The 42,066-nt window shown below is 71.8% G+C and carries 36 protein-coding genes, 1 tRNA gene, 2 pseudogenes and 1 riboswitch; of the genes and pseudogenes, 27 read left to right on the top strand and 12 right to left on the bottom strand.

Going from position 1 to position 42,066, the window contains the following annotated elements:
* Nucleotides 1–117: 117 nt before the first annotated feature.
* From CR470_RS10150 to CR470_RS10090, 13 genes and pseudogenes are all read left to right on the top strand, one after another.
* Nucleotides 118–762: pseudogene (locus tag CR470_RS10150) on the top strand (serine/threonine protein kinase); the annotation flags it as partial.
* Between the two features lie 141 nt (nucleotides 763–903).
* Complete coding sequence (locus CR470_RS10145; protein ID WP_097867241.1) at nucleotides 904–1,560, top strand: SurA N-terminal domain-containing protein; 657 nt, start codon at nucleotides 904–906, stop codon at nucleotides 1,558–1,560.
* Between the two features lie 90 nt (nucleotides 1,561–1,650).
* Nucleotides 1,651–2,697 (top strand): nucleoside triphosphate pyrophosphohydrolase, encoded by a 1,047-nt coding sequence (locus tag CR470_RS10140; RefSeq protein WP_097867240.1) that lies wholly within the window; start codon nucleotides 1,651–1,653, stop codon nucleotides 2,695–2,697.
* A complete protein-coding gene (locus tag CR470_RS10135; RefSeq protein WP_097867239.1) occupies nucleotides 2,694–4,001 on the top strand; it encodes a cytochrome P450 family protein in 1,308 nt (435 codons plus the stop codon). Before CR470_RS10140 ends, CR470_RS10135 begins: the two co-directional genes overlap by 4 nt.
* Before the next feature lie 175 nt (nucleotides 4,002–4,176).
* Nucleotides 4,177–5,238, top strand: coding sequence for a LysM peptidoglycan-binding domain-containing protein (locus CR470_RS10130; RefSeq protein WP_097867238.1), 1,062 nt, complete (start codon nucleotides 4,177–4,179; stop codon nucleotides 5,236–5,238).
* 289 nt (nucleotides 5,239–5,527) lie between these two features.
* Nucleotides 5,528–5,710, top strand: a riboswitch (cyclic di-AMP (ydaO/yuaA leader).
* Between the two features lie 5 nt (nucleotides 5,711–5,715).
* The gene (locus tag CR470_RS10125; protein WP_097867237.1) at nucleotides 5,716–6,432 is read left to right on the top strand and encodes a LysM peptidoglycan-binding domain-containing protein; all 717 of its coding nucleotides are present in this window, start codon (nucleotides 5,716–5,718) and stop codon (nucleotides 6,430–6,432) included.
* Between the two features lie 324 nt (nucleotides 6,433–6,756).
* The gene (eno, locus tag CR470_RS10120; RefSeq protein ID WP_007456034.1) at nucleotides 6,757–8,037 is read left to right on the top strand and encodes a phosphopyruvate hydratase; all 1,281 of its coding nucleotides are present in this window, start codon (nucleotides 6,757–6,759) and stop codon (nucleotides 8,035–8,037) included.
* Between the two features lie 93 nt (nucleotides 8,038–8,130).
* A complete protein-coding gene (locus CR470_RS10115) occupies nucleotides 8,131–8,610 on the top strand; it encodes an FtsB family cell division protein (RefSeq protein WP_097867236.1) in 480 nt (159 codons plus the stop codon).
* Nucleotides 8,611–8,667: 57 nt separating this feature from the next.
* Nucleotides 8,668–9,210, top strand: a complete 543-nt coding sequence (locus CR470_RS10110) for a DUF501 domain-containing protein (RefSeq protein WP_097867235.1) — start codon at nucleotides 8,668–8,670, stop codon at nucleotides 9,208–9,210.
* A complete protein-coding gene (locus CR470_RS10105; RefSeq protein ID WP_097867234.1) occupies nucleotides 9,207–10,148 on the top strand; it encodes a Ppx/GppA phosphatase family protein in 942 nt (313 codons plus the stop codon). Before CR470_RS10110 ends, CR470_RS10105 begins: the two co-directional genes overlap by 4 nt.
* A gap of 37 nt (nucleotides 10,149–10,185) precedes the next feature.
* Nucleotides 10,186–11,193 (top strand): bile acid:sodium symporter, encoded by a 1,008-nt coding sequence (locus CR470_RS10100; protein WP_097867233.1) that lies wholly within the window; start codon nucleotides 10,186–10,188, stop codon nucleotides 11,191–11,193.
* A gap of 387 nt (nucleotides 11,194–11,580) precedes the next feature.
* A complete protein-coding gene (locus CR470_RS10095) occupies nucleotides 11,581–12,966 on the top strand; it encodes an NAD(P)/FAD-dependent oxidoreductase (protein WP_097867232.1) in 1,386 nt (461 codons plus the stop codon).
* A 327-nt stretch (nucleotides 12,967–13,293) separates the two neighbouring features.
* Complete coding sequence (locus tag CR470_RS10090; RefSeq protein ID WP_097867231.1) at nucleotides 13,294–14,607, top strand: SAM-dependent methyltransferase; 1,314 nt, start codon at nucleotides 13,294–13,296, stop codon at nucleotides 14,605–14,607.
* Between the two features lie 90 nt (nucleotides 14,608–14,697).
* Here CR470_RS10090 and CR470_RS10085 read toward each other — a convergent pair whose 3' ends face one another.
* Nucleotides 14,698–17,229 (bottom strand): ABC transporter permease, encoded by a 2,532-nt coding sequence (locus CR470_RS10085; RefSeq protein WP_097867230.1) that lies wholly within the window; start codon nucleotides 17,227–17,229, stop codon nucleotides 14,698–14,700.
* Between the two features lie 121 nt (nucleotides 17,230–17,350).
* A complete protein-coding gene (locus CR470_RS10080; protein ID WP_097867229.1) occupies nucleotides 17,351–18,121 on the bottom strand; it encodes an ABC transporter ATP-binding protein in 771 nt (256 codons plus the stop codon).
* Between the two features lie 591 nt (nucleotides 18,122–18,712).
* Here CR470_RS10080 and CR470_RS10075 point away from each other — a divergent pair.
* From CR470_RS10075 to CR470_RS10065, 3 genes are all read left to right on the top strand, one after another.
* Nucleotides 18,713–18,798: transfer RNA gene (locus CR470_RS10075), tRNA-Leu, on the top strand.
* 230 nt (nucleotides 18,799–19,028) lie between these two features.
* Entirely contained in the window at nucleotides 19,029–19,913 is an 885-nt protein-coding gene (locus CR470_RS10070; protein WP_097867228.1) for a Bax inhibitor-1/YccA family protein, read from the top strand.
* 139 nt (nucleotides 19,914–20,052) lie between these two features.
* Nucleotides 20,053–20,370 (top strand): hypothetical protein, encoded by a 318-nt coding sequence (locus CR470_RS10065; protein WP_097867227.1) that lies wholly within the window; start codon nucleotides 20,053–20,055, stop codon nucleotides 20,368–20,370.
* A gap of 45 nt (nucleotides 20,371–20,415) precedes the next feature.
* On the opposite strand, the gene CR470_RS10060 is transcribed toward CR470_RS10065, so the two are convergent.
* The 3 genes from CR470_RS10060 to CR470_RS10050 form a co-directional block, all read right to left on the bottom strand.
* Nucleotides 20,416–21,282 (bottom strand): hypothetical protein, encoded by an 867-nt coding sequence (locus CR470_RS10060; RefSeq protein WP_373561399.1) that lies wholly within the window; start codon nucleotides 21,280–21,282, stop codon nucleotides 20,416–20,418.
* A gap of 365 nt (nucleotides 21,283–21,647) precedes the next feature.
* Nucleotides 21,648–22,868, bottom strand: a complete 1,221-nt coding sequence (locus tag CR470_RS10055; protein WP_097867225.1) for an acetyl-CoA C-acetyltransferase — start codon at nucleotides 22,866–22,868, stop codon at nucleotides 21,648–21,650.
* A 211-nt stretch (nucleotides 22,869–23,079) separates the two neighbouring features.
* Nucleotides 23,080–24,081, bottom strand: coding sequence for an SGNH/GDSL hydrolase family protein (locus CR470_RS10050; protein WP_097867224.1), 1,002 nt, complete (start codon nucleotides 24,079–24,081; stop codon nucleotides 23,080–23,082).
* Between the two features lie 159 nt (nucleotides 24,082–24,240).
* On the opposite strand from CR470_RS10050, the gene CR470_RS10045 reads away from it, so the two are divergent.
* On the top strand, nucleotides 24,241–25,647 hold the full coding sequence (locus CR470_RS10045; protein WP_097867223.1) for a cystathionine beta-synthase: 1,407 nt from the start codon (nucleotides 24,241–24,243) through the stop codon (nucleotides 25,645–25,647).
* Nucleotides 25,648–26,004: 357 nt separating this feature from the next.
* On the opposite strand, the gene CR470_RS10040 is transcribed toward CR470_RS10045, so the two are convergent.
* On the bottom strand, nucleotides 26,005–26,421 hold the full coding sequence (locus CR470_RS10040; RefSeq protein ID WP_097867243.1) for a hypothetical protein: 417 nt from the start codon (nucleotides 26,419–26,421) through the stop codon (nucleotides 26,005–26,007).
* 205 nt (nucleotides 26,422–26,626) lie between these two features.
* Here CR470_RS10040 and CR470_RS10035 point away from each other — a divergent pair, with 205 nt between their 5' ends.
* Nucleotides 26,627–27,472 (top strand): MurR/RpiR family transcriptional regulator, encoded by an 846-nt coding sequence (locus CR470_RS10035; protein WP_097867222.1) that lies wholly within the window; start codon nucleotides 26,627–26,629, stop codon nucleotides 27,470–27,472.
* Between the two features lie 147 nt (nucleotides 27,473–27,619).
* Nucleotides 27,620–28,159, top strand: coding sequence for a hypothetical protein (locus tag CR470_RS10030; RefSeq protein WP_097867221.1), 540 nt, complete (start codon nucleotides 27,620–27,622; stop codon nucleotides 28,157–28,159).
* A 16-nt stretch (nucleotides 28,160–28,175) separates the two neighbouring features.
* Here CR470_RS10030 and CR470_RS10025 read toward each other — a convergent pair whose 3' ends face one another.
* The 5 genes from CR470_RS10025 to CR470_RS10005 form a co-directional block, all read right to left on the bottom strand.
* Nucleotides 28,176–28,550 (bottom strand): hypothetical protein, encoded by a 375-nt coding sequence (locus tag CR470_RS10025; RefSeq protein ID WP_097867220.1) that lies wholly within the window; start codon nucleotides 28,548–28,550, stop codon nucleotides 28,176–28,178.
* A gap of 143 nt (nucleotides 28,551–28,693) precedes the next feature.
* On the bottom strand, nucleotides 28,694–29,170 hold the full coding sequence (locus CR470_RS10020) for a roadblock/LC7 domain-containing protein (RefSeq protein ID WP_097867219.1): 477 nt from the start codon (nucleotides 29,168–29,170) through the stop codon (nucleotides 28,694–28,696).
* Nucleotides 29,171–29,208: 38 nt separating this feature from the next.
* Nucleotides 29,209–30,018, bottom strand: a complete 810-nt coding sequence (locus CR470_RS10015; RefSeq protein ID WP_097867218.1) for a hypothetical protein — start codon at nucleotides 30,016–30,018, stop codon at nucleotides 29,209–29,211.
* Nucleotides 30,015–30,428, bottom strand: a complete 414-nt coding sequence (locus tag CR470_RS10010) for a hypothetical protein (RefSeq protein ID WP_097867217.1) — start codon at nucleotides 30,426–30,428, stop codon at nucleotides 30,015–30,017. Before CR470_RS10010 ends, CR470_RS10015 begins: the two co-directional genes overlap by 4 nt.
* A 144-nt stretch (nucleotides 30,429–30,572) precedes the next feature.
* Nucleotides 30,573–31,964 (bottom strand): APC family permease, encoded by a 1,392-nt coding sequence (locus tag CR470_RS10005; protein WP_097867216.1) that lies wholly within the window; start codon nucleotides 31,962–31,964, stop codon nucleotides 30,573–30,575.
* 134 nt (nucleotides 31,965–32,098) lie between these two features.
* Between CR470_RS10005 and hutU the strand changes: the two genes are divergently transcribed.
* The 4 genes from hutU to hutI all read left to right on the top strand — a co-directional run bounded on the left by hutU (nucleotide 32,099) and on the right by hutI (nucleotide 37,660).
* A complete protein-coding gene (gene hutU, locus CR470_RS10000) occupies nucleotides 32,099–33,757 on the top strand; it encodes a urocanate hydratase (RefSeq protein WP_097867215.1) in 1,659 nt (552 codons plus the stop codon).
* On the top strand, nucleotides 33,757–35,049 hold the full coding sequence (locus tag CR470_RS09995; protein WP_179892200.1) for an allantoate amidohydrolase: 1,293 nt from the start codon (nucleotides 33,757–33,759) through the stop codon (nucleotides 35,047–35,049). The genes hutU and CR470_RS09995 overlap by 1 nt, the downstream gene beginning before the upstream one ends.
* A complete protein-coding gene (locus tag CR470_RS09990) occupies nucleotides 35,040–36,407 on the top strand; it encodes a formimidoylglutamate deiminase (RefSeq protein WP_097867214.1) in 1,368 nt (455 codons plus the stop codon). The genes CR470_RS09995 and CR470_RS09990 overlap by 10 nt, the downstream gene beginning before the upstream one ends.
* A gap of 80 nt (nucleotides 36,408–36,487) precedes the next feature.
* The gene (gene hutI, locus CR470_RS09985; RefSeq protein WP_097867213.1) at nucleotides 36,488–37,660 is read left to right on the top strand and encodes an imidazolonepropionase; all 1,173 of its coding nucleotides are present in this window, start codon (nucleotides 36,488–36,490) and stop codon (nucleotides 37,658–37,660) included.
* Between the two features lie 152 nt (nucleotides 37,661–37,812).
* On the opposite strand, the gene CR470_RS09980 is transcribed toward hutI, so the two are convergent.
* Complete coding sequence (locus CR470_RS09980; protein ID WP_097867212.1) at nucleotides 37,813–38,793, bottom strand: RNA polymerase sigma factor SigF; 981 nt, start codon at nucleotides 38,791–38,793, stop codon at nucleotides 37,813–37,815.
* A 284-nt stretch (nucleotides 38,794–39,077) separates the two neighbouring features.
* Between CR470_RS09980 and CR470_RS09975 the strand changes: the two genes are divergently transcribed.
* From CR470_RS09975 to CR470_RS09960, 4 genes and pseudogenes are all read left to right on the top strand, one after another.
* Complete coding sequence (locus CR470_RS09975; RefSeq protein WP_097867211.1) at nucleotides 39,078–39,446, top strand: STAS domain-containing protein; 369 nt, start codon at nucleotides 39,078–39,080, stop codon at nucleotides 39,444–39,446.
* Between the two features lie 202 nt (nucleotides 39,447–39,648).
* The gene (locus tag CR470_RS09970; protein WP_097867210.1) at nucleotides 39,649–40,140 is read left to right on the top strand and encodes an ATP-binding protein; all 492 of its coding nucleotides are present in this window, start codon (nucleotides 39,649–39,651) and stop codon (nucleotides 40,138–40,140) included.
* A 240-nt stretch (nucleotides 40,141–40,380) separates the two neighbouring features.
* Nucleotides 40,381–41,103 (top strand): peptidase, encoded by a 723-nt coding sequence (locus CR470_RS09965; RefSeq protein WP_097867209.1) that lies wholly within the window; start codon nucleotides 40,381–40,383, stop codon nucleotides 41,101–41,103.
* Nucleotides 41,104–41,200: 97 nt separating this feature from the next.
* Nucleotides 41,201–42,066, top strand: a pseudogene (locus CR470_RS09960) (COG1470 family protein); the annotation flags it as partial.

Raw genomic sequence — 42,066 nt, 5'->3', positions numbered from 1 at the left:
ATGAAAGGCTGCCCGAACCCGCATCGGTACACGCATGCATCGACAAGGCAGCCTTTCATCTGTCTCTTATACACGCCTCCCTCGCGCCATCAGAGATGTGTATAAGAGACAGCCTTCGCCCCGCCCCCGGCCGTCGCCCCGCCCCCCGCGCGCCCCGCCCACCGGCCGCCGAGCACCCCGCCGCCCGCCAGGCCGGACGTCGCGCGGGCCGTGGACGAGGTCAAGAAGCTGCTCGGCGAGGGCCGGATCACCCAGGCCGTGGACGTCCTCGGCGCCACGCTCCCGGCCGCCGCGGCCGAGCACGGCGAGCACTCACCGGTCGTCCGCATCCTGCGCAAGCAGTACGCCGCGACGCTGATGGACGACGGGCAGTACCGGCGCGCCCTGCCCGAGCTGCGCCGCCTCGCCGAGGACCGCGCCGCCGAAGCGGGCCAGGCCGACGCCCAGGCCCTCCAGTTCCGCTACGACGCCGCCCAGTGCCTCGAACAGCTCGGCGAGGCCGGGGCCGCGCTGGTCGAGTACCGCGCGGTCCTCCCGTACTACGAGAACGCCTACGGGCCGATCGCCCCCGACCCCGCCCGCGCACTCGACATCCGGCACCGCATCGGGCAACTGCTCCTGGCGGTCGGCGACCACACCGCGGGCCGGGCACAGCTCCAGGCCCTGCTGTACGACGCCGAGCGCACCTACGGGCCGCACCACCCGCTGCCGATGGACCTGCGTCGCCTGCTCAGCCACCAGCGGGACGTCCGCGGGGGCTGACAGTGCCCCCCATACCGGGCCACATCCCCAACTCCTCCCGAATCGTTGGTCGAATCGGTGGCACCGGCCACCTCCACTGCCTAACATCGATCACCGCAAGGCTTTGTGCACTGATGCACAAACTCTCCCCGGGAGGCTCCTTTGCACCGCCGTCGTCGCACCGCGCTCGCCGTCCTCGCCGCGACACTCGTCGCCGCGCCGCTCCTTTCGGCCTGCGGCAACCAGTCCCACCCCGGCGCCGCGGCCGTCGTGGGCGGAGAGCGGATCGAGGTGTCGACGGTCCAGGACCGCGCCGCGGACGTCCGCAGCGCCCAGAACAGCTCCCCGGAGGCCGCCCAGCTGGTGAACAAGTCGGGCCAGCTCAACCGCGCCAAGCTGCACGGGCTGATCTTCGGCCGGGTCCTCGACCGCGCCGCCGCGGACGCGGGGGTCACGGTCACCCGCAAGGAGATCCAGGAGATGCGGCAGGCCAACCGCGCCCAGCAGGGCGGCGAGGAGCGGTTCGAGGCGATGATGCTCCAGCAGCGCTGGGTCGCCCCGGAACAGATCGACGCCGACATGCGCCAGGAGGTCCAGCTCCCGAAGCTGGCCGAGGCGCTCGGCGCTGACCTGGGCACACCGGCCGGCCAGCAGGTCGTCGGCGAGGCCCTCACCAAGGCGTCGAAGGCCCTCGACATCGACGTCAATCCGCGCTTCGGCACCTGGGACGACCAGAAGATGCAGCTCGGCAACTACAGCGCGCCCTGGATCACCCAGGTCACCGAGTTCCCGCCGAAGGACGCCCCGGCGGGGGCCTGAACCGGCGGGGGCCTGAACCGGCAGGGGCCTGAACCGGCGGACGTCCGAACCGGCGGGCCGGAGCCCCGGGGCCGGAGGTAGGTTCGCAGGGTGAACGCCGAAGCCCCCGACGCCTCCGTCGAGACCCCCGCCGACCCCGGCCGCATCGTCCTGCTCACCGCCAGCCACCGGGTCGCGCCCGGCCTGCTGTCCTGGCCGGCCTGGCAGACGCTGCACGCGGCCGACCGGGTCCTCGTCGCCGACCCGGACCACCCGCAGCTCCCCTACCTCCGCGAGGCGGGCGTACGCGTCGAGCACGCCACGCCCTCGGCCGACGAACTGGTCGCCGGCTGCGCGGGCGGCCGGACCGTCGTCGTCCTGGTCGGCGGCGAGGGCGACAGCCGCCTGACGGACGGCCTGGCCCGGCTCGGCGGCTCGGGCCGGGTGGCCATGCCGGACCTGGAACTGCTCCCCGGCTCCTACGACCTGCCCGGGGCCCGCCTGCTGGACCTGGTCCAGGTCATGGACCGCATCCGCCGCGAGTGCCCCTGGACCTCGCGGAAGACGCACCGGGGCCTCGTCAAGTACGCCATTGAGGAGGCGTACGAACTGGTCGAGGCGATCGAGGACGGCGACCGGGACGAACTGCGCGAGGAACTCGGCGACGTCCTGCTCCAGGTCGTCTTCCACGCGCGGATCGCCGAGGAGGACACCGAGGAGCCCTTCGCCATCGACGACGTCGCCGGCGGCCTCGTCGAGAAGCTGATCCACCGCCACCCGCACGTCTTCGGCGACGAGAGCGCCGAGACCCCCGAGGACGTCCACGCGCACTGGCTGCGCACCAAGGCGATCGAGAAGCAGCGCACCTCGGTCACCGAAGGCGTCCCCGTCGGCCAGCCCGGCCTGGCCCTCGCCGCGAAGCTCGCGAGCCGCGTCCGTACGGCGGGCCTCGACGTCCCCCTCCCCACCGGCGACACCATCGGCTACGAACTCCTGGCCCTCGCCGTCTCCGCCGAGGCGAACGGCGCCGACCCGGAGGCCGCCCTGCGCGCGGCGGCCCGCGCCTACCGCGACGCGATCGTGGCGGCGGAGGGCGACGCGGTCCCTCCCGCACCGCGCACGGTCACCGACACCCCGCCCGATAACGTCGGGGCGTGAACGACACCCCCGCCTGCCCCCACCGCGACCCCGCACCCGCCCCGGCCACCCCCGAACTCTTCACCTGGGAGTTCGCCACCGACCCCTACCCCGCCTACGCCTGGCTCCGCGAGCACCGTCCCGTGTACCGCACCGCGCTGCCCAGCGGGGTCGAGGCCTGGCTCGTGACGCGGTACGGGGACGCCAAGCAGGCGCTCGCCGACGCACGGCTCTCCAAGAATCCGGCCAACCACGCCGAGTCGCCGCACGCCAAGGGGAAGACGGGCATCCCGGGGGAGCGCAAGGCGGAGCTGATGACGCATCTGCTCAATATCGACCCGCCGGACCACACCCGGCTGCGCCGGCTCGTGTCCAAGGCGTTCACCCCGCGCCGGGTCGCGGAGTTCGCGCCCCGCGTGCAGGAGCTGACGGACCGGCTCATCGACGATTTCGTGGAGAAGGGGAACGCCGACCTCATCCACGACTTCGCCTTCCCGCTCCCCATCTACGCCATCTGCGACCTGCTCGGCGTCCCCGAGGAGGACCAGGGCGACTTCCGGGACTGGGCGGGCATGATGATCCGGCACGGCGGCGGGCCGCGCGGCGGGGTCGCCCGGTCGGTGAAGAAGATGCGCGGCTACCTCGCCGAACTCATCCACCGGAAGAGGGAGAACCCCGGCGACGACCTGATCTCTGGGCTGATCCGGGCCAGCGACCACGGCGAGCACCTCACGGAGAACGAGGCGGCCGCCATGGCGTTCATCCTGTTGTTCGCCGGGTTCGAGACGACGGTCAACCTCATCGGCAACGGGACCTACGCGCTCCTGCGCCACCCCGAGCAGCGCACCCGGCTGGAGGCCTCCCTGGCGGCGGGGGAGGACGCGCTGCTGGCCACCGGGATCGAGGAGCTGCTCCGGTTCGACGGACCGGTCGAGATGGCGACCTGGCGGTACGCCACCGAGGCGCTGACCCTGGGCGGTGAGGAGATCGCCGCCGGGGACCCCGTACTGGTGGTGCTGGCGGCGGCCGACCGCGACCCGGAGCGGTTCGCGGATCCGGACACCCTGGACCTCGCACGGCGTGACAATCAGCACCTCGGATACGGGCACGGCGTCCACTACTGCCTGGGAGCGCCACTGGCCCGGCTGGAGGGGCAGACCGCGCTGGCCACGCTGTTGAGGCGCCTTCCTGACCTGCGACTTGCGGGAGAACCTGGCGATTTGCGCTGGCGTGGCGGGCTCATCATGCGTGGACTGCGCACTCTTCCGGTCGAGTTCGAACCGGGGAGCCGGTCCGAAAAAAGTGACACAGTGTCAACTCTGTGACTTTCACGTGATCTGCGCTGCATCGACTTGTGACACACGTTCGAGTCCCGCTAGGTTCACGGTTCGACGCGTCGGTCGCACCTTGCTCACGCGTCACCTGTGCGCCGAGGCAGGCACGGAATCCGCTGCGCGGCGTTCAGGACACTCGCTTGTCAGTCGCACGGAAGGCATACCCATGGGCTCCGCGAACGGCAGACACCGCCGCCCTCGCCAGGCACCCGCCCTCATCGTCGCCGCGGGGGTGACGGGATCGGCCATCGCCATCCCGCTGCTCGGCGCCGGCGGTGCGCACGCGGCCGAGGCCACCACCTGGGACCGGGTCGCGGAGTGCGAGAGCGGCGGCATGTGGAGCGCCGATCTCGGCAACGGCTACTACGGCGGGCTTCAGTTCTCGCAGGAAACCTGGTCGGCGTACGGCGGCACGGCGTTCGCGCCCCGCGCCGACCTCGCCAGCCGCTCGCAGCAGATCTCCGTCGCCGAGAAGGTCCTGGACGACCAGGGCCCGAAGGCGTGGCCCAGCTGTGCGGTGATCTCCGGCCTCGCGGTGGACGGAAGTCTGCCCGGCGTCGACCCGGGCACCTCGCCGACGGCCGACCCGTCGGCAGATCCCTCGGCCGACCCGACGGACACCCCGACCGACGAGGCGGACCCGACCGGCGAAACGGATGAATCCGGCACGTCCGGAGAAGTCGATGGATCCGGTGAGGGTGAGCGGAGCGGCGAGACGGGCAGGAGCGACAGCGGTGGTACGGAGAAGGGGGGCGAGGCCCCCGACTCCTCGGTGACGCCCTCCGCCCCGCCGGCCTCCGGCGCCCCCGACGCCTCGGACCCCGGCACGGCCCCCGACGCCTCGACGGGCGAGGGTGGCCAGGGGGGCAAGCATCGGGGGACCCCCGCGCCCGACGAGTCCGAAGCGGGCCGGGAGGGCGGCCCCCGTGAGTCCGGCCGGCACGCCTCGCGCGGCGACGGCGACGCGCGGGACGGCGGCGCGGCGACCGCCGGCGGGTACACGGTGCGGCCCGGGGACAACCTCTGGGCGATCGCCGACGCACAGGAGATCCCCGGCGGCTGGACCGGCCTCTACGAGACGAACAAGGGCCTCCTGGGCTCCGACCCGGACCTGATCCTGCCCGGCCAGAACCTGGATCTGGGCCTGGAGCGGAGTGCGGATCAGGGTGCGGGCGAGCGTGCGGAGCAGGTCGCGCCGGAGGGCGCCGAGGAGCCCGCCGCCAACTGATCGAACGCGGAAAACACCCCGAAAAATCGGGGCAGTTAAGAGACCTATGTCCACTTTTGCGTAAGTGAGACATGGGTCTCTTTGCTTCAACTGGTGCGTTCTGTCCGGCCGGTCCGGGCGCAACGCCCCCGACCTGCGGAAACGACCTGCCTGCCACGGCGAGTTCGGGTTGATTGCCCCCTATGTCCATCTTTGAATGTCGGGGTTGCCTGTGTTTACGGTCGGAGCCGCTCGCACCGCGGGCCCCGTCGACCGTCACGCCGAATCCTGCCGTCGGTCGAAGGGAACAGACGCGTAAGCGCCGTAGGCAGGAGCGGGGGACCCAGGTAAGCCGCCGGGTCCGGACGCCTCGTCGAACCGACGGGGGCGTACGGGACCGGCTAGGGGTGAAGTCGCGAGCAGCACCGTGCGACCGGGCAACTCATCAGCCCGAACCCGACAGCTCACCTCGTAGGCGTCGGTGAGGAGATTCGTTCCATGCTGCTGAACAGCAAGGGCAAGCACCGCCGCCCGTCCAAGGCCACCCGTATCGCCACCCTCGCGGGGGTCACCGGCGCCGCCGTCGTCGTCCCGCTGATGGGTGCGACCAACGCCTCCGCCGCCTCCGTCGAGACCTGGGACGCCGTCGCCCAGTGCGAGTCCGGCGGCAACTGGTCCATCAACACCGGCAACGGCTACTACGGCGGACTGCAGTTCTCGCAGTCCAGCTGGGCCGCCGCCGGCGGTACGCAGTACGCCTCCCGTGCCGACCTGGCCTCCAAGGACCAGCAGATCGCCACCGCCGAGAAGCTCCTCGACATGCAGGGCCCGGGCGCCTGGGCCTGCGCCGGCGCCGGCGGCCTCACCAACGACGGTGTGGACCCGGGCGTGAACACCGGCTCCGGCTCCGGCGAGAGCAAGCCCGAGCAGGCGCAGCCCGAGCGTCAGGCCGAGCAGCCCACCACGCGCTCCGAGCAGCGCACCGCTCCGCAGGCCGAGAAGAAGGCCGAGAGCAAGAAGACCGTCACCACCCCGACCGGCGAGAAGGTCCAGAAGGGTGACGGCGAGTACAAGGTCGAGGCCGGCGACACCCTGAGCAGCATCGCCCAGGCGGAAGACGTCAAGGGCGGCTGGAGCCAGCTCTTCGAGCTCAACGACGACATCGTCAAGGACGCGGACCTGATCTTCCCGGGTCAGCAGCTCCACCTGAAGTAATCGCCGTCTCTCCTCCCCGGAGGAGAAGCGTCCGGCGGCACTTCTCCTCGCACGGCTTCCCGGCCCGGCGCGCTCGTTCCCCCCAGCGCGCCGGGCCGGACTCTTCGTGAGCGGCGGGCGCCGATGGGTCCGCATGCGTTCACCTCTTGTTGTTACCGCTCAGTAGATTTCTAGAGTTTTGTCCCGTGATGCAGGCCCTTGGGTCCTTTTTCGTCCCAGGAGACGGGCGGTCGGCTGGCCGACGCGGCCGGGCCCGATAGGCTCGTGTCGCAAGGCCACAGTGACCCTGCACAACCAGTGTCAGATCCCAGAAGGAGATGCCTCGTGCCGTCCATCGACGTCGTCGTAGCCAGGGAAATCCTCGACTCCCGGGGCAACCCCACGGTCGAGGTCGAGGTTGGCCTCGACGACGGCAGCACGGGCCGTGCTGCTGTTCCGTCCGGCGCCTCCACCGGTGCGTTCGAGGCCATTGAGCTTCGCGACGGTGACCCCAACCGCTACATGGGCAAGGGCGTCGAGAAGGCCGTCCTCGCCGTCATCGAGCAGATCGGCCCGGAGCTCGTCGGGTACGACGCCACCGAGCAGCGCCTCATCGACCAGGCGATGTTCGACCTGGACGCCACCGAGAACAAGGCCTCGCTCGGCGCGAACGCCATCCTCGGCGTCTCGCTGGCCGTCGCGCACGCCGCCTCCGAGGCGTCCGACCTGCCGCTCTTCCGCTACCTCGGCGGCCCGAACGCGCACCTGCTGCCCGTTCCGATGATGAACATCCTGAACGGCGGCTCGCACGCCGACTCCAACGTGGACGTCCAGGAGTTCATGATCGCCCCGATCGGCGCGGAGTCCTTCTCCGAGGCCCTGCGCTGGGGCGCGGAGGTCTACCACACGCTGAAGAAGGTCCTCAAGACCAAGGGCCTGTCCACCGGACTCGGCGACGAGGGCGGCTTCGCCCCGAACCTGGAGTCCAACCGCGCCGCCCTGGACCTCATCGTCGAGGCCATCAAGGAGGCCGGTTACGTCCCGGGCCGCGACATCGCGCTCGCGCTCGACGTCGCCGCGTCCGAGTTCTACAAGGACGGCGTCTACGAGTTCGAGGGCAAGTCCCGCTCGGCCGCCGAGATGACCGAGTACTACGAGGAGCTCGTCTCCGCGTACCCGCTGGTCTCCATCGAGGACCCGCTGTACGAGGACGACTGGGCCGGCTGGAAGGTCATCACCGACCGCATCGGGGCCAAGGTCCAGATCGTCGGCGACGACCTCTTCGTCACCAATCCCGAGCGTCTGGCCCGCGGCATCGAGGAGGGCTCCGCCAACGCCCTGCTCGTGAAGGTCAACCAGATCGGTTCGCTGACCGAGACCCTGGACGCCGTCGAGCTGGCCCAGCGCAACGGCTTCAAGTGCATGATGTCGCACCGCTCCGGCGAGACCGAGGACGTCACCATCGCCGACCTCGCCGTCGCCGTGAACTGTGGTCAGATCAAGACCGGCGCCCCGGCCCGTTCGGACCGCGTCGCCAAGTACAACCAGCTGCTGCGCATCGAGGAGATCCTCGACGACGCCGCGGTGTACGCGGGCCGTTCCGCCTTCCCGCGCTTCAAGGGCTGACCCGTAGTCGTAGGACGGTAGCCTCCGCCCGTCCCCGCACCCGGTCCCGTACCGTGTGCGGGGACGGACGTGTGTAACGGGGAGGCGGGAGACATGGCCGGGAAGGACCGCGACCGGTTCTCCACCGCGACCAGGCTGCGACTGCTCGGCGAGCAGACCGCCGCCCGCGTGTACCGATCCCAGAACCGCCGGCAGGCCCGCCGCTCCCGGCTCACCGGCCGGGCCGCGTTCCTGGCGCTGGTGGTCTGCTCCCTGGTGGTGGCGCTCGCCTACCCGATGCGGCAGTACGTCTCCCAGCGCGACGAGATCGCCGAGCAGGAACGGCTCTCGCAGCAGGCGGAGCGGCGCACCGAGGAGCTGCGGGACGAGAAGGCGCGGCTCCAGGACGACGCGTACATCATGCGGCTGGCCCGCCAGCACCTCCATTACGTCCTCCCCGGGGAGACCGGTTACACCGTGGCCGACCCCGACGCGGCTCAGGACCGCCGCGGCGAGTCGGGGGCGAGCGACCGCCCGTGGCACTCGAACCTCTGGGACGGCGTGGACAGCGCCGACCGGGCCGACCGCGACTGACCGACCGACGACCGTCACGTCCACTTCTACGAGCTTTCGAGCAGAACCAAGGCAGGCATGGAAACGCCCCCTCCGCAGACCGAGTCCACCAAGCCCACCGACGCGGACATCGCCGCGTTCGAGCAGCAGCTCGGCCGCCCGCCGCGCGGCCTGCGCGCCATCGCGCACCGCTGCCCGTGCGGCAACCCGGACGTGGTGGAGACCCAGCCCCGTCTGGAGGACGGCACGCCGTTCCCGACGACGTACTACCTCACCTGCCCCCGGGCGGCCTCGGCGATCGGCACGCTGGAGGCCAACGGGGTCATGAAGGAGATGACGGCCCGTCTGGAGACCGACCCGGAGCTGGCCGACGCCTACCGGGCCGCGCACGAGGACTACATCACCCGCCGCGACGCCATCGAGGTCCTGGAGGGCTTCCCGAGCGCGGGCGGCATGCCGGACCGGGTGAAGTGCCTGCACGTCCTGGTCGGCCACTCGCTGGCCGCCGGCCCCGGGGTGAACCCGCTGGGCGACGAGGCCATCGCGATGCTGCCCGAGTGGTGGGCCAAGGGCCCCTGCGTCACGCCCTGCGGCGGGGCCCCCGAGGGGCAGGACGCATGACCCGGGTCGCCGCCGTCGACTGCGGTACGAACTCCATCCGGCTCCTCGTCGCCGACGTGGACCCCGCCACCGGCTCCTTCACCGAGCTGGACCGGCGCATGACGATCGTCCGCCTCGGCCAGGGGGTGGACCAGACCGGCCGGCTCGCCCCCGCGGCGCTGGAGCGGACGTTCGCCGCCTGCCGCGAGTACGCGGCGGCCATCGAGGAGCTGGGCGCCGTACGGATCCGCTTCGTCGCCACCTCCGCCTCCCGCGACGCCGAGAACAGCGCCGACTTCGTGGCCGGGGTCCGGGACATCCTCGGCGTCGAGCCCGAGGTGATCACCGGCGACCAGGAGGCGCAGCTCTCCTTCGACGGGGCCACCAGGGAACTGGCGGGCAGCGACCACCTGGCGAAGCCGTATCTGGTCGTCGACATCGGCGGCGGCTCCACCGAGTTCGTCCTCGGCTCGGACCGGGTGGAGGCGGCCCGGTCCGTGGACATCGGCTGCGTACGGATGACGGAGCGTCACCTGATCGTGGACGGGACCGTCATTGACCCGCCCAGCCACGAGCGGGCCGCGGCGATCCGCGCGGACGTCGACGCCGCCCTCGACCTCGCCGAGCGGACCGTGCCGCTCAAGGGCGCCGGTACGCTCGTCGGTCTCGCGGGCACCGTCACCACCGTCGCCGGAATCGCGCTGGAACTGCCGGAGTACGACTCCGGGGCCATCCACCACTCCCGGGTCACCCGCGGCCAGGTCCGCGCGATCGCCGAGCACCTGCTCCGCTCCACCCACGAGGAGCGCGCCGCGATCCCCGTGATGCACCCGGGCCGGGTCGACGTGATCGGCGCGGGGGCGCTCGTCCTGCTCGCCGTGATGGAGCGGACGGGAGCCCACGAGGTCGTCGTCAGCGAGCACGACATCCTCGACGGCATCGCCTGGAGCGCCGCTTAGGCGAAGGGCCGGCAGGTTCCGGGAGGGGAAGCGACGGATGGCTCAGGAGGCGACGCGCGCCCCGCGCGGGGCCGTCGAGCGGATGGAACACCACCAGGTGGTGATCTACCTCGCCGCGATGGCCCTCGGCGCCCTCCTCGGGCTGGCCGCCCCCTCCGCGGGACCGGGTCTCGAACACCTCGTCAACCCGGTCCTGGGCGCACTGCTCTTCGTGACCTTCCTTCAGGTCCCGGCGGCCGAGCTGCTGCGCTCGCTGCGCGACGGCCGGTTCCTGTCCGCCGCGCTGGTGGTGAACTTTGTCGTCGTGCCGGTCGTCGTCGCCGCGATGTTCTCCTTCCTGCCCGCCGACCGGGCGGTACGCCTCGGAGTGCTGCTCGTGCTGCTCTGCCCGTGCGTCGACTACGTGATCGTCTTCAGCGGTCTCGCCGGCGGCTCGGCCCGCCGGCTGCTCGCCGCGACCCCGCTGCTGCTGGTCGCACAGATGGCGCTGCTGCCGCTCCTCCTGTACGCGTTCCTCGGCTCCGGGCTCGCCGACCTCGTGGAGGCGGGGCCGTTCCTGGAGGCGTTCGTCCTTCTGGTCGTCGTGCCGCTCGCGCTCGCCTGGGCGCTCCAGTTCTGGGCGGGGCGGCGGGAGAGCGGGCGCCGGGTGTCCGGCGCGGCGTCCACGACGATGGTGCCGCTGATGGCCGCGACCCTGCTGGTCGTCGTCGCCTCCCAGGTGCCGGAGCTGGGAGGCAACCTCACCGACGTCGCCGCGGTGGTCCCCTTCTACGCGGCGTTCCTGGTGGTGATGGCCTTCGCGGGGAAGGCGGTCGCCCGGCTCTTCCGGCTCGACGTGCCCGGCGGGCGGGCCGTGGTCTTCAGCGGGGCGACCCGTAACTCCCTGGTCGTTCTGCCGCTCGCCCTGTCCCTGCCGGACGCGTACGCCGTCGCGGCCGTCGTGGTGGTCACGCAGACCCTGGTCGAGGTCGTCGGGATGGTGCTCTGCGTCCGGGCCGTCCCCCGCCTGCTGCCCGCTCCTTCGCGCCGTCACCTGCACCGTTGAGCCCCGATCCGGTCACTCCGGACCGCCCGGGGGTCCCCTTCGGAGCCGCGCCGCGAGAAACTTCGTGAACTTCTTCACAAGGAATGGGGCCCTGTTGGTCGTTGTTGGGGCCCGTCAGGCTCGAACGGGGCGCCCGGGAGGGTGCGCGGAGGTGTCGCGCGCGGGTTCCGGGAGCGTTGCGTCCGCATGAAGGGGAGGGGTGGTCCGCACCTCCCGAAGGGTCAAGGGCCAGCTCACAAGCGGTGAACAACGTTTCCCGCAGTGCTGTGGTTCCCTTTCGTGCCCATGACCTGGGTCACGTGGGCGGCGAAGTGTAGCAGAGGGTCGGCCAATCCTTGTGAAGGGGCTCACGAGCACCCCCCTGGGGCGGGGTGGATACTCGATGGCATGAGCACCACGGAGCGTCCCAGGATCCTCGTTGTAGGCGGTGGGTACGTAGGCCTGTACGCAGCTCGTCGCATTCTGAAGAAGATGCGATACGGGGAGGCGACCGTCACGGTCGTCGACCCGCGGTCGTACATGACCTACCAGCCCTTCCTCCCCGAAGCTGCTGCCGGCAGCATCTCGCCTCGGCATGTCGTCGTCCCGCTGCGACGTGTGCTGCCCAAGGCTGAGGTTCTCACCGGTCGTGTCACGACCATCGATCAGGACCGCAAGGTCGCCACGGTCGCGCCGATCGTCGGCGAGGCCTACGAGCTGCCCTTCGACTACCTGGTCATCGCGATGGGCGCGGTCTCCCGTACCTTCCCGATCCCCGGCCTCGCCGAGCAGGGCATCGGCATGAAGGGCATCGAGGAGTCCATCGGCCTGCGCAACCACGTCCTGGAGCAGCTGGACAAGGCTGACTCCACGACCGACGAGGACGTCCGCCGCAAGGCGCTGACGTTCGTCTTCGTGGGCGGCGGCTTCGCCGGCGCGGAGACCATCGGCGAGGTCGAGGACATGGCCCGCGACGCGGCGAAGTACTACACCAACGTGAAGCGCGAGGACATGCGCTTCATCCTCGTCGACGCCGCCGACAAGATCCTTCCCGAGGTCGGCCCGAAGCTGGGCGCCTACGGCAAGGAGCACCTGGAGAGCCGCGGTGTGGAGATCTACCTCTCCACCTCGATGGACTCCTGCGTCGACGGCCACGTGGTGCTGAAGAACGGCCTGGAGGTCGACTCCAGCACCATCGTGTGGACCGCCGGTGTGAAGCCGAACCCGGCGCTGGCGCGCTTCGGCCTGCCGCTCGGCCCCCGCGGTCACGTGGACACCTCGGAGAAGCTCCAGGTGCAGGGCAGCGACTACATCTGGGCCGCGGGCGACAACGCCCAGGTGCCGGACATGGTCGGCCGCCGCGCCGGCAACCCGAACGCCTGGTGCCCGCCCAACGCCCAGCACGCGCTGCGTCAGGCGAAGGTGCTCGGCGACAACGTGATCTCCGGCATGCGGGGCTTCCCGCAGAAGGAGTACAGCCACGCCAACAAGGGCGCCGTCGCCGGTCTCGGCCTGCACAAGGGCGTCGCGATGATCGTCATGGGCAAGGTGAAGATCAAGCTCAAGGGCCGTCTCGCCTGGTACATGCACCGCGGCTACCACGGCATGGCCATGCCGACCTGGAACCGCAAGATCCGGGTCTTCGCCGACTGGACGCTGGCGATGTTCCTCAAGCGCGAGGTCGTCTCGCTCGGCGCCATGGAGACGCCGCGCGAGGAGTTCTACGAGGCCGCCAAGCCGGCCCCGGCTCCGGCCGCCGCCAAGCCCGAGGGCGAGAAGGCCAAGGCCTCCTGACCCCCCGGTGAAGCGCTCCGAGGGGGGCGCGCCGTACGACGCCCGAAGGGGCCGTCCGCCATCCGTGGTGCGGACGGCCCCTTCGGCGTATCCGGGTGCGGTCCCGGACCGGGGCCGACGGCGGGCCGTGGCCGGTTTCCGCCCGTATGGGTGGCGCATACATGCTTTTTGCCGTTTCGTTGCCCGGTAGCGGAATGACGGAGTGTGCGAGGACAGTTGACGCAGGTGTACCTCGCCACGGCACCGGGGTGTCGCGGCGGGGCTACGAGCATGTCTGTTGCCTGTGCTTGTCGTGCTTGTCGGGGAAACACCACGGAGGTGTGCGCCATGGCAGACGCCGCGTCGCGGCTGACCGCTCTTGCCGAGGAGTTGCTCTCGGAACCCCTGCCGGTCCGTATCCGGGCCTGGGACGGCAGCGAATCGGGGCCGCCCGGCGCCCCGGTCCTCGTGATCCGCCACCGCCGCGCTCTGCGCCGGCTCCTGTGGAAGCCGGGCGAGCTGGGCCTGGCCCGCGCCTGGGTGGCCGGGGAGATCGATATCGAGGGCGACCTGTACGAAGCGCTCGGCGAGCTGGCCGGGCTGCTCTGGGACCGGGGCGCCGACGCCAAGGATTCCGTCCACCCGGTCCGCGACCCCAAGGTCCGCGCCTTCGCCCGCGGCCTCCTCGACCTCGCGGGCCCCTGGCCGCCGCCGGCCCCGCCCGCCGAGGAAGTGCGCCGCCGCACCGGCCCGCTGCACACCAGACGCCGCGACAAGGAGGCCATCAGCCACCACTACGACGTCGGAAACGACTTCTACGCCCTGGTGCTCGGCCCCTCCATGGTCTACTCCTGCGCCTACTGGCAGGACGGGGAGAGCCTGGAGGACGCCCAGCGCGACAAGCTCGACCTGGTCTCCCGCAAGCTCGGCCTGAAGGAGGGCGAGCGGCTCCTGGACGTCGGCTGCGGCTGGGGCTCCATGGCCATCCACGCCGCCCGTACGTACGGGGCGCAGGTCACCGGCATCACCCTCTCCCAGGAGCAGGCGGCCCACGCCCGCAAGCGCATCGCCGAGGAGGGCCTGACCGACCGGATCGAGATCCGCGTCCAGGACTACCGGGACGTCCGCGACGGCCCGTACGACGCGATCTCCTCGATCGGCATGGCCGAGCACGTCGGATCGGTCCGCTACCGGGAGTACGCGGACGACCTCTACGCCCTCCTGAAGCCCGGCGGCCGACTCCTGAACCACCAGATCGCCCGCCGCCCCGAGAAGGACGAGGACGCCTACCGCATCGACGCGTTCATCGACGCCTACGTCTTCCCCGACGGCGAACTGGCCCCGCTCGGCCGCACCCTGGCCACCCTGGAGGAGGCCGGCTTCGAGGCCCGGGACGTCGAGGCACTGCGCGAGCACTACGCGCTGACCCTGCGCCGGTGGGTGGCCAACCTGGAGCAGCACTGGGAGCGGGCGGTACGCGCCACATCACCGGGCCGGGCCAGGGTCTGGCGGCTGTACATGGCCGCCTCGGCGCTCTCCTTCGAGCACAACAAGATCGGCGTCAACCAGATCCTCGCGGTACGCCCGACGGACGGCGGCGGCTCCCGGATGCCGCTGCGCGCCCGCACCTGGACGGAGCCCGCCGAGGGCGGGGGCGCCTGACCCGTACGCGTACGTCAACGGGTGAGGGGCCGGTGCACCGCTCTCCAGCGGTGCACCGGCCCCTCGTCGCCCCCACGCCCCGGGCGCGGGCTACTCGGTCTTGATCGCCGTCAGCATGTTGAGCTTCGCGGCGCTGCGCGCGGGCCACAGCGAGGCGAGGACGCCCACCAGGCCGGCGAGGAGCAGGAAGAGGCCGAGCCGGTCCCACGGGATGACCAGGGCGTAGCCGGGGATGTCGGCGGACAGGGTCTGGCCGATCGCCCAGCCGAGGAAGACCCCGAGGCCGACCCCGATCACCGCGCCGAAGAGCGAGATGACGACGGCCTCCAGACGGATCATCCGCTTGACGCGGCCCCGGTCGAGGCCGATCGCACGGAGCATGCCGATCTCCTGCTGCCGCTCGAACACCGACATCGCGAGGGTGTTGACGACTCCGAGGACAGCGATCAGCAGGGCCATGGCGAGCAGCCCGTACATGATGTTCAGGGCGGTGTTGATGAAGCCGCCGAACATGTCACGGATGTCCTGCCGGTCCATGACGCTCATCGCCGGGTTGTCGCCGAGCGCGTCCACGATCGCCTGCTCGTTGGCCTTGCTCGCGCCGCCGTCCGCCTTGATCCAGATCTCGCGGATGTCGGGGCGGGACGACGCGCTGTGCTTGTCCGCGAGCTCCTTCGGGATGAGGAAGGGCGAGAGGAACTCGTTCTCCTCGTAGAGCGCCCCGACCGTCACCTCGCCCTTCTTCTCGTCGTCGAACGTCACCGGGAGGGTGTCGCCGGTCTTCCAGCCGTGGGACTTGGCGGTCTTGGAGCCGACCGCGACCTGCCCGTCCTTGAGCGAGCCGAGCGAACCGGAGAGGGTCGTCAGCGAGAAGACCTTCTCCACGTCGCCCGGGGTGACGCCTGAGGCCGAGTAGCCCCCACCGTCGACCTCGAACCAGGTCGCCTGCTGCGGCGAGAGCGCGGAGACGCCGTCGGCCTTCGCGAGGGCCTTGAGCGCGGACTCGTCGAGCGCGTCGCCGCTGGCCATCGAGACCATGTAGTCGGCCTTGATGTTGTCCGTGGTCATCTTGTCGATGGCCTGGCCGAGCGTGACGCCGAGCACCGAGATGCCGGTGACCAGGGTCAGCCCGATGGCCAGCGCGGAGGCGGTGGCTCCGGTACGCCGCGGGTTGCGGACCGCGTTCTGCGAGGCCAGCTTCCCGGAGACGCCGAACAGCTTCTTCAGCAGCGGCCGGACCAGCGCGATGACCGGGCGCGAGAGCAGCGGGATCAGGATGATGACGCCGATCAGGGCGAAGAACGCGCCGCCCGCGACCAACTGCCGGCCGGACGTGCCGCCGGCCGCCGCGCCGCCGACGATCCCCGCGGCGCCGAGGAGGGCGATCACGCCGCCGATGGAGTTCCGTACGACCAGGGACTTGGTGGAGGCGGTGGCGTGCACGCTGCTCATCGCGGCCACCGGGGCGATCTTCGCGGCCCGGCGGGCGGGCAGCCAGGCGGCCAGCACCGTGATCAGGATGCCGACCGCGAAGGCGGAGAGGACGGCCGTCGGCGAGACGACCAGCGGCCCGGCGGGGATCTTGCCGCCCAGGAGGCCCATCGCGGAGCGCAGTCCGGTGGCGAGGCCGAGACCGAGGGCGAAGCCGATGACGGAGGCGAGCGTGCCGACGACCGCCGCTTCCATCAGCACCGAGCGCTTGACCTGACGGCGGGTGGCTCCGATGGCCCGCATCAGGGCCAGCTCACGGGTCCGCTGGGCGATCAGCATGGTGAAGGTGTTGGCGATGAGGAAGATACCGACGAACAGCGCGATGCCGGCGAACGCCAGCAGCATGCCGTTGAGGCCGGCCATCCCGTTCTCGATGTCCTTCGCCTGCCGGTCCGCCAGCGCCTTGCCGGTCTGCGCGGTGGCGTCCTCCGGCAGCAGGGGCTCGATGGCGTCCAGCAGCTTCTGGTCGGAGACTCCGCCCGCGGCGGAGACGGTGGCGTTCTGGAAGACGCCGGGCTTCAGGTAGAGCTTCTGGGCGGTCGGGGTGTCGAACAGCACGAGGCTGCCGCCCGCGTTGACCGCGCCGTCCTCGGTGGTGAAGATCCCCGAGAGCGTGTACTCCTTCACCGGGCCGTTGGTGGCAACCCGCACCGGGTCGCCGACGCGGTACTTGCCCTTGCTCGCGGTGTCCTTGTCGAGCGCGACCGAGCCGTTCTTCGCCGGGCCCGAGCCGTCGGTGAAGACGTAGCTCGCGTCCTTGCCGTCCTTGCCGGGGGCGAAGTTGGCACCGGTGTTGGACCAGCCGTTGCCGATCAGCTTGCCGTCGGGGTCGGCGACCCCTGCGAAGCCGTTGACCCGGCCGGTGGCGGAGGCCACGCCGTCCAGGCCCCGGATCTTCTCCAGGGTGGCCTCGTCGATGCCGTAGGTCTTCTCGTCGTCGCCGGCGAACGTCTCCACGGAGACGGCGACGTTGTCGTAGCTCTTGGCGGACTGCTTGCTGAAGGCGTTGCCGAGGGTGTCGGTGAAGACCAGGGTGCCGGAGACGAACGCTACGCCGAGCATGACGGCGAGCACGGTCATCAGCAGCCTGGCCTTGTGCGCGAGCACATTGCGCAGGGCGGTACGGAACATGTCTGTGTGTCCTGGGATGGGTTCCGGAAGGGGGACGGGGACGCGCGGGGGCGGCGGCCGGGGTACGGCGGGCGCCCGTGTCGGCCGGTGCGGCGGCCGTGTCGGCCGGCCGCCGACGGCGTCAGCTCGTGCGGCCCTTCGCGTCGAACGCCTTCATCCGGTCGAGGACCCCGTCGGCGGTCGGGTGCATCATCTGGTCGACGACCGCGCCGTCCGCGAGGAAGATGACCCGGTCCGCGTAGGAGGCGGCGACCGGGTCGTGCGTCACCATCACCACGGTCTGGCCCAGCTCGCGCACCGAGTTGCGCAGGAAGCCGAGGACCTCCGCGCCGGAGCGGGAGTCCAGGTTTCCGGTCGGCTCGTCACCGAAGATGATCTCGGGCTGCGAGGCCAGGGCGCGGGCCACGGCGACACGCTGCTGCTGACCGCCGGAGAGCTCGGTCGGGCGGTGCTTCAGCCGGTCCGAGAGCCCGACCATGTCGATCACCTTCTGGAGCCACGCGGCGTCCGGCTTACGGCCCGCGATGTCCATCGGCAGGGTGATGTTCTCCAGCGCGGTGAGCGTCGGCAGCAGGTTGAACGCCTGGAAGATGAAGCCGATCTTGTCCCGGCGCAACTGCGTGAGCTGCTTGTCCTTCAGCGTGGACAGCTCGGTCTCGCCGATGCGCACCGAACCGCTGCTGAAGCTGTCGAGGCCGGCGACGCAGTGCATCAGCGTCGACTTGCCGGAGCCCGAGGGGCCCATGATCGCGGTGAACTCGCCCTGCGGGAAGTCCACGGTCACCCGGTCCAGGGCGACGACCTGTGTCTCGCCCTCGCCGTAGACCTTCGACAGCTCCGTGGCGCGGGCAGCCACCGCGGTGGCGCGGTGAACGGTGGGGGTGGTGGTCACAGGGACGCTCCTGGTTCGGGTGACGCGGACGCATGGGCCGTGCTGAGGCGGGCGCTGGCGCCATGCCTCGGGGACTTACTCCATCGTCACGTCCCGATCGGCCCCGGTCGTCACTCCCGATGCCCGTTCCCGTGGCCGTCTTGAGTCGCATCGAGGGCGTGGATCCATCCTCCTCGGGTATGACACCGACCCTGACCGGAGTCGTGGCCACCGCTTCGTGGTCACCCACCGTGAGTACGCGGGGTCGCGGGCGGGGAGCGGTCCCGGCGGCTGGCCGGCCCTCCCGGAGCGGTGCCGGACCCGGGGCCGGAGCGGTGCGGGAGCGGTGCCGGACCCGAGGGGGTGGCGGACGCCCTGGCGAAGCCTGGCGCGGACCTGGCGCGTTGGGCCGTACGAGTGCGGCGACTTTCCGTCATTCCCGCGCGGTGCGCGGACCGCTCATGATCGGCCGGAGGCGTGCGGCCAGCCCGGCCAGATGTCCTGACGGTCCCTCAAGCGGTCAATAAAATAAGACAACATCGCGCCACTGTTCCGCTGATCGAGGGACGTCCCCGGATAGGGTCGGTAGCCAAACGCGGAGCCGCGCGGCACGCCCGGATGGTGGAACGTAGACACGGCGAGCTTAAACCTCGCTGCCCCTCGGGGGCGTGCCGGTTCGAGTCCGGCTCCGGGCACCACGCGCCGCACCGTGCGTGACCCGGACGGCCCAGACCGTGACCGGCGTCCGGTTCTGTGAGCCCCGCCACCCGACGTCCCGTGATCCCGGCCTCGCGCGACCGTCCTTCCGGGCTCTCCGAGTGCCTCGTCGCAGCCCGCCGCAAAGATCCTCCCCTGGCACTAGGGTGATTCTTTTGCCTACCCATTACCCTTGTGGCAAGGCCACGCAGTGTGGCCATGGAGGAGTGAGATGAGGAGCAGCAACCCGGTCTTCTCGCGACGGGGGTTCAGCCGCGACAACGGCCACGCGGGCTTCAACGCGACGCCGCAGGCCGGGGCCACCGCGACGGGTGCCAACCCGTACGCGCAGGGCACCGCCGCCAACCCGTACGCCACCAACCCCTACGCGCAGACGGACATCCAGGGCGCCCCGCAGGCGCCCGCCCGTCCCGACGTGATGACCATCGACGACGTGGTGACGCGTACGGCGATGACGCTCGGCACCGTGATCGTCGCCGCGACCGCCGCCTGGTGGACGCTGCCGGTCGACAAGGAGAACGTCGGCACGGCGATCGGCGTCGCCATCGGCGCCGCGATCATCGGCTTCGTGCTGTCGCTGGTGAACTCGTTCAAGCGCCGGCCCTCGCCGCCGCTGATCCTGACGTACGCGGCGTTCGAGGGTGTCTTCCTCGGCGTCATCAGCAACATCGTCAGTGTCTACTGGGCTCCCGGCGCCGCGATGCAGGCGGTGATCGGCACCATGGCGGTCTTCGCCGGTGTGCTGATCGCCTACCGCACCGGACTGATCCGGGTCACGCGCCGCTTCTACGGATTCGTGATGGCGGCCGCCATCGGCTTCACGCTGCTGATGATGGTCAACCTCCTGTTCGCCGTGTTCGGCGGCGGTGACGGCCTCGGCTTCCGCAGCGGCGCGCTCGGCGTCATCTTCGGCATCGTGGCCATCGTCATCGGCGCGTGCATCCTCGCCCTGAACTTCAAGCAGGTCGAGGACGGCATCGCGTACGGCGCCCCGCGCGAGGAGTCCTGGCTGGCGGCCTTCGGCCTCACCGTGACCCTGGTGTGGATCTACATCGAGATGCTGCGCCTGGTCGCGATCCTCAGCGGCGACGACTGACCGACCGCGGAGCACGGGTAGCACCCCGCGGTACGCGCACCACCGGAACGGCCCGCAGGCATCGCGCCTGCGGGCCGTTCCGCGTTCCGTGCCCCGGGGCGTTGGCAACCGTGCGGGAGGGCCGCGTAGGGTCGGCCGGGTGCTCGATACGACGCCCCTCATCCTGGCCGTGGACCATTTCGCCGATCGGCTGCGCGCGGCCCCGCAGAGCCGCCTCCAGCGCGGTGCGGCCGCCGAGGCGCTGGCCGCGGCCCGCGAACTCGGTGCCCGGGCCCAGCGTCTGGAGAACCCGGACGCCGAGCCGCGTGAGATGCCGGACGCCGGGATGTTCGCCGTGGGCGACCAACTCGCCGTCGCCGGGCGGGACCTGGCCGTGGCACTGGAAGCGGCCCCGTCCCAGGAGCTGGACGAGGCCGTGCGGTATGTCGGGGAAGCGGCGGCGCGGGCTTTCGCGTGAGCGGCCCGCGCCCGGCGGACCGGGGTGGTACGGAGCGGACCCCGGTCAGAACGAGGCGATGACGCGGTCGGCGAGGATGTACACGTTGTCCTCGCCGCAGGAGAAGGTCAGCGCGTAGGCGCCCGAGACGCCCGAGCCGCCCAGCAGTACCGGCTGCCGGCCCGCCCGCAGGGCGTCGGCGAGGCGCTCGGCGGTCTCGCGGTGACCGGGGGTCATGCAGAGCGTGGTGCCGTCGGCGAAGACGTACACGTCGAGCGTGCCCAGCGGGCCGGGCCGCACGTCGGTCAGCTCGGTCGCGGTGCCGGCCAGCTCGTCGAGCCGGTTCACGGTGCGCTCGTGGTCGGTGACCACCGGTGCCTGTACGGGGATGAAGTCCGGGTGCGAGGGGTGGCGGCGGCGGGCGGCGGCCAGCTCGGGGGAGTCCTCGGGGAACTCCGTGATCTCCGGAAGGTCGGTCAGCTCGCCGATCTCGTGCTCCGCGAGGGTCCGCTCGCTCAGCTCCGCGAGCTCCTCCATCGCCTCGGCCGCTTCGAGGTCCATCGACTCCAGACCGGCGAAGTCGGCCTGCCGGGGCAGGTAGTACGGGGCGTCGTCGCCGAGGCCGGACAGGCCGCCCAGCAAGGACGGGGCGTCGGCGGCGTCACGGGCTTCCTGGGCGGCCCAGAAGGCGCGCGCCTCGGCCAGCTCGCGTTCGCGCTCCTCGGCGAGCGCTTCGGCGACGGCCGCGCGTATCTCCTCGGCGGGAGTGGCCGTACTGCGGCTCTGTGGTGGCACGGAAGCACGGAGAGCGTGGCCGGCGGCCAGCTCCGTGCGCAGCGCCGCGACCTGCTTGCGCAGCCCGTGAGCGGCGTGCAGTGCGGCGGCGCCGACGGCCGTGGCAGCGGCGGTGGTCAGCAACAGGGCAAATGACATGGCGCTCACTGACATACTCCCGGTTTCTATCGATACCCCCGACTTCCTACATCAGCTTGGCCTGTACCGGTACGTGCTGTCAGTGCATTACGTCACGAAATGGACAGGTCTTTCGGTCCGATGTTTAGCCCCATATCGGCGGTGACCTGCGAAAACGACTCTCCCCCGGGACGCAGATCACATCCTGGGGGAGATTCGGTCACGGTCGGAGCTCGGTGGGGTTCGAAACCCCCGCCGCGCGGGAGGCGAGGGGGCCTCGCAGGCCTCAGCCCAGCCGCCCGTACCGGTGGTCGCGCTGGGCTTCGCCTCCGCTGCGGGCAGGTGCCGCCTTCGTTCCTCAGCCGACCCCTACCCTCCGCTGCGGCTCAGCTCAGCCGCTCGATCACCATCGCCATGCCCTGGCCGCCGCCCACGCACATCGTCTCCAGGCCCCACTGCTTGTCGTGGAACCGGAGGCTGTTGATCAGCGTGCCGGTGATGCGGGCGCCGGTCATGCCGAAGGGGTGGCCGACGGCGATCGCGCCGCCGTTGACGTTGACCTTGTCCAGCGGCAGGCCGAGGTCCCGGTAGGAGGGGATGACCTGGGCGGCGAACGCCTCGTTGATCTCGGCGAGGTCGATGTCGTCGATGGTCAGACCGGCCCGCTTCAGCGCCTGCTTGCTGGCCTCGACCGGGCCGTACCCCATGATCTCGGGGGAGAGGCCGGACACGCCGGTGGAGACGATCCGGGCCAGCGGGGTCAGGCCCAGCTCGCGCGCCTTGGTGTCGGACATGATCACCAGCGCCGCGGCACCGTCGTTGAGCGGGCAGCAGTTGGCCGCGGTGACCAGGCCGTCGGGGCGGAAGACCGGCTTCAGACCCTGCACGCCCTCCATGGTGACGCCCGCGCGCGGGCCGTCGTCCTTGGAGACCACGGTGCCGTCGGGGGTGGTGACCGGGGTGATCTCCCGCTCCCAGAAGCCGTTCTTCAGGGCCTCCTCGGCGAGGTTCTGCGACCGTACGCCGAACTCGTCCATCTCCTGGCGGGTGACGCCCTTGGACCGGGCCAGGTTCTCCGCGGTCTGCCCCATCGAGATGTACGCGTCCGGCACGAGGCCGTCCTCGCGCGGGTCGTGCCAGCTCGCGCCGGACTCCTCGGCGCGGGCGGCGGTGCGGGCCTCGGCCTCGGCGAACAGCGGGTTGTGCGTGTCCGGGAGGCTGTCGGAGTTGCCCTTGGTGAAGCGGGACACCATCTCGACGCCGGCCGAGATGAAGACGTCGCCCTCGCCCGCCTTGATCGCGTGCAGCGCCATCCGGCTGGTCTGCAGCGAGGAGGAGCAGTAGCGGGTGACCGTACAGCCGGGAAGGTGGTCCATCCCCATCTGTACGGCGATGACGCGGCCGAGGTTGTTGCCCTGCTCGCCGCCGGGCAGGCCGCAGCCCAGCATCAGGTCGTCGATGTCCTTCGGGTCCAGCTCGGGGACCTTGGCCAGCGCGGTCTGGATGATCGTGGCGGTCAGGTCGTCCGCGCGCAGGTCCTTCAGAGACCCCTTGAAGGCGCGGCCGATCGGTGAACGGGCGGCAGAGACGATCACGGCTTCGGGCATCACGCGGCTCCAAGGGGCTGGAAGGCTGTGTGGACGGGCGGACTCCTCTGGAAGTTACCCGGACGTATCGCCGGGGTCACCCGGCAGGCCGTGTGATGCGGGACTCTTTTCTAAGCGCTTGCTCAGGTGGCGCCCGGGCCCCGGCCGGGCCCCGCCGGGTGTCCTGCGGCGCCCCGGACCCGCCGAGGCCCCCGCGGGGCCCCGGCGGCCCCTACGCGTGCCCGTGGGCGGTGTCCGGGTGCGGATGCGGGGTGGGCTCCGTGGCGGCGGGCAGGCGCCGCCGCCGACGGTGCTTGAGGAGGGCCCAGGGAGCACGCGCCCCCGTGACCTCCGTACCGGCCTCCCGGGCCGCCTGGGAGGCGGCCTTCGCCACCGGCAGGATGTCCTCGCGTCGCGCGCCGTCCAGCCGGTCGGTCTCCGGCCACAGGCCCAGCACCGCGCACAGGGTGGGCAGCACCGCCATGGCCGCCGTGGCATAGCCCTCGGCGGAGGGGTGGTAGTTGTCCGGGCCGAACAGCTCGCGCGGATTCGCCGCGAACTCGGGGCCCAGCAGATCGCCCAGCGACACCGTGCGGCCGCCCTGCTCCACCGCGCCGATCGTCTGCGCGGCCGCCAGCTGCCGGCTCACCCGCCGGGCCAGCCAGCGCAACGGCTGGTAGACCGGCTCGATCGTGCCCAGGTCCGGGCAGGTGCCGACGACCACCTCCGCCCCCGCCGTCCGCAGCCTGCGCACCGCCGTCGTCAGACAGCGCACCGACTGGGTCGCGGGCATCCGGTGGGTGACGTCGTTCGCCCCGATCATGATCACGCAGACGTCCGGGACGCGTGCCGGATCCGCCAGCAGCAGTGACACCTGCCGCTCCAGATCGTCCGACCGGGCCCCCGGCAGAGCCACGTTCCGCAGGTCCACCGGCCGCTCGGCCACCGCCGCGAGCCCCGAGGCCAGCAGCGCACCCGGGGTGTGCCCGGCCCGCCGCACCCCCTGGCCGGCGGCCGTGGAGTCCCCGAGCATGCCGAGCCGCATCGCGTCGTTCGGCCCGGCGAACGCCACCCCGTACCGCCCGTCGGCGCTCGGCGGGACCGGAGCCGTCCCGCCGCCCACCTGCCTCTTCGCGAGCTGGACCTCCGCCAGGAACACGCCCACGGCGGCCGCACCGATCAACCCGATGCTGCCACCGCCGTAGGCCGCGCCCGCCGCGATCCGCCGTGCCACCCTCGCTGTCGACACAGTCCGGTCCACCTCCTCCTCGCCGTACAGCCGTACACGTACCTACTTGCCCCGCGAGGGGCTCCTTGTACTCCTTCCCGTACGCAGAGTGCGTCCCGTGCGCATACTCTGGGCCGGACCATCTCGGAGATCCCGGAGTACACGGTGCAATTTCACGATTCGATGATCAGTCTTGTCGGCAACACCCCGCTGGTGAGGCTGCGCAACGTCACGGCAGGTATCCAGGCGACGGTCCTGGCCAAGGTCGAGTACTTCAACCCCGGCGGGTCGGTGAAGGACCGCATCGCGCTGCGCATGATCGAGGCGGCCGAGCAGAGCGGCGAGCTGAAGCCCGGCGGCACGATCGTCGAGCCGACCAGCGGCAACACCGGTGTCGGGCTCGCCATCGTCGCCCAGCAGAAGGGCTACAAGTGCATCTTCGTCTGCCCGGACAAGGTCTCCACGGACAAGATCAACGTGCTGCGCGCGTACGGCGCGGAGGTCGTTGTCTGCCCCACCGCCGTTGACCCCGAGCACCCGGACTCGTACTACAACGTCTCCGACCGGCTGGTCACCGAGACGCCGGGCGCCTGGAAGCCCGACCAGTACTCCAACCCGAACAACCCGCGCTCGCACTACGAGACCACCGGTCCCGAACTGTGGGAGCAGACGGAGGGGAAGATCACCCACTTCGTCGCGGGCGTCGGCACCGGCGGCACGATCAGCGGCACCGGGCGCTACCTCAAGGAGGTCAGCGAAGGCGCGGTCCAGGTCATCGGCGCGGACCCGGAGGGCTCGGTCTACTCCGGCGGCTCCGGGCGGCCGTATCTGGTGGAGGGCGTCGGCGAGGACTTCTGGCCGAGCGCGTACGACCGCACCGTCACCGACGAGATCGTCGCGGTGTCCGACAAGGACTCCTTCCAGATGACGCGGCGGCTCGCCAAGGAGGAGGGGCTGCTCGTCGGTGGCTCCTGCGGCATGGCGGTCGTCGGAGCCCTGGAGGTCGCCAAGCGGCTCGGCCCCGAGGACGTCGTCGTGGTGCTGCTCCCCGACAGCGGGCGCGGCTACCTGAGCAAAATCTTCAACGACGAGTGGATGGCCGACTACGGCTTCCTGGAGAGCACCGGTGCCTCCGCCAACGTCGGCGCGGTCCTGGACTTCAAGGAGGGCCCGATGCCCTCCCTCGTCCACATGCACCCGGAGGAGACGGTCGGCGAGGCCATCGAGGTGCTCCGCGAGTACGGCGTCTCCCAGATGCCGATCGTGAAGCCGGGCGCCGGCCACCCGGACGTGATGGCCGCCGAGGTCATCGGATCCGTCGTGGAGCGCCAGCTGCTGGACGCGCTGTTCACCCAGCGCGCCTCGCTGACCGACCCGCTGGAGAAGCACATGTCGGCTCCGCTGCCGCAGGTCGGCTCCGGCGAACCGGTCGAGGACCTGATGGCCGTACTCAGCGGCACGGACGGCTCCGACGCGGCGATCGTGCTCGTCGAGGGCAAGCCCAAGGGCGTGGTGAGCAGGCAGGACCTGCTGGCGTTCCTCGCCAAGGACGCGGGCACGGCGAAGGCCTGACGGCCCGGCGGCCGGGTCCGGGCCGAGGTCTGACGGGCCGGACCCGGAGCCCCGGGTCCGGCGGCGGGCCTTCGCGCAAACGGTACGAGCGCGTCACGTCCGCGCAGCACCCGCTTAACACGGCTCCGGCACATTGGTGGGTGTCGGCAGGGAAACCCGCCGGCACCCAGAACGGCGACACCGGACTACGGAGCGGCTCCCGGACCTCCACCGTCGCCCGGACGCGGGCAACCGGCCCTGACCCGGACCGCGTCCCTCGCGGGGACCGCCGTCGTCCCGCCCCCCGGGTGACCGGGGGTGCGGCGGTCCCCGCGACATACTCCGGGCGGGGCTCGGCCCCGGTCATCCGGGCGGTGCTCAGTCCCTCCAGTCGGACGGCGCGCGTTCCTCCCGGCGGCGGAACAGACCGCCACCCCGCGCCGCCTGGAACGCGTTGACGCCGACGATGCCGAGCCAGGCCACGACCAGTCCTTCGATCCCGGCGTTCGCGACGCCGATCGCGGACAGCGGGATGGCCAGGACCAGCGAGACGATCCCCAGGCCGTGCCGCTCCCCGAAGCTCCACGTCTCCGCCGGACGCGCCCCCCGGGCGACGGACATCTGCTGCTCGGCGAGCTGACGGCGGACCCGGCGGTCGAGCGTGGTGTCGAGCCGCTGCTCGACCTTCTCCAGGAACGAGTCGATGAGCGCGGTCTCGTACTCCGCACCCAGCTCGCCGCGGGCCTGGAGGGTAGCGGCGAGCTCCTTCTTGAGCTCGTGGTCACGGGCTTCCATACCGACCACGGTACGGAGCCGCACCCCCGCCGGCAGTAGGGCTAGCCCCCAGGTTCCGTGGGGTTAACCCCCCTGTCGACCGCTCCCGTCCCGCCCTCCGCGCCGTCCCGGCCCACCCCCTGCATATGGACATACAGCGACCTTCCTGGCTGAATAGAACGGTCGGCGCCGGTCGCGGCGCGACGGATCCAGCAAGGGGACAGGCATGAGTGGGAGCAGCCCCGCCGCACGGTTGCAGCGGCTCTTCGAGGGCCACCGGCTCACACCCACCCAGCGGCGCATCGCGCACTGCATGGTCCGCCGGGCCGCCGACGCGCCGTTCCTCTCCAGCGTCGAGCTGGCCGAGCTGGCCGGGGTCAGCCAGCCCTCCGTCACCCGCTTCGCCGTCGCTCTCGGCTTCGACGGCTATCCGGCGCTGCGCAGGCACCTGCGCGAGGTCGCGCCCGCCGACGGGGAGCAGGAGGACGCGGGGGAGACGTACAACGAGTACCAGCAGGCCGTCCGCGCCGAGATCGAGAACCTCCAGCACCTCTGTGACGTGCTCGCCGACCCCGCGCCCGTCGAGCGGGCCGGCCGGCTGCTCGCCGCCTCCCGGCCGTTGCCGGTGCTGGGGCTGCGCGCCGCCTCCTCGCAGGCGCGCGGCTTCGGCTACTTCGCCGCCAAGGTGCACCCCGACGTCCGGGTCCTCGACGAGGGCGGCAGCATGCTGCCCGACCGGATCGACTCCGCCCGCCGGGCCGGGGCCACCGCCCTGATGTGCTTCGCGCTGCCGCGCCACTCCAAGGAGAGTGTGGACGCGCTCGCGTACGCCCGGGACCAGGGGCTGACCGTGGTGACGGTCGCCGACTCCGCCTTCGCGCCCGTCGCCAAGCACAGCGATCTGCTGCTCCCGGCGGCGATCGGCTCCGGGCTCTCCTTCGACACCGTCTGCGCGCCGATGCTGCTCGGCCGGGTGCTGCTGGAGGCGATGTGCGACGGACTCCCCGACGCACAGGCCCGGTTGGAGGAGTTCGACGCCCGGGCGGCGGCGCGCGGCCTGTTCGTGGAGTGAGAGCCCCCGCGCCCGGCCCTTCCGCGGATTCTCAGGTATCGCTCATCTGCGGCCGCTAATCTCCGCGCCCAGAAGCGTCGCGGCGTCGCGGCGTCGTGGAGTGAGAGGGGTACGGACGTGGGACGCGGAGGGCAGTCGCTGGCGAGAGTGGCCGTGACCGTACGGGCCGGGGCGGCGCCGCTGTGGTGGGCGGGCCTGGTGGCCGCGGCGGCGGGGGCGTTCGTTCCGGGCCTGACCGGGCGTCGGATCGGGCTGCTGGCCGGAGCGGCGCTCTTCATCGTCACCGCCGCCGTGGTGGCCCTGGCGCGCGGCAAGCGGTACGCGGAACTGGCCCGGAGCGCCTCCCGCGCCGGGCGGGGCGACTTCCTCCAGGACCGGGCCGTGACCGTACGGATGTGGCGGCGCGCGCGCAGGTGGTGGCTGCTGGGGGCGTTCGTCGTCGCGGTGGCGTCCTCGTTCGCGCTGCCGGGGGCCGGCGGGCTGCTGCTCGCCGGCGCGGGTACGGGACTGTGGCTGAAGGCCGTACGCCTCGGACAGCGGGAGCGCCGTGAGGACGTCCTGTACTGGGTGCGCACCGACTGGACCGGGCACGGGGGCCCGGTGGGCAAGCGGGTGAAGGCGTACCGGACGACGGGTCCGGAGGCGGGGGACGCCGCGCCGGGCGGAGCGCGGCGTCGCCGCCGGTGATACCGGACCCAGGGCGTCAGACCTCCAGGTCCGCCTCGATCTTCTTCAGCTGGTGACGGGCCATCGCCAGGTTCGCCCGGCTCGCGTCCAGCACCAGGTAGAGGAACAGGCCGCTGTTGCCACGGGTCTTGAGCAGCCGGATCAGGTGGTACTGGGTGCCGAGCGTGATCAGGATGTCCTCGATCTCGTCCTTGATGCCCAGATGCTCCATGGTGCGGAGCTTGGCGCGGACCACGTCGGTGTTGCCCGCGGCGGCGACCTCCAGGTTGAAGTCCTTGCCGCCGCCGAGCGTGCCCAGGGCCATCCCGCTCGTGTAGTCGACGAGGGCGACACCCGTGGTGCCCTCGATCGAGCTCATCGCTTCCTTCAGTGCCGCTTCGGTGTTCGCCATGAAGGCTCGTTTCCTTTCCCTGGCCGGTCGTGGTGACCGGATCCGTTTCTGTGGTGGCTTCCGTGCGGGTCGGTGCGCGGGCTTCTGCGTGATGGCGTGGGTCCCGGTGGTGGTGACGGGTACGGGCGGGGGGACGGGGCCGTCTACGTGGGGCGTTGCGGCAGGGCGTGGCTCCCGGGCGCGGCGGCGGGGGGCGGGGGAGCGGGGCGGGCGACGGTGGCGGGGCGCTCCGTGCGTTCCAGTGCGGCGTCGACCAGTTCGCCGATACGGGTGCCCGCGCGGCGGCCCTCCAGATGAAGCCGGCCGACGTTGATGCGGTCCTCGGCCAGCAGGGTCAGGACGGCGGAGGAGCCCGCGGCGTAGCTGGCGATGTAGCCGTTGCCGCCACGGACCAGCAGTTCGCGGAAGCCGCCCCGCCCGGTGGCTTCGGTCATCCGGATGGAGACGCCGAGTGCGGCCGCGGTGAGCGCGGCGACGCCCTCCGCCTCGATGCCCGGGGTGTCGTGGGCCAGGACCAGCCCGTCGGTGGAGGCGGCCAGCGCCCCGGAGAGCAGCGGGACCCGGGCGCGTAACCGCTGGAGCTCGTCGAGGACCTCACGGACTTCGGCCTCGGGCACCATCAGCTGTCTCCTCCCGGCACGCTGTCTGAGCGCGCGTATCACAGGGCCTCCAATGCGTCTCGGAGCCGGCGCAGCAGGGCGGTATCGGGGTCGGCCGTCACCTCGGGGAGCGTGATCCGGCCGGACACGGAAGAGTCCGGCAGGGGCTGTGCGCGGACCGCCTCGACCAGACCGGCCGCCGACAGCCGCCGCAGGTCGACCAGGGTGTGGAACGCCGAACGGCCCAGCGTCCGCGCGATGTCCGAGGCCGTGCGGGCCCCGTCGGCCAGCTCCAGGAGCCGGCGCTGCCGGGCCGGGACCGGGGCGTCGGACGGACGCGCCGCCGTCCGCAGCAGTGGCGCGCTGTCGCAGGCGGGGTCGGGCCAGATCCGGTCCAGGAACTCCCGTCTGCGCAGCGTCTCGCGCTCCACGGCCGCCACCGGGACGGGCCGCACCGGGCCGATCCAGTGCGCCACCCCGTAGCGGAAGCGGGCGGGCGTCCCGGTCGGCGCGAGCGCGAAGAACGCGGCGTCGTACAGCGCGCCGAGGTGGCACAACTCCAGTGCGCCGCTCGGTACATGACCGCTGTCCACGAGATAGCGGCCGACCCGCCGGTGCGCCCCGGCCTGCGCCACGGCGTCCCACCAGCCCTCGTGCCGCAGGGTCCCGCCGGTGGTGAGCAGGACGTCGATGCCGGGGGTGGCGGGGCTCTCGGCGTGCACCACCTGGCCGTCGGCGAGGTAGAGCGTGCCGCGGTCGCGCATCAGGGCGCCGGTGGCGCGCTCGTCGGCGAGGCGCCGGAGCATCGGGGAGAGCACCGGGAGCCGGTCCGTGCCGGGGGCGTCGGGGTCGGCGGTTATCGCGCTCATGCCAGCACCAGGCGCTCGGCCAGCTCGCCGAGCCGCAGCCGGGCGAGCGCGAGATTGCCCTCGGAGCGGTCCAGCCACAGGTGCAGGAAGACGCTGCTGTCGAAGGCCGTCTCGACGAACCGGAGCAGGTGGTACCCGCCGTGGGTGGTGACGATGACGTCCTCGACGGGAGTGCTCGGCGCTTGTCCGGGGTGCTGTGCGCCGCCGTCCGGGGCGAGGTGGGCGAAGGCCGGCTGCTCGGCGGTCATCCGGGCGACCTCCGCCGTCTCGGCGGCGGTCGCCTCGTGGTCGCCGTTGGGGGATTCCCCGATGGTGCCGAGGGCGAGACCGCTCGTCCAGTCGACCACCGAGGCGCCCCGGGCCCCGGGCAGCCTCATGACTTCGAGCAGGCACTCGTCGATTCCGGGCACGCGGATTCCCCTCCCGACGTGGCGTACGGCTGTAACGCAGAGGCTACGCAACGTGCTCATGGCCGGCGGAGGTTCTGGCATTTTCCCTTGGTACATGCCGACCGCGGTGTAAAGGAGTGGCCGGAACGCGGTGGCGGCGCTCCGTCAGGCGCCCGGGGCGCCGGACCTGCCGGACCTCTCGCGGGCCGTCATCACCGCCTTGTTGAGCGCCCACAGCCCGATCCCGATCAGCAGCAGGATCCCGGCCCGTACGTACACGTCGGAGCCCCGGTCGGCGAGAGGGCTCGCCAGGATCAGCGAGGTGAGCGCGCCGAGCACCGGAAGCGCCGTCGGCGTACGGAAGTGGCGGTGGTCCACCCGGTCCTTGCGCAGCACCAGCACGGCGATGTTGACCACGGCGAAGACGCAGAGCAGCAGGAACGAGGTGGTGTCGCCGAGCCCTTCGATCTCGCCGGTGGAGACCAGTCCGACGGCCAGGACGGAGACGAAGACGATACCGACCCAGGGGGTGCGCCGGCCCGCCAGCACCTTGCCCATCGCGGGCGGCAGGATGCGCTCGTTGGCCATGCCGTAGCAGAGCCGCGAGGCCATCATGATGTTGATCAGCGCCGAGTTGGTGACGGCGAACAGGGCGATCAGCGCGAAGAGTTTCGGCGGGAAATCGACGCCCCCGGCCTTCACCACCTCCAGCAGCGGGCCGCTGGAGCCCGCCAGGGTGCGGGAGTCGACCAGGAGCGAGGAGACCAGGGCGACCAGGACGTAGACGGTGCCGGTGATGCCCACCCCGATGAAGATCGCGCGGGGGAAGGCGCGGGCGGGGTTCTTGGTCTCCTCGGCCATGTTGACCGAGTCCTCGAAGCCGACGAAGGCGAAGAAGCCCAGCGCGGTGGCGCCGAGCACCCCGGTGACCAGGGCGTACCCGGTGCCGCCGGTCTCGATCTGGGTCAGCCGGGAGGGCTCGCCGTCGCCGCTGAACACGGCGTACGCGCCGATCGCGAGGATCACCACGAGTCCGCTGACCTCGACCAGGGTCAGCACGACGTTCGCCTTCACCGACTCGGCGACCCCGCGGAGGTTGATCGCGGCGAGGACGAGGACGAACAGGACCGCGATCAGGGTCGGCGGCACCGCGTCGGTGAACTCCCCCAGGTAGTCGCCGCTGAACGCCCGCGCCGCCGCGCTCGCCGAGGAGAGGCCCGAGCACATCACCATGAAGGCGACGACGAAGGTCAGGAAGGGGACCTTGAACGCCTTCTGGGTGTAGAGCGCGGCCCCGGCCGCCTTCGGGTACTTGCCGACGAGTTCCACGTACGAGGCCGCCGTCAGCAGGGCGACGGCGAAGCCGATCGCGAACGGCAGCCACAGCGCGCCGCCGACCTTGCCCGCCACGTTCCCGGTGGTCGCGTAGATGCCGGTGCCCAGGATGTCGCCGATGACGAAGAGGATCAGCAGCTTGGTGCCGAGGGCGCGCTTGAGCGGTGGCGACCCTCCGGGGTTCGTGGGATCGCCGGTCGTGGGGGATTCGGCAGTGCTCATCGACGCCTCCGGTCCATGCTGCGCATCACTGGCAGAACCTGTTCCCGGTCGCGGCGCGAACCGCACCTGTTGACTACGACTATTCAGAGCATCAGGATGTGAATAGATTTTCACCGTCGCGAGGAGGCACCGCCATGTCAGGACCCCGCCCCGTACGGGCACCGCGCGGCAGCGCACTGACCGCCCTGGGATGGCAGCAGGAAGCCGCCCTGCGGATGCTGCAGAACAACCTCGACCCCGAGGTCGCCGAGCACCCCGACAAGCTGGTCGTCTACGGCGGCACCGGGAAGGCCGCCCGCGACTGGCGCTCGTTCGACGCGATGGTCCGCACCCTCCAGACGCTCAAGCAGGACGAGACGATGCTCGTCCAGTCCGGGCGGCCGGTCGGCGTCATGCAGACCCACGAGTGGGCGCCACGCGTGCTCATCGCCAACTCCAACCTGGTCGGCGACTGGGCCAACTGGGAGGAGTTCCGCCGCCTGGAGGCGCTCGGGCTCACCATGTACGGCCAGATGACCGCCGGGTCCTGGATCTACATCGGCACCCAGGGCATCCTCCAGGGCACCTACGAGACCTTCGCCGCCGTCGCCGCCAAGAAGTTCGGCGGGACGCTGGCCGGGACGATCACCCTGACCGCCGGGCTCGGCGGCATGGGCGGCGCCCAGCCGCTCGCCGTGACCATGAACGACGGCGTCGCCCTCTGCATCGACTGCGACCCGCGCGCCATCGAGCGCCGCATCGAGCACCGCTTCCTGGACGTGCGGGCCGACAACCTGGAGCACGCCCTCCAACTCGCCGTCGAGGCCCGCGACGCCCGCCGCCCGCTCTCCATCGGCCTCCTCGGCAACGCCGCCGAACTACTGCCCCGGATGCTCGCCGAGAGCGCGCCCATCGACATCGTCACCGACCAGACCAGCGCCCACGACCCGCTGGCCTACCTGCCGCTCGGCGTCGACTTCGACGACATGGCCGACCTCGCCGCCGAGAAGCCCGCCGACTTCACCCTGCGCGCCCGTGAGTCGATGGCCCGCCACGTCGAGGCCATGGTCGGCTTCATGGACGCCGGCGCCGAGGTCTTCGACTACGGCAACTCCATCCGCGGCGAGGCCCAGCTCGCCGGGTACGACCGTGCCTTCGACTTCCCCGGCTTCGTCCCCGCCTACATCCGCCCCCTCTTCTGCGAGGGCAAGGGCCCCTTCCGGTGGGCCGCGCTGTCCGGCGAGGCGTCCGACATCCACAAGACCGACAAGGCGATGCTGGAGCTGTTCCCGGAGAACGAGTCGCTGCACCGCTGGATCAAGATGGCCGGCGAGCGCGTCCACTTCCAGGGCCTGCCCGCCCGCATCTGCTGGCTCGGCTACGGCGAGCGCGACAAGGCCGGCGAGCGCTTCAACGACATGGTCGCGAGCGGCGAGCTGGCCGCCCCGCTGGCCATCGGCCGCGACCACCTGGACTGCGGCTCGGTCGCCTCCCCGTACCGCGAGACCGAGGCCATGCTCGACGGCTCCGACGCCATCGCCGACTGGCCGCTGCTCAACGCCATGGTCAACGTCGCCTCCGGCGCCTCCTGGGTCTCCCTCCACCACGGCGGCGGCGTCGGCATGGGCCGCTCCATCCACGCGGGCCAGGTCTCCGTCGCCGACGGCACGAAGCTGGCGGGCGAGAAGATCCGCCGCGTGCTGACGAACGACCCGGGCATGGGCGTCATCCGCCACGTCGACGCCGGGTACGACATCGCCGAGAACGTCGCCGCCGACCAGGGCGTACGCGTCCCCATGACGGAGGGCAACTGATGCCGTCCGGCGGGTCCGGGGGCGCGTCCGCCACCTCTCCCGGCACCCGGGAGCAGTGGCGCGCGGGTGACTCCTTCCTCTCGATGTGGCGGGAGCTGGCCCCCATCGGGCGTCACCCCGACAGCGGCGGCTACCGGCGCTACGCCTGGTCGCCGGCGGACCTCGACTGCCGGGCCTGGTTCCGCGCGCAGGCCGAGGCGCGCGGTCTCGCGTACGAGACCGACCGCAACGGCAACCAATGGGCCTGGCTCGGCGACCCGCTGGCCGGGGAAGCCGTCGTCACCGGTTCGCACCTGGACTCCGTCCCGGACGGCGGCGCCTTCGACGGACCGCTCGGCGTGGTGTCCTCCTTCGCCGCGCTCGACGAACTCCACCGCAGGGGAGCGGAGTTCACCCGGCCGCTGGCGATCGCCAACTTCGGGGACGAGGAGGGCGCCCGCTTCGGCCTGGCCTGCGTCGGGTCCCGGCTCGCCGCCGGACAGCTCGCCGTGGCCGATGCCCACCGGCTGCGCGACGGGGACGGGATCACCCTGCCCGCCGCCATGGAGGGAGCCGGATACGACCCCGGGACCATCGGCCCCGACCCGGAACGGCTCGCCCGGATCGGCGCGTTCGTCGAACTCCACGTCGAGCAGGGCCGCGCCCTCGACCTGACCGGCGACCCCGTCGGCATCGCCTCCGCCATCTGGCCGCACGGCCGCTGGCGGTTCGACTTCCGGGGCGAGGCCAACCACGCGGGCACCACCCGCCTCGCCGACCGCCGCGACCCGATGCTCACGTACGCCGAGACCGTCCTCGCCGCCCGCCGCGAAGCCGAACTGACCGGCGCTCTCGCCACCTTCGGCAAGATCGCCGTCGAGCCCAACGGCGTCAACGCCATCCCCTCCCTCGTACGCGGCTGGCTCGACTCCCGCGCCGCCGACCAGGCCACCCTCGACGCCGTCGTCACCGGAATCGAGCACGCCGCCCGGGAGTACGCCGAGCGGGCCGGGATCGGCCTCGACGTCGTGCGCGAGTCGTTCACGCCCGTCGTCGAGTTCGAGCACGCCCTGCGCGACGAGCTCGGCAAGATCCTGGAGGGGGCCGGCGACACGGGGCGGCCCGTGCCCGTCCTCGGCACCGGCGCGGGCCACGATGCGGGTATTTTGTCCGCCTCGGCGCCCACCGCCATGCTCTTCGTACGCAACCCCACCGGCATCTCGCACTCACCCGCCGAGCACGCCACCGAGGACGACTGCACGGCGGGGGTCGGGGCGCTCGCCGACGTACTGGAAGGTCTCGCGTGCAGCTGACACACCGGGCGACGGGCGCACCCGTCACCGCGACGTACTGGATGGACCACGCCTGGCTCGGCACCCACGTCGAGCCGGGCGTCACCCTGGACGTCGCGGACGGCCGCATCGCCGGGATCAGGACCGGGGTCGGGACACCGCCGCCCGGCGCGACGGCGCTGCGCGGCCTGACCCTCCCCGGCCTCGCCAACACGCACTCCCACGCCTTCCACCGGGCCCTGCGCGCCACCGTCCAGGTCGGCTCGGGCACCTTCTGGACCTGGCGCGAGCTGATGTACCGGACGGCCTCCCGGCTCACCCCGGACACCTACTTCGACCTGGCCCGCGCCACCTACGCCGAGATGGCCCTGGCCGGCATCACCGCCGTCGGCGAATTCCACTACCTGCACCACGCCCCCGGCGGCACCCCCTACGCCAACCCGAACGCCATGGGCGAAGCGCTGATCGCGGCCGCCGCCGAGGCCGGGATCCGGATCACCCTGCTGGACACCGCCTATCTCGCCGCCGGATTCGGCGAGCAGCCCAACCGGCACCAGCTGCGCTTCTCCGACACCACCGCCGAGGCCTGGGCGGAGCGCGCCTCCCTCCTCAAGGGCGACGACCACACCCTCATCGGTGCGGCCGTCCACTCCGTCCGGGCGGTCCCGGCCGGACAGCTGGCCACCGTCGCGCAGTGGGCCGAGGAGCGGAACGCCCCGCTCCACGTGCACCTCTCCGAGCAGACGGCGGAGAACGACGCCTGCCACGCCGCCCACGGCCGTACCCCCACCCGGCTGCTGGCCGACCACGGGGTCCTCGGCCCGCGCACCACCGGCATCCACAACACGCACCTGACCGAGGCGGACATCGAGCTGCTCGGCTCCTCGGCCACCGGCACCTGCATGTGCCCCACCACCGAACGCGACCTGGCCGACGGCATCGGCCCCGCCGCCGCCCTCCAGAAAGCGGGCTCGCCGCTCTCGCTGGGCAGCGACAGCCACGCCGTGATCGACCTCTTCGAAGAGGCGCGCGCGATGGAGCTCAACGAGCGGCTGCGCACGCACATCCGGGGCCACTGGACGGCCGCCGCCCTGCTCCGCGCCGCCTCCGCCGACGGGCACGCCGCACTCGGCCGCCCCGACGCGGGGGTGCTGGAGCCGGGTGCCCCCGCCGATCTGACCACCGTCGCCCTGGACTCCGTCAGGACGGCCGGACCGATGCCCCGACTGGCAGCGGAGACCGCCGTATTCGCCGCCTCCGCCGCTGATGTGCGGCACACGGTCGTGGCGGGCCGGCACATCGTCCGGGACGGCCGTCACACCCGGATCGAGGACGTGCCCCGGGCGCTCGCCGAGGCCGTGGCCGCCCTGCACCACTGACCCCGGACCCGCCCGAGACCCCGGACCGGACCCCGCCCGCAGAACCGGACCCTCCGGAACGCAAGGAGAACACTCTCCAGATGACGACCACAGCCATCACCCACATCGCCAGCCTGGTCACCAATGACCCCTCCCTCGGCAACGGGACCCCCCTGGGCCTGATCCGGGACGCGGCCGTCGTCATCGAGGGCGACCGCATCGTCTGGACCGGTGAATCCAGCAAAGCACCCGCCACTGACAACGTCCTCGACGCGGCCGGCCGCGCGGTGATCCCGGGCTTCGTCGACTCCCACTCCCACCTGGTCTTCGCGGGCGACCGCACCCAGGAGTTCAACGCCCGCATGTCCGGGCAGCCCTACCGCGCCGGCGGCATCCGCACGACCGTCGCCGCCACCCGGGCCGCCTCCGACGAGGAGCTCTCCGCCAACGTCGCCCGCTACCTCGCCGAGGCCCTGCGTCAGGGCACCACCACCTTCGAGACCAAGTCCGGCTACGGCCTCACCGTCGAGGACGAGGCCCGCGCCCTGCGGATCGCGGCCCGCCACACCGACGAGGTCACCTACCTCGGCGCCCACATCGTGTCCCCCGACTACGCCGAGGACCCCGCCGGGTACGTCGACCTGGTCACCGGTCCGATGCTGGAGGCCTGCGCCCCGCACGCCCGCTGGATCGACGTGTTCTGCGAGCAGGGCGCCTTCGACGGCGACCAGGCCCGCGCCATCCTCACGGCGGGCCGCGCCAAGGGGCTGCACCCCCGTATCCACGCCAACCAGCTGACGTACGGCCCCGGCGTCCAGCTCGCCGTCGAGCTCGACGCCGCCTCGGCCGACCACTGCACCCACCTCACCGACGCGGACGTCGACGCGCTCGGCCAGGGCGACACGGTGGCCACGCTGCTCCCGGGCGCGGAGTTCTCCACCCGTGCCACCTGGCCCGATGCCCGCCGTCTCCTCGACGCGGGGGTCACCGTCGCACTCTCCACGGACTGCAACCCCGGCTCGTCGTTCACCTCGTCCGTGCCGTTCTGCGTCGCGCTGGCCGTGCGCGACATGGGGATGACCCCGGACGAGGCGATCTGGTCGGCCACCGCCGGCGGGGCCGCCGCCCTGCGGCGTACCGACATCGGCCGGATCACCCCCGGCGCCCGCGCCGACCTGGTCCTCCTCGACGCCCCGAGCCACGTCCACCTCGCCTACCGCCCGGGCGTCCCGCTGGTCAGCGCGGTCTGGCGGAGCGGACAGCGGGTGGTGTGACGGACGGCCCCGGGACCGGCCCGGGGGCCCGGTCGGCGGAAGCGCCCCCCACATGCGGAAGGACCCGCTCCCGGCGTCCGGGGCGGGTCCTTCCGCGGTGCTGCTCGAACGGCCCGTGAAGCCCCATCGCGGGACAGGGGGCCGTGTCGGGGTCACTCCTCCAGGGTCAGACCCTTGCGGAGCTTGGTCAGCGTCCGGGAGAGCAGCCGGGACACGTGCATCTGCGAGATGTTCAGTTCCTCGCCGATCTCCGACTGCGTCATGTTGCTGACGAAGCGGAGCGAGAGGATCATCCGGTCCCTGGAAGGCAGCGCGGCGATCAGCGGCTTCAGCGACTCGACGTACTCGATGCCTTCGAGCCCGTGGTCCTCGTAGCCGATGCGGTCCGCGAGGGCGCCCTCGTGGTCGTCCTCCTCGGGCTTGGCGTCCAGCGAGCTCGCGGTGTAGGCGTTGCTCGCGGACATGCCCTCGACGACCTCGTCCTGGGTGATGCCGAGGCGCTCGGACAACTCCGCCACGGTGGGCGCGCGGTCCAGCTGCTGGGAGAGCTCGTCGCCCGCCTTCGCCAGGTCGAGCCGCAGCTCCTGGAGCCGCCGTGGTACGCGCACGGACCAGCTGGTGTCACGGAAGAATCGCTTGATCTCGCCGACGATCGTCGGCATCGCGAAGGTGGGGAACTCCACGCCGCGGCTCAGCTCGAACCGGTCGATCGCCTTGATCAGGCCGATGGTGCCGACCTGGACGATGTCCTCCATCGGCTCGCTGCGGGAGCGGAACCGGGAGGCGGCGAACTTGACGAGCGCGAGGTTGAGCTCGACGAGGGTGTTGCGGACGTAGCTGTACTCGTGGGTGCCCTCTTCGAGGGACTCCAGCCGCTCGAAGAGCGTCTTCGACAGGGCCCTGGCGTCCAGAGCGCCTATTTCGGCATAGGGCGGGATCTCGGGAAGTCCTTCGAGTCCCTCGCCGACCGCGTCGGAGAAGTCTGAGGTGGTGACGGTGGTGCTGGCGTTGCCGGTGGTGCTGGTGCGCGGGCCGGGAACGGCGCTCGCGGCGGGGGAGTCGGAATTGATCGGTCCCTGAGGACATGCCGACGACGCGTTGTGGGTACGCGCTTCGTCGAGCCGGGGTGACATGGGTCTCCTCCATCGTTCTCGGCATATGGCTGCCGATGCCCCTACGTGTTCCTGCGGTGAAGCGGCGCCTCCAAAGCCGGTCGTGTTCGGGTGTCCCTCTACCCATACCCGGTTCTGGCCAGCGGTGACAAGCGCCAATTCATGCTATATGTCCGGTTTGTTGAGGTCTCCGACTACCGCGTGGCGAACGGAACGCGTACTGTTTTACGCACGTCGGCGGCAGCTACGCATACAGCCGCACAGGCAGTGACGCGCACAGTGACGAACGGCGAAGAGGGACAGGCATGGACCGCGGGACGGTCGGCAGTGCTAACCGGGGGCGACTTCAGGTCGAGGCCCGGACCGAGGGGCGCAGCGAGGTCGTGACGCCGGTGGGTGAGCTCGACCACCACACCGCCGATCTGCTGCGCGAGCCCCTGGAGAGTGCGGTCGAACAGGGGCGTTCGCGCCTGGTGGTCGACTGCTCTCGCCTGGATTTCTGTGATTCCACCGGGCTGAACGTCCTGCTCGGCGCCCGCCTCAAGGCGGAGGCGGCCGGCGGAGGGGTTCATCTGGCCGGAATGCTGCCCGTCGTGGCGAGGGTGTTCGAGATCACCGGCGCGGAGGCGGTCTTCACCGTCCACGCCACGCTCGAAGAGGCCCTGGTCACCTGACCCGGCATGGCCGTGCGACCGCGGACGTCCCCGGTGTCGCCCGTGTCACGCGATCGTGTGCCACAAGTGGGTGTTGTTGCGACGCGGCAGGGCAGGAGACACCCCGGCGGTGCCCCGCAAGGGCTCCGGCACACTCGGTAACTGATCACTATCTGTTCAACGGCGACATGGCGACATGGCGAATCGGTGAGGTGAAGCGCTGATGAGCACCACCCGGCAGCATCCGCCGGGCGACCTCGGTCGCGAGCCGGACGGAGCGGGCGCAGCCTCGACCGTCCCGGCCGCGCGGCAGTGGCGCACGCTCTCACTGGGGCAGGCCGCGGGCATCGTTCCGACGGCCCGTGACTTCGCTCGACAGGCGCTGCACGACTGGGGCTGGCTCCCGGCGTCCACCGCGGACCGCAGGGCCGCCGCCGAGGACGTCCTGCTGGTCGTCTCCGAGCTGGTGACCAACGCCTGTCTGCACGCGGAGGGCCCCGAGGAGCTCCGGATCGGCCACACCTCCAAGGTGCTGCGTGTGGAGGTCGTCGACCGGGGGGCCGGTCAGCCCGCGCCCCGTACGCCCCATCGGGCCGGCCGGCCCGGGGGGCACGGCATGTTCATCGTGCAGCGCCTCTGCCTCGACTGGGGCGTCCTGCGCACTCCGGACGCCCCGGGCAAGACCGTCTGGGCGGAGCTCGCCGCCCCGGCCTAGGCATGGGGGCGGAGCTCGCCGCCCCGGCCTGGCCCGCGTTCCTTGCCCGTACGCCTCACCGGTACGCCTCGGTCGTACCCCTCACCCGCACCGCGAAGAGCGCGCCCGATCGGCGCGCTTTTTGTCTTCCCTCCATCAGGCCCCCGGCGTACCTTGAGCGCCAAATCTGATGTGTCGTCAGCAATGTGCGTCCGTACGGGTCGTGGCGCGCGGCGGCGTCCGGCATGAGGGGAGCACGAGGTGTCGAACCAGAAGCGGACAACTCTCGCGCTGGCGACTGCGCTGGCCGGCTCGATCGTGGTGGCGGGCGCGCCCGCCGCGCACGCCGACGTCGTGGACGTCAACTACCAGTGCGTGACGCCCATCGGGCCCAAAGGGGCGGTCTCGCCCATCGATATCAAGGGAGTCGGGAGCGGCGGCGGCTACAAGCTCACCATGTCCTTCCGGAAGGGCGTCTCCTCCAGCCCGGTCGAGCTGGGCAAAGGGGCCATGAACCCGAGCGCCGTGATCGAGCTGGGCGGCGCGGAGCAGGGGAAGGTCCAGGTCACCGGCCCCGCGAACAGCGAGGCGATTCCGGCCAACACCCCCATCAAGATCAGTGACCTGTCGGGGACGTACACCCCGAAGAAGAGCGGCAAGGTCACCTTCACCGCCGGAGTCCTCACCATCAAGGCCCTCGGTACGACCACCACCTGTACGCCCAAGAACAGCCCTGGTCCCTCCCTCGAACTCGACGTCCAGGGGGCGGGCGGTTCATCGGAGGGCGGCTCCACCGGCGGCGGCTCGACGGGCGGCGCGTCCACCGGCGGTTCGACCGGCGGCGCTTCGGGGGGCGGTGAACTGCCCCGCACCGGCCCGCTGGAGTCGGCGGCGGCGCTCGGCACGCTCGGCGGCACCGTGCTGCTGAGCGGGGCGGCCGGCGTGCTCTGGCTGACCCGGCGAGGACAGCGCTCCGCAGGCTGAGCCCAGCACAGCCGAGCGCAGCGCTCCGCAGGCCGAGCCCAGCACAGCCGAGCACAGTCCAGCGCAGCATCGCCGCCGGAAGGCAGAGGAGCCGCCCATGTCGCCACCCACCCCGCGCCTCCGCCGGGCGCTGCTCGACCTCACGACGGTGCTCGCCGCACTGCTGTGCGCGCTCACACCGCTCCCGGCCGCCGCGGACGGCCAGGCCGACACCGCCCCGGCCGACACCGCCCCGACCGCCGAAGACGGCCCGGCGGGCTGGACGGCCCGGCCCGCCGGTGGAGGCACCGACCGGGACGCCAGGCCGTACGTCTATCTGGAGGGCACCCCCGGCACGGCCCTCCAGGACCGTCTCGCGGTGACCAACACCGGCCGCGCCCCGCTGACCGTACGGCTACGGGGCGCCGGCCGGGCCGGGGCCTGGATCGGGTTCGCCGCCGACACCGTCACCGTCCCGGCCCGGACCCGCGCCGAGGTGCCGCTCGCCCTCACGGTGCCGCCCGACGCGGTGCCCGGCGACGCTTCCGGGGAGGTCGTGGCCGACGACGGGGACGAGGAGATCCGCGTACCGGTCCGGGTCCGGATCGGTGGCCCGACGCTGGCGGCGCTCACCGTCGAGGACGTCGAGATCTCCGGCGAGACCATCCGGTACGCCCTCGTCAACCGGGGCAACGTGATGCTGAAGCCCCGGCTCGCGGTACGCGCCGAGGGGGTGTTCGGCACGCTGCTGAACCGCCCGGAACGGCCCCTGCCGCTGGAGCTGGCCCCCGGCCGACGGGTGGAGCGGACCGAACCCTGGCCCGACGCCCCGGCCCTGGACGCGGTCACCGTACGGCTGCGGGTCACCGCCCCGGGGGGCGCCCGGGACGAGGCCGAGGCCTCGGCGACGCACATCCCGGTGGCCCCGGCCGTCGGCTGGCGGGCTGCTGGTGCTCGGCGGCCTGGCCCTGCTCGGCTCCGGCG

Origin of the sequence: Streptomyces sp. rh34 (genome assembly GCF_002551245.1) — a bacterium.
Taxonomy (GTDB): domain Bacteria; phylum Actinomycetota; class Actinomycetes; order Streptomycetales; family Streptomycetaceae; genus Streptomyces.
Note: the sequence above shows the minus strand (reverse complement) of the source record. Positions and strands in the feature narration are given on the sequence as shown.

Bases quoted from the DNA above. Each gene is read 5' to 3' on its own strand.
- CR470_RS10130 (WP_097867238.1), top strand. From the start codon at position 4,177: ATGGGCTCCGCGAACGGCAGACACCGCCGCCCTCGCCAGGCACCCGCC.
- CR470_RS10125 (WP_097867237.1), top strand. From the start codon at position 5,716: ATGCTGCTGAACAGCAAGGGCAAGCACCGCCGCCCGTCCAAGGCCACC.
- CR470_RS10115 (WP_097867236.1), top strand. From the start codon at position 8,131: ATGGCCGGGAAGGACCGCGACCGGTTCTCCACCGCGACCAGGCTGCGA.
- CR470_RS10110 (WP_097867235.1), top strand. From the start codon at position 8,668: ATGGAAACGCCCCCTCCGCAGACCGAGTCCACCAAGCCCACCGACGCG.
- CR470_RS10105 (WP_097867234.1), top strand. From the start codon at position 9,207: ATGACCCGGGTCGCCGCCGTCGACTGCGGTACGAACTCCATCCGGCTC.
- CR470_RS10100 (WP_097867233.1), top strand. From the start codon at position 10,186: ATGGCTCAGGAGGCGACGCGCGCCCCGCGCGGGGCCGTCGAGCGGATG.
- CR470_RS10095 (WP_097867232.1), top strand. From the start codon at position 11,581: ATGAGCACCACGGAGCGTCCCAGGATCCTCGTTGTAGGCGGTGGGTAC.
- CR470_RS10090 (WP_097867231.1), top strand. From the start codon at position 13,294: ATGGCAGACGCCGCGTCGCGGCTGACCGCTCTTGCCGAGGAGTTGCTC.
- CR470_RS10085 (WP_097867230.1), bottom strand. From the start codon at position 17,229: ATGTTCCGTACCGCCCTGCGCAATGTGCTCGCGCACAAGGCCAGGCTG.
- CR470_RS10070 (WP_097867228.1), top strand. From the start codon at position 19,029: ATGAGGAGCAGCAACCCGGTCTTCTCGCGACGGGGGTTCAGCCGCGAC.
- CR470_RS10060 (WP_373561399.1), bottom strand. From the start codon at position 21,282: ATGTCATTTGCCCTGTTGCTGACCACCGCCGCTGCCACGGCCGTCGGC.
- CR470_RS10055 (WP_097867225.1), bottom strand. From the start codon at position 22,868: ATGCCCGAAGCCGTGATCGTCTCTGCCGCCCGTTCACCGATCGGCCGC.
- CR470_RS10040 (WP_097867243.1), bottom strand. From the start codon at position 26,421: ATGGAAGCCCGTGACCACGAGCTCAAGAAGGAGCTCGCCGCTACCCTC.
- CR470_RS10035 (WP_097867222.1), top strand. From the start codon at position 26,627: ATGAGTGGGAGCAGCCCCGCCGCACGGTTGCAGCGGCTCTTCGAGGGC.
- CR470_RS10025 (WP_097867220.1), bottom strand. From the start codon at position 28,550: ATGGCGAACACCGAAGCGGCACTGAAGGAAGCGATGAGCTCGATCGAG.
- CR470_RS10020 (WP_097867219.1), bottom strand. From the start codon at position 29,170: ATGGTGCCCGAGGCCGAAGTCCGTGAGGTCCTCGACGAGCTCCAGCGG.
- CR470_RS10015 (WP_097867218.1), bottom strand. From the start codon at position 30,018: ATGAGCGCGATAACCGCCGACCCCGACGCCCCCGGCACGGACCGGCTC.
- CR470_RS10005 (WP_097867216.1), bottom strand. From the start codon at position 31,964: ATGAGCACTGCCGAATCCCCCACGACCGGCGATCCCACGAACCCCGGA.
- hutU (WP_097867215.1), top strand. From the start codon at position 32,099: ATGTCAGGACCCCGCCCCGTACGGGCACCGCGCGGCAGCGCACTGACC.
- CR470_RS09995 (WP_179892200.1), top strand. From the start codon at position 33,757: ATGCCGTCCGGCGGGTCCGGGGGCGCGTCCGCCACCTCTCCCGGCACC.
- hutI (WP_097867213.1), top strand. From the start codon at position 36,488: ATGACGACCACAGCCATCACCCACATCGCCAGCCTGGTCACCAATGAC.
- CR470_RS09980 (WP_097867212.1), bottom strand. From the start codon at position 38,793: ATGTCACCCCGGCTCGACGAAGCGCGTACCCACAACGCGTCGTCGGCA.
- CR470_RS09975 (WP_097867211.1), top strand. From the start codon at position 39,078: ATGGACCGCGGGACGGTCGGCAGTGCTAACCGGGGGCGACTTCAGGTC.
- CR470_RS09970 (WP_097867210.1), top strand. From the start codon at position 39,649: ATGAGCACCACCCGGCAGCATCCGCCGGGCGACCTCGGTCGCGAGCCG.